Origin of the sequence: Flavobacterium frigoritolerans (genome assembly GCF_025847275.1) — a bacterium.
Classification (GTDB): Bacteria; Bacteroidota; Bacteroidia; order Flavobacteriales; family Flavobacteriaceae; genus Flavobacterium; species Flavobacterium frigoritolerans.
The window spans coordinates 230,686-288,356 of sequence record NZ_JAOZEV010000005.1 but is presented as its reverse complement, the minus strand read 5'-3'; the positions used below and the strand labels follow the sequence as shown (position 1 = coordinate 288,356).

At 32.9% G+C, this 57,671-nt stretch carries 48 protein-coding genes and 2 tRNA genes (1 of these 50 running past the window's edge); 27 read left to right on the top strand and 23 right to left on the bottom strand.

From position 1 onward, the window contains the following. Together OIU80_RS09220 and OIU80_RS09215 are read left to right on the top strand one after the other, a co-directional pair. A protein-coding gene (locus OIU80_RS09220; protein ID WP_264286734.1) for an aminotransferase class III-fold pyridoxal phosphate-dependent enzyme crosses the window boundary here: on the top strand, window positions 1-150 show its 3' end. 2,154 nt of this gene lie to the left of the window's left edge; the window shows 150 of its 2,304 coding nt (coding positions 2,155-2,304); the start codon falls outside the window, past its left edge; its stop codon occupies window positions 148-150. 568 nt (window positions 151-718) lie between these two features. After that, on the top strand, window positions 719-1,450 hold the full coding sequence (locus tag OIU80_RS09215; RefSeq protein WP_264286733.1) for an AAA family ATPase: 732 nt from the start codon (window positions 719-721) through the stop codon (window positions 1,448-1,450). Between the two features lie 45 nt (window positions 1,451-1,495). On the opposite strand, the gene mfd is transcribed toward OIU80_RS09215, so the two are convergent. Together mfd and OIU80_RS09205 are read right to left on the bottom strand one after the other, a co-directional pair. Next, a complete protein-coding gene (gene mfd / locus OIU80_RS09210; protein WP_264286732.1) occupies window positions 1,496-4,861 on the bottom strand; it encodes a transcription-repair coupling factor in 3,366 nt (1,121 codons plus the stop codon). After that, window positions 4,854-5,459 (bottom strand): hypothetical protein, encoded by a 606-nt coding sequence (locus tag OIU80_RS09205; RefSeq protein ID WP_264286731.1) that lies wholly within the window; start codon window positions 5,457-5,459, stop codon window positions 4,854-4,856. The genes mfd and OIU80_RS09205 overlap by 8 nt, the downstream gene beginning before the upstream one ends. A 228-nt stretch (window positions 5,460-5,687) precedes the next feature. On the opposite strand from OIU80_RS09205, the gene OIU80_RS09200 reads away from it, so the two are divergent. Together OIU80_RS09200 and OIU80_RS09195 are read left to right on the top strand one after the other, a co-directional pair. Beyond that, window positions 5,688-6,635, top strand: a complete 948-nt coding sequence (locus OIU80_RS09200) for an L-threonine 3-dehydrogenase (protein WP_264286730.1) — start codon at window positions 5,688-5,690, stop codon at window positions 6,633-6,635. A 194-nt stretch (window positions 6,636-6,829) separates the two neighbouring features. Further along, window positions 6,830-8,026 carry a DUF418 domain-containing protein gene (locus OIU80_RS09195; RefSeq protein ID WP_264286729.1) on the top strand — a complete coding sequence of 399 codons (1,197 nt, stop codon included), beginning with the start codon at window positions 6,830-6,832 and terminating at the stop codon, window positions 8,024-8,026. A gap of 83 nt (window positions 8,027-8,109) precedes the next feature. On the opposite strand, the gene OIU80_RS09190 is transcribed toward OIU80_RS09195, so the two are convergent. The 5 genes from OIU80_RS09190 to OIU80_RS09170 form a co-directional block, all read right to left on the bottom strand. After that, entirely contained in the window at window positions 8,110-9,987 is a 1,878-nt protein-coding gene (locus OIU80_RS09190) for a M1 family metallopeptidase (protein WP_264286728.1), read from the bottom strand. A 62-nt stretch (window positions 9,988-10,049) separates the two neighbouring features. Continuing rightward, entirely contained in the window at window positions 10,050-11,684 is a 1,635-nt protein-coding gene (locus OIU80_RS09185; protein WP_264286727.1) for a S8 family peptidase, read from the bottom strand. Between the two features lie 247 nt (window positions 11,685-11,931). After that, window positions 11,932-12,789, bottom strand: a complete 858-nt coding sequence (locus tag OIU80_RS09180; RefSeq protein ID WP_264286726.1) for an MBL fold metallo-hydrolase — start codon at window positions 12,787-12,789, stop codon at window positions 11,932-11,934. Window positions 12,790-12,892: 103 nt separating this feature from the next. Continuing rightward, window positions 12,893-13,960 carry a M48 family metallopeptidase gene (locus OIU80_RS09175; RefSeq protein WP_264286725.1) on the bottom strand — a complete coding sequence of 356 codons (1,068 nt, stop codon included), beginning with the start codon at window positions 13,958-13,960 and terminating at the stop codon, window positions 12,893-12,895. Between the two features lie 4 nt (window positions 13,961-13,964). Continuing rightward, the gene (locus tag OIU80_RS09170; RefSeq protein WP_264286724.1) at window positions 13,965-14,924 is read right to left on the bottom strand and encodes a YjgN family protein; all 960 of its coding nucleotides are present in this window, start codon (window positions 14,922-14,924) and stop codon (window positions 13,965-13,967) included. Window positions 14,925-15,422: 498 nt separating this feature from the next. On the opposite strand from OIU80_RS09170, the gene OIU80_RS09165 reads away from it, so the two are divergent. The 5 genes from OIU80_RS09165 (at window position 15,423) to sufD (ending at window position 20,050) form a co-directional block, all read left to right on the top strand. Further along, window positions 15,423-15,752, top strand: a complete 330-nt coding sequence (locus OIU80_RS09165) for a HesB/IscA family protein (protein ID WP_129540185.1) — start codon at window positions 15,423-15,425, stop codon at window positions 15,750-15,752. 86 nt (window positions 15,753-15,838) lie between these two features. Continuing rightward, window positions 15,839-17,287 (top strand): Fe-S cluster assembly protein SufB, encoded by a 1,449-nt coding sequence (gene sufB / locus OIU80_RS09160; RefSeq protein ID WP_264286723.1) that lies wholly within the window; start codon window positions 15,839-15,841, stop codon window positions 17,285-17,287. A gap of 172 nt (window positions 17,288-17,459) precedes the next feature. Further along, window positions 17,460-18,206: a Fe-S cluster assembly ATPase SufC gene (gene sufC, locus OIU80_RS09155; RefSeq protein ID WP_035618340.1), complete on the top strand. Its 747-nt coding sequence runs from the start codon at window positions 17,460-17,462 to the stop codon at window positions 18,204-18,206. A gap of 39 nt (window positions 18,207-18,245) precedes the next feature. After that, on the top strand, window positions 18,246-18,617 hold the full coding sequence (locus OIU80_RS09150) for a four helix bundle protein (protein WP_319004965.1): 372 nt from the start codon (window positions 18,246-18,248) through the stop codon (window positions 18,615-18,617). Between the two features lie 116 nt (window positions 18,618-18,733). After that, window positions 18,734-20,050 (top strand): Fe-S cluster assembly protein SufD, encoded by a 1,317-nt coding sequence (sufD, locus tag OIU80_RS09145; RefSeq protein ID WP_264286722.1) that lies wholly within the window; start codon window positions 18,734-18,736, stop codon window positions 20,048-20,050. A gap of 185 nt (window positions 20,051-20,235) precedes the next feature. Here sufD and OIU80_RS09140 read toward each other — a convergent pair whose 3' ends face one another. Further along, entirely contained in the window at window positions 20,236-21,579 is a 1,344-nt protein-coding gene (locus tag OIU80_RS09140; protein ID WP_264286721.1) for a serine hydrolase domain-containing protein, read from the bottom strand. Window positions 21,580-21,800: 221 nt separating this feature from the next. On the opposite strand from OIU80_RS09140, the gene OIU80_RS09135 reads away from it, so the two are divergent. The 6 genes from OIU80_RS09135 to OIU80_RS09110 all read left to right on the top strand — a co-directional run bounded on the left by OIU80_RS09135 (window position 21,801) and on the right by OIU80_RS09110 (window position 25,945). Next, window positions 21,801-23,015, top strand: a complete 1,215-nt coding sequence (locus OIU80_RS09135; protein ID WP_264286720.1) for an aminotransferase class V-fold PLP-dependent enzyme — start codon at window positions 21,801-21,803, stop codon at window positions 23,013-23,015. Between the two features lie 13 nt (window positions 23,016-23,028). Beyond that, window positions 23,029-23,454, top strand: a complete 426-nt coding sequence (locus OIU80_RS09130; protein WP_264286719.1) for a hypothetical protein — start codon at window positions 23,029-23,031, stop codon at window positions 23,452-23,454. A gap of 3 nt (window positions 23,455-23,457) precedes the next feature. Further along, window positions 23,458-23,883 carry a SufE family protein gene (locus OIU80_RS09125; RefSeq protein ID WP_264286718.1) on the top strand — a complete coding sequence of 142 codons (426 nt, stop codon included), beginning with the start codon at window positions 23,458-23,460 and terminating at the stop codon, window positions 23,881-23,883. Between the two features lie 149 nt (window positions 23,884-24,032). Next, window positions 24,033-24,356: an SUF system Fe-S cluster assembly protein gene (locus tag OIU80_RS09120; protein WP_229989048.1), complete on the top strand. Its 324-nt coding sequence runs from the start codon at window positions 24,033-24,035 to the stop codon at window positions 24,354-24,356. A 65-nt stretch (window positions 24,357-24,421) separates the two neighbouring features. Further along, a complete protein-coding gene (locus OIU80_RS09115) occupies window positions 24,422-24,931 on the top strand; it encodes a DUF2480 family protein (protein ID WP_264286717.1) in 510 nt (169 codons plus the stop codon). An 81-nt stretch (window positions 24,932-25,012) separates the two neighbouring features. Continuing rightward, window positions 25,013-25,945 (top strand): DUF3078 domain-containing protein, encoded by a 933-nt coding sequence (locus OIU80_RS09110; protein ID WP_264286716.1) that lies wholly within the window; start codon window positions 25,013-25,015, stop codon window positions 25,943-25,945. A 39-nt stretch (window positions 25,946-25,984) separates the two neighbouring features. Here the strand turns inward: OIU80_RS09110 and hflX are convergent, their stop codons facing one another. From hflX to OIU80_RS09075, 7 genes are all read right to left on the bottom strand, one after another. Further along, a complete protein-coding gene (gene hflX, locus OIU80_RS09105) occupies window positions 25,985-27,217 on the bottom strand; it encodes a GTPase HflX (protein WP_264286715.1) in 1,233 nt (410 codons plus the stop codon). Between the two features lie 107 nt (window positions 27,218-27,324). Next, a complete protein-coding gene (locus tag OIU80_RS09100) occupies window positions 27,325-28,185 on the bottom strand; it encodes a hypothetical protein (RefSeq protein WP_264286714.1) in 861 nt (286 codons plus the stop codon). Between the two features lie 170 nt (window positions 28,186-28,355). Beyond that, window positions 28,356-29,708, bottom strand: a complete 1,353-nt coding sequence (locus OIU80_RS09095; protein WP_264286713.1) for a DUF5689 domain-containing protein — start codon at window positions 29,706-29,708, stop codon at window positions 28,356-28,358. Between the two features lie 20 nt (window positions 29,709-29,728). Continuing rightward, a complete protein-coding gene (locus tag OIU80_RS09090; protein ID WP_264286712.1) occupies window positions 29,729-32,566 on the bottom strand; it encodes a TonB-dependent receptor in 2,838 nt (945 codons plus the stop codon). Window positions 32,567-32,861: 295 nt separating this feature from the next. After that, the gene (locus OIU80_RS09085; RefSeq protein WP_264286711.1) at window positions 32,862-34,085 is read right to left on the bottom strand and encodes an MFS transporter; all 1,224 of its coding nucleotides are present in this window, start codon (window positions 34,083-34,085) and stop codon (window positions 32,862-32,864) included. 264 nt (window positions 34,086-34,349) lie between these two features. Beyond that, window positions 34,350-35,390 (bottom strand): Gfo/Idh/MocA family protein, encoded by a 1,041-nt coding sequence (locus tag OIU80_RS09080; protein WP_264286710.1) that lies wholly within the window; start codon window positions 35,388-35,390, stop codon window positions 34,350-34,352. A 164-nt stretch (window positions 35,391-35,554) separates the two neighbouring features. After that, window positions 35,555-36,622 carry an NADH:flavin oxidoreductase/NADH oxidase gene (locus OIU80_RS09075; protein ID WP_264286709.1) on the bottom strand — a complete coding sequence of 356 codons (1,068 nt, stop codon included), beginning with the start codon at window positions 36,620-36,622 and terminating at the stop codon, window positions 35,555-35,557. A gap of 198 nt (window positions 36,623-36,820) precedes the next feature. Between OIU80_RS09075 and rseP the strand changes: the two genes are divergently transcribed. From rseP to OIU80_RS09060, 3 genes are all read left to right on the top strand, one after another. Next, window positions 36,821-38,164: an RIP metalloprotease RseP gene (gene rseP, locus OIU80_RS09070; protein ID WP_264286708.1), complete on the top strand. Its 1,344-nt coding sequence runs from the start codon at window positions 36,821-36,823 to the stop codon at window positions 38,162-38,164. An 83-nt stretch (window positions 38,165-38,247) separates the two neighbouring features. Then, window positions 38,248-38,321, top strand: a tRNA-Asn gene (locus OIU80_RS09065). 39 nt (window positions 38,322-38,360) lie between these two features. Beyond that, window positions 38,361-38,434 (top strand) — tRNA-Asn (locus tag OIU80_RS09060). A gap of 219 nt (window positions 38,435-38,653) precedes the next feature. Here the strand turns inward: OIU80_RS09060 and OIU80_RS09055 are convergent. Continuing rightward, window positions 38,654-38,932, bottom strand: coding sequence for a hypothetical protein (locus tag OIU80_RS09055; RefSeq protein ID WP_264286707.1), 279 nt, complete (start codon window positions 38,930-38,932; stop codon window positions 38,654-38,656). Window positions 38,933-39,108: 176 nt separating this feature from the next. On the opposite strand from OIU80_RS09055, the gene OIU80_RS09050 reads away from it, so the two are divergent. Continuing rightward, window positions 39,109-39,504 carry a helix-turn-helix domain-containing protein gene (locus OIU80_RS09050; RefSeq protein WP_264286706.1) on the top strand — a complete coding sequence of 132 codons (396 nt, stop codon included), beginning with the start codon at window positions 39,109-39,111 and terminating at the stop codon, window positions 39,502-39,504. Window positions 39,505-39,626: 122 nt separating this feature from the next. On the opposite strand, the gene OIU80_RS09045 is transcribed toward OIU80_RS09050, so the two are convergent. The 3 genes from OIU80_RS09045 to OIU80_RS09035 form a co-directional block, all read right to left on the bottom strand. Beyond that, window positions 39,627-40,823, bottom strand: coding sequence for a C1 family peptidase (locus tag OIU80_RS09045; protein ID WP_264286705.1), 1,197 nt, complete (start codon window positions 40,821-40,823; stop codon window positions 39,627-39,629). A gap of 271 nt (window positions 40,824-41,094) precedes the next feature. Then, window positions 41,095-41,670: a DUF4136 domain-containing protein gene (locus OIU80_RS09040; protein ID WP_264286704.1), complete on the bottom strand. Its 576-nt coding sequence runs from the start codon at window positions 41,668-41,670 to the stop codon at window positions 41,095-41,097. 512 nt (window positions 41,671-42,182) lie between these two features. Then, entirely contained in the window at window positions 42,183-42,518 is a 336-nt protein-coding gene (locus OIU80_RS09035; RefSeq protein ID WP_264286703.1) for a single-stranded DNA-binding protein, read from the bottom strand. 174 nt (window positions 42,519-42,692) lie between these two features. Between OIU80_RS09035 and OIU80_RS09030 the strand changes: the two genes are divergently transcribed. The 3 genes from OIU80_RS09030 to OIU80_RS09020 are packed head-to-tail and all read left to right on the top strand — an operon-like array spanning window position 42,693 to window position 46,978. Further along, window positions 42,693-44,222: a bifunctional GNAT family N-acetyltransferase/carbon-nitrogen hydrolase family protein gene (locus OIU80_RS09030; RefSeq protein WP_264286702.1), complete on the top strand. Its 1,530-nt coding sequence runs from the start codon at window positions 42,693-42,695 to the stop codon at window positions 44,220-44,222. After that, complete coding sequence (locus OIU80_RS09025) at window positions 44,219-44,566, top strand: hypothetical protein (RefSeq protein WP_264286701.1); 348 nt, start codon at window positions 44,219-44,221, stop codon at window positions 44,564-44,566. The genes OIU80_RS09030 and OIU80_RS09025 overlap by 4 nt, the downstream gene beginning before the upstream one ends. Before the next feature lie 15 nt (window positions 44,567-44,581). Continuing rightward, window positions 44,582-46,978: a M20/M25/M40 family metallo-hydrolase gene (locus OIU80_RS09020; protein WP_264286700.1), complete on the top strand. Its 2,397-nt coding sequence runs from the start codon at window positions 44,582-44,584 to the stop codon at window positions 46,976-46,978. 62 nt (window positions 46,979-47,040) lie between these two features. On the opposite strand, the gene OIU80_RS09015 is transcribed toward OIU80_RS09020, so the two are convergent. Continuing rightward, complete coding sequence (locus OIU80_RS09015; RefSeq protein ID WP_264286699.1) at window positions 47,041-47,970, bottom strand: DMT family transporter; 930 nt, start codon at window positions 47,968-47,970, stop codon at window positions 47,041-47,043. A gap of 149 nt (window positions 47,971-48,119) precedes the next feature. Continuing rightward, window positions 48,120-48,515: a rhodanese-like domain-containing protein gene (locus tag OIU80_RS09010; protein WP_264286698.1), complete on the bottom strand. Its 396-nt coding sequence runs from the start codon at window positions 48,513-48,515 to the stop codon at window positions 48,120-48,122. Window positions 48,516-48,660: 145 nt separating this feature from the next. On the opposite strand from OIU80_RS09010, the gene OIU80_RS09005 reads away from it, so the two are divergent. The 3 genes from OIU80_RS09005 to OIU80_RS08995 all read left to right on the top strand — a co-directional run bounded on the left by OIU80_RS09005 (window position 48,661) and on the right by OIU80_RS08995 (window position 50,971). Beyond that, entirely contained in the window at window positions 48,661-49,560 is a 900-nt protein-coding gene (locus OIU80_RS09005) for a LysR family transcriptional regulator (RefSeq protein ID WP_264286697.1), read from the top strand. Then, window positions 49,548-49,997 carry a GNAT family N-acetyltransferase gene (locus OIU80_RS09000; protein ID WP_264286696.1) on the top strand — a complete coding sequence of 150 codons (450 nt, stop codon included), beginning with the start codon at window positions 49,548-49,550 and terminating at the stop codon, window positions 49,995-49,997. Before OIU80_RS09005 ends, OIU80_RS09000 begins: the two co-directional genes overlap by 13 nt. Window positions 49,998-50,146: 149 nt before the next feature. After that, window positions 50,147-50,971 (top strand): Rossmann-fold NAD(P)-binding domain-containing protein, encoded by an 825-nt coding sequence (locus OIU80_RS08995; protein WP_264286695.1) that lies wholly within the window; start codon window positions 50,147-50,149, stop codon window positions 50,969-50,971. Window positions 50,972-51,335: 364 nt separating this feature from the next. On the opposite strand, the gene OIU80_RS08990 is transcribed toward OIU80_RS08995, so the two are convergent. Continuing rightward, window positions 51,336-53,396 carry a M13 family metallopeptidase gene (locus tag OIU80_RS08990; RefSeq protein ID WP_264286694.1) on the bottom strand — a complete coding sequence of 687 codons (2,061 nt, stop codon included), beginning with the start codon at window positions 53,394-53,396 and terminating at the stop codon, window positions 51,336-51,338. A 208-nt stretch (window positions 53,397-53,604) separates the two neighbouring features. Between OIU80_RS08990 and OIU80_RS08985 the strand changes: the two genes are divergently transcribed. Beyond that, window positions 53,605-54,537, top strand: a complete 933-nt coding sequence (locus OIU80_RS08985) for a DMT family transporter (protein WP_264286693.1) — start codon at window positions 53,605-53,607, stop codon at window positions 54,535-54,537. 128 nt (window positions 54,538-54,665) lie between these two features. Here OIU80_RS08985 and OIU80_RS08980 read toward each other — a convergent pair whose 3' ends face one another. Beyond that, a complete protein-coding gene (locus tag OIU80_RS08980; RefSeq protein WP_264286692.1) occupies window positions 54,666-56,726 on the bottom strand; it encodes a M13 family metallopeptidase in 2,061 nt (686 codons plus the stop codon). A 223-nt stretch (window positions 56,727-56,949) separates the two neighbouring features. Here OIU80_RS08980 and OIU80_RS08975 point away from each other — a divergent pair, with 223 nt between their 5' ends. Next, a complete protein-coding gene (locus OIU80_RS08975) occupies window positions 56,950-57,615 on the top strand; it encodes an SCO family protein (protein WP_264286691.1) in 666 nt (221 codons plus the stop codon). Window positions 57,616-57,671: the final 56 nt, after the last annotated feature.

The window sequence follows — 57,671 nt, the reverse complement described above, 5'->3', positions numbered from 1 at the left end:
GAAAAAATGAAAGAAAAAGGATATTTGCTAAGTACAGATGGACCTTTGCATAATGTTTTAAAAATAAAACCACCAATGCCATTCAACAAACAAAATGCAGATGAAATGGTACAATTTCTTGAAGAAAGTTTAAACGAGATTAGTCTTTAAAAAATAAATTAATTATCAAATAGTTAATTACAAAAATCGGGTATCATTTCTATCCCGACAAACTAAATAAGAGGATGTCCGAAAAGTAATTTTTCAGACATCCTCTTTGCTTATTTAAAACAATCTTATTCTAATTGCTCAAATTTACTCAACGATAGTGCAGAAATTCTTTATGTACCCTTAGTATTTCAATAATCAGGTTTATGATATTCTAAGTCCCAGAGGGACAATATATTTATAGAAATTAATAAAGTCGTTTTACAAACCCCCATAGAGGGTGACATATATTCTAATCTGAAGATAAACCAAAATATCGCTACGCTGTAGCTTTAACCCAAACCCCTTTAAATTTACTATAAATATGATGCTCCGCTGGAGCAATTATCTATTGCATTTTCTAAAAATTTCAAAAAAACTGCCCGAAAAATACTTTTCGAACAGTCACTTATATTGTTTCTAGAAAACATATCCGTTCAAATGTGCTAATCAATTTTACATTTTAAAAAACTGTTCCACTAAAATGTTTTACTTTTGAAAACTCTCTAATTAAATTAAAATCAACTCGTAAGTGATAGCAAACAAGCCTTATTTAAAAGAAATCTCACTCAAAAGAGAGTTGATTGAAAGTTATGAGAAATACCCTTTTACGATACCTTCTATAAAAGGATTGGATAAAATGGAGTTTCATCCTGATGTTACTTTTATTGTTGGAGAAAATGGTTCAGGAAAATCCACTTTAATAGAAGCAATTGCTTTATGCATGGGGCTAGGACAAGAAGGAGGAAGCAAACATGCTCGTTTTAGTACCCATCAAAATATCTCAGGCCTTTTTAATTATTTGAAGATTATCAAAAGTTATAGCCTTCCCAAAGATTATTACTTTCTTCGTGCCGAAAGTTTCTATAACCTTGCAACCTATATGGAGCAAACTGATAACCTTCAAGGAACGGGACATTCCTTACATGAATGTTCTCATGGTGAATCTTTTATGAAAATTCTTACTGAAAGATTAGGTGATAATGGACTTTATGTTTTTGATGAGCCCGAAGCTGCTTTATCTCCCATGAGACAACTTACACTATTTACTGCAATAGACGAACACGTAAAGAACAATTCGCAATTTATAATCGCTACCCACTCTCCAATCCTGTTAGCATATCCAAAAGCAATCATATATCAATTGGATGAAAGAGGAATACACCAGATTGATTATGAAGAAACAGAACATTTTCTGGTCACCAAAGGTTTCCTTAACAATTATAAAAATATGACGGAGATTTTATTAGATCCTAAAAAATAGAATGCCTCAAATGTAGTTTCATTTAAGGCATTTTATTAATTGATTTTACTCCTGAAACAATTCCATCAACTCCAACGCCTTTTTAATCGATTTTACGTTATCAAAAGTCAATAATAAACGTAAGCCATTAACGGTTTGTTTTTCTTTCATTTTGCAAAGCGTACTGTGTTTTTGCACAAATTGTAAAACGTTTCTAAACTTAGACGATTGATAATAATCGGATTGTTGATCGGATACAAAATATCCAATCATTTTACCTTGTTTCATTATCAGTCTTTCGATACCAACATTCGTAGCAATCCATTTTATTCGGATACTATTAAGTAACGAAATAGCTTGTCTTGGTAATGGTCCGAAACGGTCAATTAGTTTTCTTTCGAATTCTTTTAATCCAGCTTCGTCTTTTATAGCACCTAGTTCGTTGTATAAAACCAAACGCTCCGAAACGTTATTGATATATTCATCTGGGAATAACAACTCAAAATCGGTATCGATTTGCAGGTCTTTTACATATTCCTTAGTATCGATATTATTTTCTTCAGGATATAAATCCTTGAACTCATTTTCTTTTAATTCTTCGATGGCTTCGTTCATGATTTTTTGGTAGGTATCAAAACCAATCTCATTGATAAAACCACTTTGTTCTCCACCTAATAAATCTCCTGCTCCACGAATTTCAAGATCCTTCATGGCTATATTAAAACCACTTCCTAATTCGCTAAATTGTTCTAAGGCCTGAATTCGTTTTCTGGCATCTTCGGTCATTGATGAATATGGCGGACAGATAAAATAACAGAATGCTTTCTTGTTACTTCGCCCTACTCTACCACGCATTTGATGCAAATCTGACAATCCGAAGTTGTTAGCATTATTTATAAAGATGGTGTTGGCATTTGGAACATCCAGACCACTTTCGATAATTGTTGTAGCCACCAGAACATCAAAATCACCATTCATGAACGCTAACATTAATTCTTCAAGCTTGGCACCTTCCATCTGTCCGTGTCCGATTCCGACTCTTGCATTTGGAACCAAACGCTGAATCATTCCGGCAACTTCTTTTATATTTTCTATTCGGTTATTGATAAAGAAAACCTGTCCGTTACGCTGAATTTCATACGAAATCGCATCACGAATCAATTCTTCATTAAACCCAACTACATTTGTTTCTATCGGATAACGATTTGGTGGAGGCGTTGTAATTACGGATAAATCGCGCGCAGCCATTAAGGAGAATTGTAAGGTTCTCGGAATTGGCGTTGCAGTTAATGTCAACGTATCAACATTGGCAGCAATAGTTTTCAATTTATCTTTTACGTTAACTCCAAACTTTTGCTCTTCATCAACAATTAGCAATCCTAAATCTTTAAAGACTACATTTTTGTTTACCAATTGGTGCGTCCCAATTACAATATCTAGTTTTCCTTCGGCTAAATCTTTAAGCGTTTGTGCTTTTTGTTTTGCTGTTCTAAAACGGTTTAAATACCCTACCGAAACTGGCATTTCTTTTAGTCGTTCCGAAAAAGTACGATAATGTTGATAGGCAAGAATTGTGGTTGGTACTAAAACTGCTACTTGCTTACTATTGTCCACCGCTTTAAAAGCGGCACGAATTGCTACTTCAGTTTTCCCAAATCCAACATCACCACAAACCAAACGATCCATTGGTCGATCGCTTTCCATATCGGCTTTTACTTCCTGTGTCGATTTAGTTTGATCTGGTGTATCTTCATAGATAAACGAACTTTCTAATTCGTTTTGCAAATAACTATCTGGCGCAAACTGGAATCCTTTTTCCAATCTTCTTTTGGCATACAACTGAATCAAATTGAATGCAATATGTTTGACACGTGCTTTGGTTTTTTGTTTTAAAATCTTCCAAGCATTCGAACCTAACTTATAAATTTTAGGTGGTGTTCCGTCTTTTCCGTTGTATTTGGAGATTTTATGCAGCGAGTGAATACTCACATACACTATATCATTATCAGCATAAACCAATTTGATAGCTTCTTGCGTTTTTCCTTCAACTTGAATTTTTTGCAAACCACCAAATCTTCCAATACCATGGTCAATATGCGTTACATAATCTCCAACCGATAATGTGGTAAGCTCTTTAAGCGTAATATTCTGCTTTTTAGAATATCCGTTTTTGATATTGAATTTATGATATCTTTCAAAAATCTGATGATCGGTATAACACGTAATCTGATTTTCATCATCAATAAAACCTTGATATAATGGTAAAACTATCGTATGATATTGCTTACGGATATTCTCGGAATTGGCTTCGTCCAACGTTTCAAAAATATCATGAAACCGTTTTGCCTGTGCATCATTTGAACAAAACAAATAATTCTTGTATCCATTAAAATGATTATCACTTAAATTATTCAGCAATAAGTCAAATTGTTTATTAAATGATGGTTGTGGCTGAATATGGAAATCATATTTCTTTGTCGTTTTAAAAATTGGTTTGCTAACCAATTCTACAATCGAAAAATCCAATGCCTTTTTTATAAACGACTTCTGATTTAAGAATAGCTGATCAGGTGTTGCTCGTTTAATTTCTTGCGACAATTTCTCGTAAGCCTCTTCTGCTCGCGCAAATTGCTTATCCAACTGACTTAAAAATCCATCTGTATTCTGGATAAAAAGCACCGTTTTTTCAGAAATATAATCTAGAAAACTCTCTCTATTTTCCTGAAATACTTTGTTCTCGACATTTGGGATAATCGTAATTTTTTTATGTGTCTCAACAGATAACTGCGTGCCAACATCAAAACTTCGAATACTATCAACTTCATTTCCGAAAAATTCGATACGATACGGGTTATCATTCGAAAAAGAAAACACATCGACAATTCCTCCTCGAACCGAAAACTCTCCTGGTTCAGTAATAAAATCAACTCTTTTAAATTCGTATTCAAATAAAACTTCATTAATAAAATCAATTGAAATTTTATCGCCAACTGATACTTTCAGCGTATTCTTATCTAACTCTTTTCGAGTCACTACTTTTTCAAATAGCGCTTCGGGATAAGTAACAATTACTGCCGGTTTTTTTCGCGAATTAATTCGGTTCAAGACTTCTGCTCGTAGTAAAACATTAGCATTATCAGTATCTTCTATCTGATAAGGCCTACGATAAGATCCGGGATAAAACAATACATCTTGTTCTCCGATCATTTGTTCCAAATCATTCAGGTAATAAGCTGCTTCTTCTTTGTTATCCAGAATAATAAGAAAAGGCAGTTCGACTTTCTTAAACAAAGAACGAATTACAAACGAAACTGCAGAACCTAACAGACCGTTAAGATGCAGTTTCACTTCGTTATTTTCTAATAACTGATTCGAAATTTGCTGTGTTTTAGGCAAATTATCGTACGTAGTATATAAAGTACTTTTACTCAACTCTAGGAATATTTGGATCTATAGGTGTATTAGGAATTGCTCTTGCTGTATCCTTTATCATTTTCATCAAATCTGATTCCCCTTCTTCTAGCGGAATTTTATTCTTCTCAACAATTTTATCCATTTGTCTTTCTAGAGAAACCAGTTCTTTATTGATATCACCTATTAAAAAAACAACTTTCTCATCAGGAATTCTATCTAAATGAATATACAAATCCATCATTTTTATCTTAGTAATTAAGATAGAAATTCTGCTTTTTATTTGCGGCTGATTAAATTGTTCTGGAATATTATTATTTAATGCCATCGCTTTTTGAGCAATCGCACTCGATTTTTTCTGAAAAGCACCAATTGTTTTTTTAGGCTTTCCTTTTAATTCTTCAAGAAACTGGCGCCATTCGTTCCAGCTATTTATATTTTCTTCTGAAACTGTATTGATTGGAGTATCATAAAAAATCCAGCCTTTATTGATATTATTAAAAATTAATTCCTTCTTCTTAGCTTCTTTTTTATTTTCAGCAAGTCGCTTTTCATCTTGATTTTGACAAGAATTTAAAAGAAAAACAAAAAGAAGAAAAAGAGATATTCTATATTTCATCGGTTCAAACATTAAGCTACAAAGTTACAAAGTAAATTTACAATTATGAATTCCCCTTTAAGAAGAAGTTATGATTTTATTATTCTGTTTTTAATCAATTCCAGATAACAAAAAAAAGAAGAATAATCTTAAGAAACAGACATCCTTTCTGAGAAGTTCTTAAATAATCAATAGCAAATTAAAATATAATTGCGAAATCGTTACCTTTGCTAGACTAAACCAACTTAAATGAATCCTAAAATATTAATCATTGGAGCTTGCGGTCAAATCGGAACGGAGCTTACACAAAAACTACGTAAATTATACGGAACTGAAAATGTAATTGCATCAGACATTCGTAAATTAAATACTGATGTTGTTAATTCTGGTCCTTTTGAAGTAGTAAATGCCTTAGATTTCAATCAAATCGAGCACCTTGTAGAAGTTCACAAAATAACCGACATTTATTTAATGGCTGCTTTATTATCTGCTACAGCCGAAAAGAATCCAGCATTTGCTTGGGACTTAAACATGAACTCATTATTTCACGTTTTAAACCTAGCTAAAGCAAATAAAATAAAAAAAGTTTTCTGGCCATCTAGTATTGCTGTTTTTGGACCAACAACCCCAAAAGAAAACACTCCACAATACACCATTATGGAGCCTTCAACTGTTTACGGAATTAGTAAGCAAGCAGGTGAAAGATGGTGCGAATACTATCATAACATTTATGGTGTTGATGTACGTAGCATCCGTTACCCTGGTTTAATAAGTTGGTCAACTCCTCCAGGTGGTGGAACAACCGATTATGCTGTTGATATTTTCTACAAGGCTATTGCCGATAAAAAGTACGAATGCTTTTTATCATCAGAAACAAAAATGCCAATGATGTATATGGACGATGCTATTGATGCTACTATTAATATCATGAAAGCTCCTGCTGAGAAGATTAAAATTCATTCTTCATACAATTTGGCAGCAATGAGTTTTACTCCAAACGAAATTGCAAACGAAATTAAAAAACATATTCCTGAATTTGAAATCACTTACAATCCAGACTTCCGTCAAAAAATAGCTGATAGCTGGCCTGCTAGCATCGACGATAGTTCGGCAAGAGAAGATTGGGATTGGAAACATACTTTCAACCTTGAGTCTATGACAAAAGATATGCTTGAGCATTTAGGCGACAAAAAATAAATATCGCATTTATACGATAAAAGTCCATTTTTAAAAGGAATTCCTTTTAAAAATGGACTTTTATTTTTTACAAAAAACATTATTTGTCTTTTAAAATTTGGTTACTTTATAATTTTCATACTTTTGAACAACTTAACAATAGCATAAGTTTTATCAAAAATCATCAATCAAATCACAACAAAAATGTTAATCAAATGACAAATTCACATCACCCAATCAAACAAAGCAAAAGAACTGCCATTGTAGATATTCTTCGGGGCTGGGCCATATTAGGCGTTGCTATTGGTAATTATTCTGGCTTACCGCACATTGATTTACCAAAAAAAACTACGAATAGTATGTTATCTGAAATACTATCTAATTTTGATCAGTTTTTTTTCTCTGGAAAGTCCTGGACTTTATTAACGATCTTGTTTGGCTATGGCTTTGTTATTTTAATTAATAATGTCGCCGCGAAAGGCAAAAATCCAGTTACTTTTTTTAGCTGGCGAATGATATTACTTTTTGGTTTGGCTTTTATTAATTGCTGTTTTTGGTTTGGCGACATCTTAAAAGATTATGCTTTTTTAGGAATTCTATTATTGTTTTTTTACAGATGTTCTACAAAAACGCTAAGTATAATTTGTGCTGTTCTTGTTCTTACAATTCCTTTTTTAATGGCTTATATCAAAGGCTTTAACATCGAAAGAATAGAGATTATCTCCAATCCTGAATATTTAAAATTATATCATTCCGGAAACTGGCTGGACTTTTTTAAATTTAACCTATTGGCTTCTTATTACCAACAAATCATTTCTCCTGGCTATGCTATTATAGCACATATTGTAATGCTCGCCTGTATGCTTTTTGGGATTCTGCTTCAAAAATTAGATTTCTTTAATCGTTTAAACGAAATGAAAAAACTTTTAATATATATACTAATAATCAGCCTGATTTTTGCCGTTATAATCGGTGTTATTTTTTACTTAGCTATTGAAAACAAAGCTGACTTCCTTAAATTCTTCAACCCCTATTACTGGCTTATTTTAAGCACAATGATTTTTATCGCAACGGGAATATGCTTGTTGTACGAAAATGGCAAACTCAAAACTATCTTTAAATACTTTAGTGCTGGTGGGAAAATGACTTTGACAAATTATATGGCTCAAAATATACTCGCTGCTTTTATTTTTTCAGGAATTGGTTTAAATATTGAAAAAACCATGCCATACTGGTTTTACTTTTTATTAGCTGTTTTCATTTTTATAGTTCAATTATTCATTAGCAAATGGTGGCTTTCAAAATACAATTACGGCCCAATTGAATGGCTTTGGAGAGTAACAAGTTACAGACAATTGTTTCCATTTAAAAAACCAACACAAAACAATATTCCCTTAGAAACCAATGCATAAAGTCGAGTATCGACTTATGACAAATAAAAAGCCCTTAAAGAACAATATGTCTTTAAGGGCTTCTTTTATATTTACAAAAAGAATTACTTCACTTCATAAACATTATTAGCAGCTTTCACATCAGCCATTAATCCGCTTGGATCAATGATGATTTTCTTGATCGCACTTTTGCTTTTAGCAATTGTAAAATTATAAGTTGACATTGCCCAAGCCCAGTCATTTAAAACTGTTCTTTTTACAGAAGGATCAGGATTTTCTTTTATAAAGTTCATCATTCGTAACGGAATATAGAAACTCTCTTTTGTCCCATCTGCATATTCTACAGTTAAATCAATAGGCATTGGCATTCTTCCAATTCTTTCTAATGTTACAACTGTTTTATCTCCGCTATCACTTACGTCCTTAATACCATAATCAATTGTATTGGTAGTTTGTGTCCAATCAATTAAATACCAATCTAATTCAGCTCCCGAAACACGTTCAGCAGTTCTTTTGATATCATTTGGTGATGGGTGCTTAAATTTAAAATCGTTATAATATCTTTTTAATGTAGCATCTAGATTATCCTGACCAATTACATAAACCAACTGCGAAAGAAAAATACTTCCTTTTACATAAGATGAAATACTATAAGGTCTATTCTCATCATAACGATCACCGTGTGTCGATTGTGGTTGTTCTTTACCTGATGCAACTAAATTGTAATAAGCTGTATAATTCCCTTTAAATGGGTTTACTACTTTTTTATCTCCAGCCAATTCATTCAATGCTAAATCTTCAACATACGTAGTAAATCCTTCATCCATCCATGGGTGCTTAGACTCATTTGAAGCTAAAACATGTTGAAACCAAGCATGTCCCAACTCATGTGTTGCAGTACCTAACATTCCTTGCAGAGTTCCATTTCCTAACATCAAAGTACACATTGCATACTCCATTCCACCATCTCCACCTTGAATAAATGAATATTGTTTATAAGGATATGGCCCAACTTTATGATTGTAAAAATCCATTACTTTCACCATTAATGGCTGTAGATTCTTCCAATTCTCAATTATCTTTGGGTTATTTTTATAAAAGAAATGTAAATCAACATCGTTTGGTCCTTTTACTACATCATGAATATATTCATTATCGGCAGCCCAAGTAAAGTCATGTACCATTGGTGCTACAAAATGCCATGTAAGTGTTTTGGTTTTTTTAGGATAAACTACAGTAACACCCGCATCTTGATATCCATGACCAATTTCGTTTTTGTTCTGTAAATAACCAGAACCTCCTATTGTATAATCCTTATCAATTGTAATCTTTACATCAAAATTCCCCCAAACACCATGAAATTCTCTTGCAATGTATGGATCAGCATGCCAGCCTTCGAAATCAAATTCGGCTAATTTAGGATACCATTGAGACATTGACAAAGCAACACCTTCTGTACTATTTCTTCCTGCACGACGAACCTGTACTGGAACCTGTCCATCAAACTCTAATGTAAAAGTAGTTTTTGAATTTGGTAAAATTGGTTTAGCCAAAGTAACTTCCATAATTGTCCCCGAAGTTCTAGTTACTGCTGTTACACCATCTTGCTTAAAATTAGTGATATTAAGAAAACCTATTTCATTAGGTTTTAATGTTTTCATACGGCTTTCCTTAATATCTTTACCGTCAACTTTTACCTTATTTATCATTCTTCCATCAGGATCCTTAATAGTTTGGACTCTAGCATCCATCTCGCTTCCTGGCTGAAACGCATTAAAAAATAAATGGTAAAACACTTTTCGTAAAGTATCTGGTGAATTATTGGTATAAACCAATTCTTGCTTTCCTTTGTACAAATAGTTTTTTACATCCATGGATACATCCATTTTATAATCAACATGTTGTTGCCAATAGGGAGCATTTTGAGCAACCAGAGAACCAAAACTAAGGCTCAAAAAAGAAAGTAATATAATTTTTCGCATGGGCTATATAATAAAAAATGGAAGGGTTGCCACCCTTCCATCGGATTAATATTCTTTACAATTTAGTTTTTTGACATTTTTTCTGCCATCAATAACGCATTATAAGCATTTACCATTTTACCTGTTTTTGATGATTCAGTTGACGAAACAGCTACTGGCTTTTCTTCTGGATTTGGATTTTCACCCAAAATCACCATCGCAGGAAGTAAAACACCAGAATTCATTAAAATATGTTTTACCTGTGGAGCAGTTAGCCCAGGATAATACGAACGGATTAATGCTGCAACTCCAGCTGCATTAGGCGAAGCCATTGAAGTTCCTTGTAAATACTTGTATTTATTATTTGGAATCGTTGCATAGATTTCTTCTCCAGGAGCAAAAACATCAACATTTATTTTTCCAAAATTAGAAAAACCTGCTACGACCTTTTCTCCATATACTTTATTTATTGCACCAATTGTAATTAAATTATCTGCAAATTCTTTGATATTATCCTCTGAGTCATTTGGATAATTAATATTCTTTTCAATATCAATATTGTATCCATCATTCCCAGCTGCATGTACAATTAGGACATCTTTTTTAGCAGCGTATTTTATAGCATCATAAACCCATTGTTTATGAGGAGAAAAGCTTTTTCCAAAACTTCCGTTGATTACTTTTGCTCCATTATCTACAGCATAACGTATTGCCAATGCAATATCTTTGTCATACTCATCTCCATCTGGAACGGCTCTCACTGCCATAATTTCAACATTGCTAGCAACACCATCTCCACCTAAATTATTATGACGCAACTGCGCAACAATACCCGCTACGTGAGTTCCGTGTAATGCTTTATCTTTAACTGGTCCAATAACGTTGTTATTTCCGTAACGAGTATCTTTGATATCTTCTGGATTATCTCCTACAATTTTTCGACCATCAAATTCTTTGTTCAGATTAAAATTCAACTGATCATAAACTTGTTCTCTATACTCTTCAAAATCTACTTCAGGATTAAAAGTAGCTCCTGCATTAGTAAAAATTTGAGTCATAATCATTTTACTTCTGGTTACTTTCGGGTCTGTAGAAGTAATAGAACTTAAATCTTCAAGTTTATAGGTATCTTTATTTAATGCTTTTTTTACAGTCGAATGAACTTCTAGTAAAAAATCTACCTGCTGTTTATCTTCTAATGCCTTTTCGTATTTTTCATTATACATCGCTAAGGCATTTTTATATTGCACAGATCCATCATCACCTTTCTTTACAATACGAGTCAGTTCTAAATTTTCGTTTACAGCATCTCCAAGAAAGTTCCAACCATGAACGTCATCTATGAAACCATTTTTATCGTCATCAATTCCGTTACCAGGAATCTCTTTTGTATTCGTCCAAATTTTCCCTTGTAAATCCTCGTGTTCAATATCTACACCTGAATCAACAATTGCTACAATTACCTTTAGCCCTTTTTTATTTTTTAGCAATTCGGCATACGCCTTGTCAACACTCATTCCAGGAATAGTATCTTTTACTAAATCTAGATGACTCCATCTTTTTAATTCATTCTCCGTAACTGGAGCATTTTTTTTAATAATTGCAGGAGCAATTTCAACAACTGGAGGTGTAGTAATCGATGCTTGTTTTGTAGCACCACAACCTGCTAAAACCATTAACGCAAAAGCAGATATGTAAATAGGTTTGATACTATTCATTTATAATAAATTTAATAAAAGTTAAAATATGGGTCTAATTTATGATTTTTTGTTACAAAAAAAAGGCAGATTAACACACTGTTAGGAATCTTACTCAATCTTTTTTCATCAAACTAGAAACGGTTCAAATATAATCATTCTTTAGAAATGATTAATACCAGCTATCACTTATCAATATTAGCATTTAAAAAATCACGTTTTCAAAACTATGAAAACAGGATTTTTTTATGCTTTAAATCTACAATCTTTAAAGAATCTCTTCACAAGTAAAAATATCTTTAAGCCTTACTCCTTTTTCTGTATGTTCAACCGTTATAATTTGATTATGTGCATCGTGCTCTAAGAACAAATAATAATTATTATCTGCTGCTTCACTAAGAAACTTAGACTTCTCAGGCATAGTCAATAATGGTCTTGTATCATATCCCATAACATATGGCAACGGAATATGTCCGGCTGTAGCCAATAGATCAGCACAAAAAACAATCGTTTTATCCTGATACTGAATATGTGGAATCATTTGTTTTTCAGTATGTCCATCAGCAAAGAAAATTCCAAAGCCGAGTTCCGAAGCTGAAAGAAAATCTGCCTCGGGTCGTTTTATAAAATTTAATTGTCCATTTTCTTGCATTGGCAAAATATTTTCAGACAAAAAGGAAGCTTTTTCACGAGCATTAGGTTTCGTTGCCCATTCCCAATGATTTTCATTACTCCAATATTTAGCATTTTTAAAAGCTGGTTCATAACCAGTTTTGTCAGCATTCCATTGTACACTTCCTCCACAATGATCAAAATGCAGGTGTGTCATAAAAACATCAGTAATATCATCTCGGTGAAAACCATATTTTGCCAACGATTTATCTATCGAATGGTTTCCCCAAAGCGAATAATATCCAAAAAATTTATCCGATTGTTTATTCCCCATCCCAGTATCGATCAAAATAAGTCGGCTACCATCTTCAATAAGCAAACATCTTGCAGCAATATCTATTAAATTATTTTCATCGGCAGGATTGGTTTTATTCCAAATCGTTTTAGGCACAACACCAAACATGGCACCACCATCTAATTTAAAATTTCCTGATTCTATTGGGTAAAGTTTCATTGTGTTTTTATTATAAGGATTAAAAAAACAAAATGGAGAGATAAAAATCTCTCCATTTAATATTCTTTGCAATTTAAGAAAATTCCAATTATTAATAAATAAACTAATACTTAATCTCTTTGAATAATTTTTTCAATCTTGGATTTTCTTTAAATACAAATGATTTTGTTTTTATCATTTCATCTATATAACCAATTCTTTCAGTAGTTACCGGATGTGAACTTAAAAATTCTGGGATCGAAAAATTCTTTTCTCCTTGCAATCTCTTGAAAAGTGTTGACATCCCTTCAGGGTTAATTTTATTCAATGTCATTATTTCAAATCCATCTAAATCAGCTTGACGCTCAAATTCTCTAGAAAAAGAAAGAGACTGAATCATATTAACATTATCTCCCAAAACTGCCATCACTCCATTGGCGTCACCTAAAACCGTAGAAACAAATAAATAACCAGATAAATTACGACATAACATTTTCATCGAATGTCGGTTATTAACATGTGATGCTTCATGACCTATTAAACCAACTAATTCATCATAGCCCGTCATCGAATCAATTATTCCAGTAAAAACAACAATATTTCCATCTGGAAGTGCAAAAGCATTAACTTCACTCGAATTTACAACTGTGAATTTTAATTTTTTAGTGTTATTTAATTTCAACTCTTTTGCGAACAAATTCAGAGCCTTAGTTTTAGAACTATCTATAGAACTAAAAGTCATATTCTGTTCATAAAATGTATCTCCTAATTTATTATCATAATCCTCTGGAATCAAAACAACCGATTTTTCAGCAACCCACGGAATAACAAATATATACCCTAAGACAATAAAGATTAAGATAAATACAGCTAGAATAACATGTGACTTAAGCCCTAAATCAATTAATCTTTGATACCAATCTATATATCCATTCTTCTTTCTAAAGACATTTACACTTGATATAAAATCAATATTTTTGACTTTTATATTTTGGAGAATTTCTTCTCCATGTTCCAAATTTAGTACACTCCCCTTTTTTCCGAATACAATATCATTAAGTTTCCAAAAATGCAATTTATTGTTGGCCGTCTTAAAAGCAAATCCTTTTTTTTCTTTATCAAAGATTAATTCTATTTCTTGAGGGACAGAAGACACACCATCATAAAAAATTCCGATTGTTCTTTCTTTCATATTATTAAATTACAAAATCTAAATCTAAGAAATCACTAATATCCTCTCCGGTAGCATCTTTAAAATTATCTTCTGTCTGGGCAATTGAATCTAAATCTATATTACCTTCTAATTTAATATTCTCAAAAATGTATTTCATTGATCTCGTAACAACCCAAGCATATCCAAGTCCAAGTGTAAAGACAATAATCAATAAATTCACAATAGCTAATCCTGCAAAACCACCACCAGTTACAGTCGAAGTTAAAGTAATTTCTTTCCCGTCCTGATTTAAACTTAAATTATCAACATAATATTCAAAAAGATCTTTTTGCCACCAAAAACTATAAATTCCAAGAGTAAATACAGTCAAAAAATATCCTTTTAAATTCAATACAAAATAATCAGCTCCATCTCCATCATAATTAAATTCCACATCACCAAATCGAACATTTCCTAATAAATAATTTCTCAGGTTAATTGACATCCAAGATCCATAAATTCCAAAAGTAATGATGGTAAAGAAAATCCATTTAAAGAAATTTGTTATAAGTTCTTTTCTGTCTCCTCTATATCCAAAACGAATTCCTCTCCAAGAAGTTCTCGACATTCTATATCTATAAGAACCATGAATTGCAAGAGGTAAAATAGCAAAAAATCCTAGATAAAATAGCAGCAATCCAATAAAAGGAATTTTTAAATATAGAAACAAAAACAAAAGTGCATAAAGTAAAACAAAAATAAAAATAGCTTTAATAAAGCCTTTGAACATCTCTTTACCTGTACCATGAAAAGAAAAACTATCACCATTCAATGATGTTTCTCCATAAAGGAACTGAAGTTTTCTTGCTTTAGCCCAAGGGTAATAAAATCCAAGAGTAACTATCGTTAATAACCAATTAACAACAATAACACTGAAGAATGCATTTCCGCTTCCATTAAATTGTAACTCATAAGTTGTAGAACTTTGTAAAGGTTTATCCATAAATTTTTTTATTAAATTAATCCGTTAAAAACGGGCAAATATATAATTTCTTTCTTATTAAAAAAGTTATAAAGACTTTCATTGTCATTCTACATTAGTCATAATTTATTCTAATACAATCAAACTGTTCCCTACTATTTTTTTTATCTCAAAAATTGACAAAACATACTCCTTTTCAAAACTTCTTCCTGATAACTACCCATTTTTTTAGAATTATCATTCTAGTGTCGTCCTCTTCATAAGTATAAACACTTGTATTACTTAGCAATTAATATAGTCCATGTTATCATCTTACCAAAAATACTATTATAGGATTCATCTCTTTTTTTAAGTTACAAAATCAGAAATTATATTTTGTATTAAAATAATCTCTTACAAATTCAGTAATCGAAATAAATATTATCTATTTTAACATTTGTTATAATAATGTGAACCGTTATGGAAAAAGGTTTTTATATAGTATCTTTGCAAACAATTTAGACAATAATCTATATAACAATGATAAAGGTTTCTGATTCTGCCAAAAAGAAAATTATCGACTTAATGAAAGACGATGGTTTTGATGCCGCACATGACTACGTAAGAGTAGGAGTGAAAAGTGGTGGGTGCTCCGGTTTATCATATGATTTAAAATTTGACAAAACCAAAGGAGACGACGATAAAATATTCATAGACAACGACATAACTATTGCTGTCGAAAAAAAATCATTTCTGTATTTAGCTGGAACAATATTAGAATTTTCAGGTGGATTAAACGGAAAAGGATTTGTATTTAATAATCCAAACGCAAGTAGAACTTGTGGTTGTGGCGAAAGTTTTTCACTTTAGCCAAACGTCGAAAGTCTTAAAGTCAAACGAAGCTACACATACTTTGGACCTTAAGACATTCAAACTTTTAAGACCATATTGAAACAATGAGCAAATACACTGAAGACGATTTAAAAATCGAACTCGAAACTAAAGAATACGAATACGGATTTTATACCAATATAGAATCGGAAACGTTTCCTATTGGGCTAAACGAAGATATTGTTCGTGCCATTTCTCTAAAAAAAGAAGAACCGCAATGGATGACCGATTGGCGCATTGAAGCTTTTCGTGCATGGCAAGAAATGATTGAGCCAGAATGGGCAAATGTACATTATCAAAAACCCGATTTTCAAGCAATTTCATATTACTCTGCTCCTAAACAAGTAGATCCTAATAAAACATTAGACGATGTAGATCCGGAACTTTTAGAAATGTATAAAAAGTTAGGGATTTCTGTCGACGAACAAAAAATGATGAACAATGTCGCTATGGATATTGTAGTCGACTCAGTTTCTGTCGCTACAACTTTCAAAAAAACATTGGGAGAAAAAGGCATTATTTTCTGTCCTATTTCAGAAGCGATAAAAGAGCATCCTGAATTAGTTCGTAAATATCTAGGAACAGTTGTACCACAAAAAGACAATTTTTATGCTGCATTAAATTCAGCTGTTTTCTCAGATGGATCATTCTGCTATATTCCAAAAGGCGTTCGTTGTCCAATGGAACTTTCAACATATTTCCGAATCAATCAAGCAGGAACTGGACAATTCGAAAGAACATTAGTTATTGCAGACCAAGGAAGCTATGTATCATACCTAGAAGGATGTACAGCTCCAAGTCGTGATGAAAATCAGCTACACGCAGCTGTAGTAGAATTAATCGCTCTGGATGATGCAGAAATTAAATACTCAACAGTTCAAAACTGGTACCCAGGAAACAAAGAAGGAAAAGGCGGGGTTTTTAATTTTGTAACCAAAAGAGGTTTATGCGAAACTAACGCAAAAATTTCATGGACTCAAGTAGAAACTGGTTCAGCCGTAACTTGGAAATACCCATCTTGCGTTTTAAAAGGAGACAATTCGGTAGGTGAATTTTATTCAATTGCCGTTACCAATAATTTTCAACAAGCAGATACTGGAACAAAAATGATTCATTTAGGTAAAAACACTAAATCAACAATCATTTCTAAAGGTATCTCAGCTGGAAAATCACAAAATAGCTACCGCGGATTAGTACAAATAAGTGCTCGAGCAGATAATGCTAGAAACTTTTCGCAATGTGACTCTCTATTAATGGGTAACAATTGCGGTGCACATACTTTTCCATATATCGAAAGCAAAAACCCTTCTGCAAAAATAGAACACGAAGCAACAACAAGTAAAATTGGTGAAGACCAGGTATTTTATTGTAACCAACGTGGAATTCCAACCGAAAAAGCAATTGCATTAATCGTAAATGGTTTTAGCAAAGACGTTTTAAATAAATTGCCAATGGAATTTGCTGTAGAAGCACAAAAATTATTAGAAATTTCTTTGGAAGGTTCTGTGGGTTAAAAAAGTTCCAAGTTTCAGGTTTCAAGTTTGCAAAACACGCTTTAAACTTCAAAATAGAAACTTTGTTCAAAACCTAAATTGAAAATAAATAGTTTAAACAAGAAAAAATTTAAAGTAGCTGCTTCTTAATAAAATCAAGAGCTTCAAACTTTAAACTTTAAACAAAAATAACATGTTAAGTATAAAAAACCTTCACGCCTCAATTGGCGACAAAGAAATTCTTAAAGGAATAAACATAGAAGTTAAAGCTGGCGAAGTACATGCTATCATGGGACCAAATGGTTCTGGAAAAAGTACACTTTCTGCAGTAATTGCAGGAAATGAAAACTACGAAGTAACACAAGGTGAAGTTTTCCTTGATGGAGAAGATTTAGCCGATTTAGCACCAGAAGAAAGAGCACACAAAGGTGTTTTCCTTTCATTTCAATACCCTGTAGAAATCCCTGGAGTTAGTGTAACTAACTTTATGAGAACTGCAATTAACGAAACGCGTAAAGCAAACGGTCAAGAAGAAATGCCGGCTAACGAAATGCTGAAAGTAATTCGTGAGAAATCAGAATTATTAGAAATAGATCGTAAATTTCTATCACGTTCTCTTAACGAAGGATTCTCTGGTGGAGAGAAAAAACGTAATGAAATTTTCCAAATGGCAATGTTGGAGCCAAAATTAGCAATCCTTGACGAAACAGACTCAGGTTTGGATATTGATGCATTAAGAATTGTTGCTAATGGTGTTAACAAACTAAAAAGTGACAAAAATGCAATTATCGTTATCACTCACTACCAACGTTTACTAGATTATATCGTTCCTGATTTCGTTCACGTACTTTACAACGGAAAAATTGTAAAGTCTGGTGGAAAAGAATTGGCTTACGAATTGGAAGAAAAAGGGTACGACTGGATTAAAGCAGAAAACTAATATAGTCTATAAAGTCAAAAGTCTTAAAGTCAAAAGGAAATCATAGGTAAGTTTAATTCTTTCGAAGAAATTAATTCTTGGCAAAAATCAAGAATTTTTAACAAGAGAATATATTTAATTACTGAGAATTCAAATTTCAAAAAAGACTTCGATTTTGCAAGACAGATTAGACGAGCATCAATATCTATATCATCAAATATAGCAGAAGGTTTTGAAAGAAACACAGACAAAGAGTTTGTTTACTTTTTATATGTTGCAAAAGCATCAGCAGGAGAAGTGCGTTCACAATTATATTTGGCATTTGATTTAGGATATATCATAAAGGAAGAATTTGAAACACTTTTAGAATCAGTAACAGAGATATCTAAACTATTAAGTGGTTTTATTAAATATTTAAGCCCAAAGCCATAAAGTATATAATCATAAAGCAAAATTACTTTATGCAATAAATTTTCAAGCTTTTGGCAAAACAGTCGACAATCTTAAGTCTTTCGACTTTCGACCTTCGACTTTAAGACTAAAAATAAATGGATTTGAAAGAAAAATTAGTATCGTCTTTTATGGCTTTTGAAGAACGTGTAGATGTCCATACGGATCTTCATGAAATCAGAACACAAGCGATAAAAAACTTCGAAAATAAAGGTTTTCCAACCAAAAAAGAAGAAGCTTGGAAATATACATCGCTAAATGCCATCTTAAAAAATGACTTTACTGTATTTCCAAAACAAGAAAATGCAATCGAATTTAATCATGTAAAAAAATATTTTATACATGAAATAGATACCTATAAAGTAGTATTTATTGATGGTGTTTTCAGCTCGCATTTATCTTCTACAACACACGATGGAATTGATGTTTGCTTAATGTCTTCGGCATTGACAAAACCAAAATATAAAATGGTTATTGACAAGTACTTTAATCAAATTGCTAATAAAGAAGACAGTTTAACTTCTTTAAATACAGCATTTGCAATTGAAGGAGCTTATATCAATATTCCAAAAAAGAAAGTAGCTGCTAAGCCTATTGAAATTATGTATTTCTCAACAGGAAATGAAGCAGCCCTTATGGTTCAGCCAAGAAACTTGGTAATTGTAGGCGAAAACTCTCATGTACAAATTATCGAGCGCCACCAAAGTTTAAATGAAAATCCTGTTTTAACCAATTCCGTTACAGAAATTTTTGCTGAAAAACGTGCCATTGTTGATTACTACAAAATTCAAAATGACAATAGCGAAGCCAATTTAATTGACAACACTTACGTTTCACAACAACAAGAAAGTCACGCATCGGTTCATACGTTTTCATTTGGTGGAAATTTAACCCGAAACAATTTGAATTTTTATCACTTTGGTGAAAGATTGACAAGTACGTTAAACGGAATAACAATTATAGGAGAAAAACAACACGTAGATCACTATACATTAGTTAAACACTCAACTCCAAATTGCGAAAGCTTCCAAGATTACAAAGGGATCTTCACAGATCGTTCAATAGGAGTTTTTAACGGAAAAGTATTAGTTGAAAAAGTAGCACAAAAAACAAATGCATTTCAAAAAAGCAACAATATCTTATTAAGTGATAAAGCAACAATAAATGCAAAACCACAATTAGAGATTTTTGCTGATGATGTTAAATGCTCTCACGGTTGCACAATCGGACAATTAGATGAAACTGCCATGTTCTACATGCAGTCGCGTGGAATTCCTCAAAAAGAAGCAAAAGCATTATTAATGTATGCATTCTCGAATGCCGTTATTGAAAGCATCAAAATACCAGAATTAAAAAAACGAATTACCACTATTATTGCTAGTAAACTAGGAGTGAAAATGGGATTTGATTTATAAAAGAATTTAACTGAAAGTCTTGTAAAAAGATTTAACCGCAAAGTTCGCATAGGTTTACGAAAAGACCGCAAAGTTTATAAGCTTTGCGGTCTTTTTTTATAAAAATTTTTAACCGCAACACTAAGTAGCTGGACTTAGCGCTCTTTGCGATTTCTTTTACTTTGCGAACTTTGCGGTTAATTTCTTTACTTAATAGAAGAAATTACCTCCTTCAAAAATACATTAAAATCAAATTCAAGATCATCTGTCAAGCCCATTCTTACTATCACTAAATCATGTGATGGAATAATAAACACTTTTTGACCTTGAAAACCGCTGCAATAAAACATATCCCTTGGAGCATCTTTATATTTTCCACCTGCATTTAACCAAAATTGAGCACCATAATCTCCTTTTGAAGTATTGGTTGGGGTAGATACATATTTCACCCAGCTTTCATCCAGAATCTGCTCTCCATTCCAGTTACCTTTATGCAAATACAGCAACCCAAATTTAGACCAGTCTCTGGTAGTTGCCCAAGCATAAGAAGAGCCAACATAATTCCCTACCATATCAGTTTCAATAACAGTAGAGTTCATTCCTATTTTATCTATTAAAGCGGAATACCAAAAATCTAGATATTCCTGATGTGTCTTAAATTGTTTTCTCAAAATAGCTGACAACAAATTACTTGTGCCAGAAGAATAATTCCAATGTGTATTGGGTTTAAACAAAGCGGGCTTTTCTAGTTGTACTCTTGCCATATCTTCTGACTCAAAAAGCATAATAGTTGCATCACAAATAGTATTGTAATTCTCTACCCATTCTAAACCAGAATTCATATGAAGTAAATCATTAGTAGTTATAACTTTACGTTCATCATTTTGCCATTCGGCTATTGGAGCAGGTTTATAAATATCAAACTTTTTTTGTTTTTGAAGTACTCCAAAGATAGTTCCTGTAATACTTTTAGTCATAGACCAACCAAGTAACTTACTGTTTTTAGTAAAACCTGCCTCATATTTTTCGGCTATCAGCTTGTCTTTATACAATACTAAAACTGAACGTGTTCTTTTTGTTTTTTGCCCTGAAACATCAAATGCATTTGCGACAGCTTTATTTAATTTAGCATAATCAACATTAGAGAACACCGTATCTTTAGGCTCTTTATCCCCATAAGGAAAAGGCAAATCATTTACCAACTTAGCTCTTTTAGGAACTTCATACGGTTTTGAAGTATCAAAATTATTATTAATTAAAGTAGCACCTATACCTTCTCGATAAATTGCTTTTCGCTCCTTTAATCCATAAACACTAGATGTTACAAACTTTCCTTCTTCATTAATTTTATTTGTTGCTAAATCTAGCAAGGGAATATCATTATCTCCTTTTTCAATCGATTCCTGCGAGCGATTATCTATAAAATGGCATGAAGCAATACTTTTAGAAGTAAAGCCAGAAATCAAATCAAGTTTAGGATAAGTAGTAAATCTGAAATAAATAATTATGATAATAAGAAGAAGAACAAGTAATTTTAAGATTTTTTTCATAATAATACAGGTTAATTTACACTGCAATATAACCATAATTTCTTCACAAATTAACTTCGAATCCACTCAAAATCAAACACAAACCATCAAAAAATGCCAAATCTGTAAAACAATATTGTTTTTAATGGGATTATCTAAAACCACAAAAGGAAATTTAGCAATTACTGGATAAAACAATTTAGTTTTAGTACTTTTGTAATTAGAATTTTTCTAAATAAGATATGCTAGATATTCATAAAATAAGAGCTGAGTTTCCGATACTTTCACAAAAGGTAAACGGAAAACCTTTGGTATATTTTGATAATGGAGCCACATCACAAAAACCACAGGTTGTGATTGATGCAATTTCAAAATATTACCAAGAAATAAATGCGAACATACATCGTGGAGTACATACTTTGAGTCAGTTAGCAACCGATGCTTACGAAATATCAAGAGTAAAGATCCAACATCATATTAATGCTAAACATTTACATGAAGTACTATTTACTTCGGGAACAACCCATGGAATCAATTTAGTAGCAAACGGTTTTGCCGCTATATTAAAACCAGGAGACGAAGTATTGGTTTCTGCTTTGGAGCATCACAGTAATATTGTGCCTTGGCAAATGTTATGTGAAAAAACGGGTGCTATTCTGAAAGTGATTCCTATGAATCAAGATGGAGAGCTTATTATAAGCGCATACGAATCTTTGTTATCAGAAAAAACGAAAATAGTTACCGTAAATCATATTTCTAATGCATTGGGAACAATCAATCCTATAAAATATATGATTGAGAAAGCTCATGCTGTAGGCGCTGCCGTTTTAATTGATGGAGCACAAGCCGTACCCCATTTAAAGCCTGATGTATTGGATTTAGATTGTGATTTTTATGCTTTTTCAGGTCATAAAATGTGCGGACCAACAGGAACAGGGATTTTATACGGAAAAGAAAGCTGGTTAAATAAACTACCTCCTTACCAAGGTGGTGGCGAAATGATTAAAGAAGTTACTTTCGAGAAAACTACTTATGCTGATTTGCCACATAAGTTTGAAGCTGGAACACCAAACATTGCAGGCGGAATTGTTCTGGGAACTGCTGTAGATTATATGAACAGTGTAGGTTTTGAAAACATTCAGCAACAAGAAAAAGAATTACTAGCTCATGCTACTAAACAATTACTTGAAATTGAAGGTTTGAAAATTTATGGAACTGGTAAAGAAAAAGCTTCTGTAATATCGTTTAATATCGACGGAATTCATCCATATGATATTGGCTCAATAATTGATAAATTAGGAATTGCAGTTCGTACTGGACATCACTGTACACAACCAATCATGAATTACTTTGAAATTCCTGGTACTATTAGAGCTTCCTTCTCTTTTTATAATACAAAAGAAGAAATTGATTTAATGGTAGAAGCAGTTAAAAAGGCTAAAACAATGCTATCTTAATAAAACCAAACCTATGAAAGTACTATCTTTTTTAATTCTGACAATTTTTATTGGAAACAGTTGTGTAAGCCAAAAGAATATAGATATGAGTTCTGTAGAGATCACATATTCAGCAATGTCACGTGGATATTATCAAAAGATAGTAGTTAAAAATAAAATGGTATCTATTACCAAAAGCAGAGGGGAAGAATCTGTGACAAACAAAATTGATGGGGCTCAATGGGCAAGAATCGTTTCTGAATTTAAAAAGATAAATTTAGAAACCATTCCACAACTAAAAGCACCCACCGAAAAACGTTTTCATGATGGAGCTGCAATTGCCAATTTAAAAATAATACAAAATGGAAAAACATACGAAACTAATGGTTTTGACAACGGTTTTCCACCAGCAGAAATAGAAAAACTAGTAACTTTATTAGTTGCTTTTACTCAAGAATAGAACATGACAATAAAAGAAATACAAAACGAAATAGTCGAAGAATTCTCGATGTTCGATGATTGGATGCAACGTTACGAGTATATTATCGAATTAGGGAAAAATTTACCATTAATAAAAGAAGAATACAAAACAGAAGACAACCTTATTAAAGGCTGTCAATCAAAAGTTTGGCTTCAAGGTGAACAGAATGATGATACGATTGTTTTTACTGCCGATAGCGATGCTATTTTAACCAAAGGCATCATTGCTATCTTAATTAGAGCTTTTTCTAATCAAAAGGCAGAAGATATCTTAAAAGCAGATGTTGATTTTATTGATGAAATTGGTTTAAAAGAGCACTTATCTGCAACCCGCGCCAATGGATTGGTATCAATGATAAAAAACATCAAGATGTATGCCTTGGCATTCGACTCAAAAAACAAAAATTAATATAAGCTAGCTTTAGTTTACAACCATTAAGAAATTAAGTTTCATAAAGAAGTAAAGCTTAATTTCACTAAACATATTAATGGTTAAAGAACAAGGCTTAATCCAATGTACTTGACCAACTTATATAGTCAAAAAAAACAAAAAAAATTATGGAACACGAAATAGACACTAACGAATTAGGGGAATCAATCGTAAAAATATTAAAAACAATTTACGACCCTGAAATTCCTGTAGATATATATGAATTAGGATTAATTTATGACGTAATGGTAAACACCGATTACGAAGTGAAAATATTAATGACCTTGACATCTCCAAACTGCCCAGTAGCCGAAAGCTTGCCTAGAGAAGTTGAAGAAAAAGTAAAATCTATCGAAAACGTAAAAGACGCAGAAGTAGAAATAACTTTTGATCCACCATGGAGTAAAGAATTAATGAGCGAAGAAGCTAAATTAGAATTAGGAATGCTTTAAAAAAGTATACAGTTTACAGTCACAGTATTTAACTGAGACTGTAAACTGAAACTGAAAACTAAAAAATGGAAGAAATAATCAATAAAGTTGCCAATAGTGTCTTAGAAGTTTTTGACCTTGAGGATTATTATCCAAAAGGGGTTCGTGCGCAAATTGATATTTCCCAGTGGCTTCTAGAGGGTTTCCTTTTAAAAGAAAAAGACTTTCGCGAACACCTTAAGAACCACGATTGGTCACAATATCAAGATGCTTATGTCGCTATTAACTGTAGTACTGATGCAATAGTTCCTGCTTGGGCTTCAATACTTGTTGCAGTTCAATTGGCACCTTTTGCTAAAAAAATTGTTGATGGCACACTCGAAGATCTAGACTCCAGCCTTTACGAAGAGATCCTGCGTAATCTGGATTATACAGCATACCAGAGTAAACCTGTAATTATAAAAGGGTGTTCTAGAAAACCAGTCCCTACTCGCGCATATATTCTGGCAGCCCATTATTTACAGCCTTTCGCCAGAAGCATTATGTATGGAGAAGCATGCTCTGCTGTACCTTTATACAAAGAGAGCAAGAAATAATTTACAAATAAAATTACGTATTTTTTAACAATTTCATGGTTTTTAGTATATTTGTTTAAATCAACACTAAACAAGGGACCTATGAAAAATCTTCTTCAACTCCTTTTTATCTTCCTAGCAAGCTTTTCGCTTGCACAGGCACAGAACACCGAAAAAGAATTAATTAAAAACACCGAAAAGGCTGTTAAATTCATATCCGATACTACAGGAAACGGATGGAAAAGCACAGGAAATGTTTCGTTTCTTTTTAACCAATCAAATTTCAACAACTGGATTGCTGGTGGTGAAAACAATATCTCGGGAAATTTAGGTATTAATTACAACATCAATTACAAGAAAGATGACATTAGCTGGGATAACAAAATTCTTGCTTCCTATGGTATCTTGCAAACCGAAAATTCTGACTTTGAGAAAAAGACTGATGACAGATTAGAAATTAATTCTATTTATGGAAAAAGAGCATTCGGTAATTGGTACTACTCCTTTTTTGTAAATTTCAGAACACAATTCACAAAAGGATATGTATATGGCCAAGATGCAAACGGTGCTGAAATACGAACTGAAAACACTAATTTCTTGTCTCCAGGTTATCTTACGTTTGGTCCAGGTATTTTTTGGAAAAAGGATGACAATCTAAAACTAAACTTTGCCCCTCTGACCTCCAAAATGACTTTTGTAGACAAACTATACACATCTGATATTGGATACGTAGATGAGTCTTATTTTGGCGTTAAAGCAAATAAAACTATGCGTTATGAATTAGGTTTTTACGCTTCGGCATATTACAAACTTAATATAATGACTAACGTTTCTGCCGAGAATATTTTAAATCTATATTCAAATTATCTCGAAGACCCTCAAAATGTTGACATCGATTATTCATTAAATATAGTAATGAAAATAAACAAATTCCTGTCAACAAACTTATCATTTCAAGCAATTTATGACGACAATGCCTTTCAGGGATTTCAAACCAGAGAAGTTTTTGGTTTAGGAGTAAATTACTTATTCTAAAAAACATAAAAAAAGCGCTTGCAATTGCAAGCGCTTTTTTTATTCTTCATCTTCTTTTTCGATTGCATCCTTATAATCAGGGTACAAAAATTTATTGTATGGAAATCTAGTAATATGAATTTGTCTAACTGACTCATATACTCGTTCTCTAAATTCTTCGAAATTTTCTTTATTTGTAGCCGAAATAAACAAAGCGTTTTGCTCGCCTAAACGATGCATCCAAGTAGTTTTCCACTCTTCAATCGTATAATGTCTTGGGGTTTTTTCGGTAATTAAATCATCCTCATCAATAGTTAGATGTTTATAAGCATCTATCTTATTAAAAACCATAATAACTGGCTTATCATTAGCTTTAATATCTAATAAAGTTTGATTAACAGATTCAATATGATCTTCAAATTCTGGATGAGAAATATCTACAATATGCAATAACAAATCGGCTTCACGAACCTCATCAAGTGTACTCTTAAATGAATCTACCAATTGAGTCGGTAGTTTACGAATAAAACCAACTGTATCTGAAAGCAAGAAAGGTAAGTTTTTAATAACCACTTTTCGAACGGTTGTATCCAACGTAGCAAACAATTTGTTCTCTACAAAAACATCACTTTTACCAACAGCGTTCATCAAAGTTGATTTCCCTACATTGGTATATCCTACCAAAGCTACACGAACCATTGCTCCGCGATTACTACGTTGCACACCCATTTGCTTATCGATAGTTTTTATTTTTTCTTTCAATAATGCAATTCGGTCACGAACGATACGCCTGTCAGTCTCGATTTCAGTTTCTCCAGGTCCACGCATTCCAATACCCCCTTTTTGACGTTCAAGGTGTGTCCACATACCCGAAAGCCTAGGTAATAAATATTGACATTGCGCCAATTCAACTTGAGTTCTTGCATAAGATGTTTCAGCTCTTTGAGCAAAAATATCTAGAATTAAATGCGTTCTATCAAGGATTTTACAATCTATAATTTTGGAGATATTTTTCTGTTGTGAAGGAGATAATTCGTCATCAAAAACCAAAGTTGAAACACCATGTTCTTTTACAAAAAGATTGATTTCATCTATTTTACCAGTTCCTACAAAAGTTTTAGGGTTTGGACGTTCCATTTTCTGCGTAAAGCGTTTAATAACTTCCCCACCTGCAGTAAAAGTTAAAAACTCTAACTCGTCCAGATATTCATTTAATTTTTCTTCACTTTGATTTTGAGTTACAATCCCAACAATGGCTGTTTTCTCAAAATTTAGTATTTCTTTTTCTAACATAACTTTAAATAAGTTACAAATTTAGTGATTTGCAAGGTACTAAAGCCAATTGATGTCTTTTTTTAAATACAAAAACAAAGACATCAATTGCTATTTAGTTATAATTCCTATTCGTAAATATAAGTTTTATCAATTTTTACAATTCCGTTTTGCTCTAAAAAAGAAGATGATATTGGATAATTCAATGCATTATACTTATACTTTCCTGCTACTCCAGTATAATTTGTTGAAGATGGAGCAAATGCCAATTCATTATTAGAAGAAATAGATTCAAAGCTAAATTCATCTTCATGAAAAGAGATTAATGGTACAATTACTTTATAGTTTGGACCAAATAAATTTTGAATAATTAACAAATCAACTGATTTTTTATCATCAAAAGTAAAATTGTTAATCATTTTTTCACCAAGTACTCCTTTGTGTCGTATAACATTATCATTAGAATATACATATTCGATTTTATTGAAAATCTGTTGATTTCTATCTCTAGAAGAACGTCTTATAACAAGCCCTTTTTCTACAACATATTCAATATCTTCTATTACTGTATGTATATTACTCTTTTTAGTTATTACTTTAATTCTTGCACCTTCATAACTCATCGTTACTGTTTTAGTCACAGTCTCACCATTTTCATCGTATTTTTTCATGAACTTGGTAATCCTATCGTCTTTATCGTAGCTATACTTTACGACTTCTTTCCAGTTACTTCCTATTCTCTCTTTTACAGTCATATCCAAAAACCCTTTTGGGTTATAAAAAAAACTATGTACAACATCGGATGTTTTTATAGTTAGAAGCTTACCATCTTGGAATAAAACGGTTTTGTTTTCTATTTCACCACTTTTTAAATCGCGGTAATTAGTCTTAACGACATTTATTTGTTTTAACTTAATTTGCTGATCTTGACTGTGGATCAAACATGAAAAAGCCATCATAAAAATGGCAATGAAGTAATTTTTCATCATGGTATTTATATCGATTTGGGATGACCAAAATACAAAAAACATGGAAAGAATTCTGTTTTCACAATCAAAAAACTAACTCTTATTATAAATTCTCAAAACAAGTTGCCTAATATTAACTGAATACTAGATATTTATGTTTATTTATAAATATTCAACTCCGCATACAACCTTTACTTATCTCCTACAATTACAACATCATCTACCATAAAAGCACCGTTGAGTGTTTTATCTTTTCCTGATCCGACATACTTAAATGCAATATGAATATCTCCTGAATAGGCAGATAAATCAATTCGGTCTGAACTTATAAATTGACGAGCAGGAGTAGATAATGTTGGAAGTATTGCTTCTAGTTTAATCCATTTTGCCTTACCTACATTAGAACCATCAAAATTAGTTGACACATAAACTTCCAAAGAATTCGATGGGGAATCAACTTTTAAATCATGCTGCGCGCTTCTGAAAGAGAGTACTGAATTTTTATAATCATCGATATTTATCTTAGGAGAAACCAGCCACGCGACAATTTCGGCAGCTGTTGTACTTGTTGTATTAAACTCAGCGTAACCATTGCCTGCATAAACAATACTTTTCCATAATTTGGTTCCTTTCACTACAATATTACTCCAACCTGGGAGGCTAAAATTTACATTATTTTGTACCATTTGAAAGTCTTCTGAAAAAAACGGAACGGAACGTTTTCCCTCCATCACAATATCCTTATCAGATCGTACCATAATTTGATAGTCTGAACCGTATTTCGTCAAAATTCCTCGAACAGCTCCACTCCCTTTTGGCACCAACTTACCTGCAAAATTAGCGTATCTACTCGTTCTAAAAATAACTTGATTCCCAGCCTTATCTCGTAAATTCCAATTGGTAGCACCACCAACACTATTGGCTTCTTCAAAATAATAACGTCCCATAGCAGCATCTGAAAATTGAACATTAGACAATTCTACTAAAGTATTTATATTATTATCATTCAATAATTCTGATACCGTAAGCGAGCGCACCAACCTATTTTCATCAATTACAATACAGGAGGCATTAAGTACATTTTTATAATCATTTTGGTCAATTCTTCCAACTGAAGTATTTCCATAGGCATTAACAAACAAGCTCCCTATTCGTAAACTCCCAAAATTAATATCAGTAAATTGATCTTTTAATTTAACAAATACCTTTCTTCCAATTCTATAATCTATATAGGTGTTTGTTGCATCAATACCAATATTAAATCCTTGTACAACACCATTTTTATCAGGCAGTGTTTGAATAGATATTGTTTTAAAAAAATTACCAGATTCATCACTTGAAACTACATATCCCTCGATAATATCGTCATACAAATATTTTGCTGCAACAGGATTGGTATTATTATGAACCTCAGCAACTGATCTATTTACGATTAAATCTGGCTGATTGCATATAAGTTCTGGAATAGCAGTTTCGTCTCCAGTACAACCTAAAAGAGCAAGAGCTATTATTAAAAAAAACGAAGAGTTAAATCTGCTTTTCATATTAAATACTTTTTTAAAATTCATAAGTTAATTGCTAAATTTCCAAAATAAGTTCTCCCGTATCCATAAAAATATTTCGGGCCAAATGATGGTTTCCCACTTGATTCTTGTTGGTCTAATCGACGGAAATTTGCATTCCTTGCCTGTTCAAAACCGCCAGTTTTATAAATCGTATTCAATGCATTATTAATACTTCCAAAAAAGGATATGTATTTTCCACGAATACGCCATGATTTCCCTCCTGTAATATTTAATAACGAAATAGGGTCGAACTTTTCTTGTTTCAACAACACCTTAGCTCTTTCCTTTGAAGCTTCTGGAAAAGGCAAACCACTCTTAGGATTAATATAAAACTGCGCTGTTCTAGAAATTGAAGAAACATCTATATAAGAATTTGCGAGGTAATTTATATTAGCCCCAAGCCACCAATATTTGGGATTTCGATACTCAGCGCCTAATGAATAAGCTTGTTGAGGCATCCCTGGTTGTTTATAATTCTTTAATGCCGCAGTTCCGAAATTAAAAACGGGATTACTATTTATTAAAGATGCTTTCGCATCATTTGCAATTGTAACATTAGGGTTGCTAGCATAAATGTACTGCCCGTATGCAGCTGACAAAGTAGTTTTAAAACTCGGTAAAATTTGATATTCAAAACTCAACTCCGCTCCAATATTCTTTTTATTTAAATGTGTTAATGCCTGACTTACAAAAGCATTTGTATTATCATAACCTGCGCCATCATCAAAGATACCTTCGGCATAAAAAAAAGAAGTTTGTGTTGTGTTTTTTATCAAAGAATAATATCCTGTAAGTCGGCCTTTTAACTTTGGTGCATGATAAATATAACTTCCTTCAACACTACTTATGTTCATGCTTTTTATCCCATCAACACTATTATTATTAAGTCGTGCATTAGGAAATGTATTTCGAATTGAAGGGGCTTGAGTTAGATATGCTCCATTAAAAAACAACCATTGCTTGCCTGATATCTTATAAGTTATGCCTCCTTTGAAAGCAAAATTCTCAAAAGTAACTTTCTCACTTTTCCCAAAAGAGTTAGTAGGATAAATTCCGTTTTGATACAAACCTTCTCTTTGATAAGTTGAACTAGAGAAAGCTTGGGCAAGATAAAAATCGACTTTACGGTAAGTGAATTTAAATTGCGTAAAAAAATCAATTGTATTCGCCAGATAATTATAATTATATCCGTAAGAATCTCCAACCCCAACTCTCCTATTCGGATTCTTCAAATCTGATTGCGACTGATCTCCTTTATAAAACAAATCAATATCTTTAAAATACAAACCTCCTAATAAATCAGTAAGAAACTGAAAATTATGTGATTTTAAATTTCTAAACGCTATTCCTCCATTAAAAAAGATATTCTCTGTTAATTGGGAATTTAAGTTTGAATTAAAAGATATTGTTTTATCATCGGTTCTATCTTCATACAAAACATAATTACTTTGTGCTGGCACATAACTAGTTGTACTTCCATTTGAATTTGCCGCTAGCGTTTGATTTGCTCGGTATAATTCTTTCCAATTTATTTGTGAACTTACGGCAAAGCGTTCTTCATTTTTTTGGGCATTTTTATAATCTGGAGTAAAATCACCTGGATATTCTCCTTGGTCTTTTGCATATACTGAACTATAGTAACTTGGTAATTTACGGTAATGCGTTGGATCTGGACTATTTACATTTTGATAATCTATATTACCATTACTTACTTTCCCAAACTGGTAGGTTACACTTGAGTTTAGATTTGTGTTATCGTCAATTCTAAAAAAATGGTTTAACATTAAAATGGGTTCTTCCACTCTTTTAATTCTGGCATTTCTTTTCTTTCCGTTTTGCCAGCCCCAGTAAGAATTATATTGCTCATTTGTAAGCTGAGTCACTTCATCTGTATTTGGTGAATTTTTCCCTCTTGCATTTGGAGTATAAAATCCTGTAAAATTAAGAGCGTGCCGAGCACTTAATTTCTTTTCGATACTCATAAAAAAAGAATCTGCATCATAATTTGTTCCTTCAAAAAAACCTTCATTTGCCCAACGTTTTCCTGCAGAAACCACAAAAGCCCATCCTGACGGCATCAAACCTGTAGCATAAGTAGCCATTGTTCGTAAACTATAGTTGGTATTACTACCCGAAAATGTAATTCGAGAACCTGATCTATAAATTGAAGCTCGTGTATTAATTTGTTGTGTTCCCAGAATCCCTCCAAAAGTATAATCTGAGGTAGCAGCTCCAACTGAAAATTCCTGATTTCTTGTAGCATCATTTAAACCTCCCCAATTACTCCATTGCGGACGTCCGTCATACATTTTATTCATTGTAACTCCATTGATCGTCATCTTAGCATGCTCACTATCTAATCCTCGCATCCTAAAACGTGCCTGACCCCAATTAAAAGCTGATGCTTGTATGAAAGCATCTCGAGAGGATTGTAAAAGTCCCGAAGTATTTTCGGAGCTAGTGTTATCATCTGCTAAATCACTTTCTGACAAAGCAATTAAGAAAACTTCTGATCCGATTTGATTATTTTCTTCTAAAACCAAAACACCCAGATCTACCATCTTTCCAGAAATAGCTTTTACTGGAAATAATAAATCTTTATATCCTTGACTATGCAACAATAACAATTGATCTCCTTCAGATTGCAAAACCAATCTAAATGTACCATCACTCCCAGTCAATTGCATAATTGTAGCGTTTTGAATACTAACCACAACATATTCAAGTGATTTTTGCATTTTCGAATCGACAACTTTTCCTGTAAAACCAGTTTCATTTTGCGCAAAGGCAATCCCTGACTGAAAGATGAATAAAATTGCAACGACACACTTTTTCATAAACATAGTATTGTTTTTAACCACCTAAGATTCTTTAATTAGTAAAATCAGAGGGTTAAAATTTGATTGGTAATAATTTGAAATAGGAAATCTTCAACTTATAGCAACAATCAGAAAATGTTTTTGAAAAGTGTTTTTTTAATAAAATGTGGTATTAAACACATAATAAATAGTAAATTTCCTATATTTAATAAGCGTCAAATATAGGAAATAAAATTAAATAGATTATTTTTCTTGTTAATTTTTAAAAAAAAGAAAATACAAGAGCATCCGAGAATACCTTAAAAAAGTTTATCTATTCAATAGCTTTAATTCTTGATACCATAAAAGCAATTAAAAACCCGAAAACACCGATAAAGGCAAAAGAAAAACGAAGTCCAAAAGCTTCGGCAATGTAACCAATAACAGGTGGCCCCATTAAGAAACCAAGAAAACTCACACTCGAAACTATTGTTAAAGCTTCGCCTGCAGGAACCGTTGGATTTTTCCCTGCTACACTATACAATGTTGGTACAACTGTAGAAACTCCAAGTCCTACAAACATAAAAGCAATTGTACAAGGAATTATATATGGAAATAACACAGAAGTAAAAAGACCAAGCGAGATAACTAATCCGCTTATTTGCAGTACTTTTTTTCTTCCAAATTTAAGAATCAGTCCATCACCAAGGAAACGACCACTTGCCATCATTATCATAAACGAAGTATAGCCTAAGATAACCAATGCTCCTGGTGCTTTTACGACATCTTTAAAGTAAACTCCACTCCAGTCAAACATTACTCCTTCGCTCGCCATACAACAAAAACCAATTACACCTAACCAAATCAACGAACTATCTGGTTTTGTAAATAGTTTCTTTTTTTTATCTTCTACTTTTACTTTAATTTTTTCTTTTGCTTTAATCAAAAACTTGTAATTAAAAGCAATCATGACTAATACAATTCCTGCTACAATTACAAAATGATAATATGGTGTTAGTTTTAAAGCAAGCATTCCTAAGCCAACTAATGCACCCGAGAATCCGGCAAAACTCCACATACCATGAAAGGAAGACATTATTGTTTTCTTAAAAAGTACCTCGGTATATACTCCTTGCGTATTTACAGCAATATTGGCTAAGTTTCCAAATATTCCAAATACAAACAAAGCAAGCGATAATTGCCATGACGCACTAGCTAAACCTAAATTGGTTAAACTAAAAGCATAAAATAATAAAGAAAACACAAGGATTTTATGACTCCCGAATTTAGTCACTAGTTTTCCTGAAAAAGGCATAACAACCAATTGCCCTAATGGTAAAGCAAATAAAATAGACCCTAATTGTCCTTCACTTAAACTCAAAGCTGTTTTAATATCAGGAATTCGGCTTGCCCAAGTGGCAAAACACAAACCCATTGCAAAATAAAACATCCCTACAGCAAAGCGAATTCGATTTAAGTACGATGCTTTAACATTTTTATACGTTTTTTTGAATTTTGCTTTGGTCTTAAATCTGCCAAGGAAGTTTAAATCTATCAAAATGAATTATTTAGGGTTTGATTGGGCAAAATTACGAAAATCATTCTTTTGATTAATTTAACCCAACCAGTTCCTATAAATTATAACGTTATTGTTTATAAATTAAATGGAACACCAATGAAGCAGATTCGCCAAGGCGAAAACGCGGAAAACACGAATTTTCTCCCGAAGCTTCGTGATTGTTTTAAAAAACCCGTTTTAATCTGCGTCTTTACTTTAGTAAATTCTTTTAATCCGCGTTACTTTCACAAACAGATTAAATAGCTACAAATTAATCACTTTGTTTTGTGCATTACTCGCAATAGCTGCTTCTATAATTTTCATTGTTTTTACACCATCTTCTGCCGTAACCGGCTCTGTAATATTAGCAGTAATTGACTTGTAAACTCCATCAAAAAAGTCATAATAATTTCCTTGAAAAGTCGGAATCTTTTCTTTGATGATTTTACCTTCAATTTCAGTATGTAAAATTCCTTTTAACTCTTCTGATTCTGTCCCCCAAGTTGCTACATCTGGTTTTTTACTTAATTTCAAATCATCTTCTTGAACATCACCACGAGGTTTTAAGAATGATCCTTTTTTTCCATGAACTACATAAGCTGGATTAGCTTCTCTGACAAAGAAACCTGCTTTTAATCGAACTCTAAAATCATCGTAATACAATAGTAAATCCATATAATCATCTACTAACGAATTTTCGCGTGTTATTCTGATATCAGCAAAAACTGATTTTGGAAATCCGAACAAATGCAAAGCCTGATCTATTAAATGAGGTCCCAAATCTTTAAGGATTCCTGCTCCCGAATTGGCAGTTTCTTTATGTGCTTTAATACTCAATAAAGGATTATAACGATCAAAGTGAAATTCGGCTTCGACTAAATCTCCTAAAACACCATCTTTCACCACTTTTTGAACAGTTTTAAAATCACTATCCCATCTTCTGTTTTGAAAAACAGCCAATTTTAATCCTTTTGCTTTAGCTAAATCAGCCAATTCCTGAGCCTGAGCTACTGTAGTTGTAAATGCTTTTTCGACTATGGCATGTTTACCTGCTTCTAATACCTTTTTAGCATATTCGTAATGTGTTTCAACAGGTGTATTTACAATTACCAAATCGATATCATCTGCAAGAACATCCTCGATAGTTGGATAACTTTTAACTGTTGGATAATCTTCCTGTATTAGTTTTTTGCTTCTTTCCCAAGAACCCATAAGTTCAAACCCTGGATGAATAACGATAAATGGTGCGTGAAAAACTTTTCCCGACATTCCGTATGATAATAGTGCTGTTTTTATTTTTTGCATTTGATGTTATTTATACAATTAAGTTCAATATTTTATTTTTTCTAACCATTAAGAGATTAAGAAAAATTAAGCTTAACTACTTAATAAAAATTTATGTTTCTTTTCTAACCAGTAACTAAAAAAATAAGCTCAAATACTTAATCTCTTAATGGTTAAATGTTTTATCAGATCTTAGCTCTTTCGTACTGTTTTGGCCATTGAATGTCAGAGTTTAACTCGGATGCAAAATGCAATGCCAAGTTTGGATCTCGAAGTGATTCTCGTGCAAACAATATTAAATCGGCTTGACCTGAATTTAAAATAGTTTCGGCTTGTTTGGCTTCAGTAATTAAACCTACAGCCCCCGTTAGAACGCCAGTTTCTTTTTTTATCCTTTCGGCAAAAGGTACTTGATAATTTGGTCCTAAAGCAATTTTTTGATGTGATACTAATCCTCCTGAAGAAACATCTACAACATCAACTCCTTTAGATTTTAAAATTACCGAAAGCTGTACTGACTCTTCAACACTCCAACCTCCTTCTGCCCAATCGGTTGCCGAAATACGAACAAACAAAGGCAGATCAGCAGGCCATTCTGATTGCACTGCATCTACAATTTCAAGTGTAAAACGAATTCTATTTTCGAAACTACCTCCATATTCATCGGTTCTAAAATTAGATAATGGTGACATAAATTGATGCAGTAAGTATCCATGTGCTCCGTGAATTTCTAAAACCTGATATCCAGCGGTAACTGCTCTTTTAGTAGTTGCTTTAAAATCGGTGATTACTTTTTGAATTCCTGCTTTATCCAAAGCTTCTGGTGCCGTTTCATTATCATGATAGCCCACTGCGCTTGGAGCAACTGTCTGCCATCCGCCTTGAGCGATATCTAATTTTTTATTTCCCTCCCAAGGAGCCGAAACGCTCGCTTTACGTCCTGCATGCGCTATCTGAATTCCCGGAATTGCGTTTTGAGAAACAATAAAGGCATTAATAACTTGTAATTTTTCTATTTGCTCATCTTTCCACAATCCTAAATCTTGCGGCGAAATCCTTGCTTCGGGCGAAACTGCTGTCGCCTCCTGGATTATCAATCCCGAACCGCCACTAGCACGAGCCCCCAAATGTACCAAATGCCAATCGTTGGCAAAACCATCAACAGCAGAGTATTGACACATTGGCGAAATAACAATTCTATTTTTTAAAGTGATCTTTTTTATAGTAAGTGAAGAAAACAATACTGATGCCATACGATGTAACTTTTAGTGGTTTTACACTACTAATACTTTAAATAGTGTTCAAAAAGTAAAGTTACTGCATCTTAGCAAAACAAGAAATTTAAATGTTTATTAATTAACAAACATTTAAAACCTTATAACTTATATTGCACTACGAATTAAAATAGAAAACGTTACTTTTGTGCGTTATTTAAGAACAAAAACTAAACAATGGATATAGTTATCAAGCTTTCTCAATTTTTATTGAGTTTATCATTACTTATTATTCTTCACGAATTAGGGCATTTTATCCCTGCAAAATTATTTAAAACAAGAGTCGAAAAGTTCTATTTATTTTTTGATGTAAAATATTCTCTTCTAAAAAAGAAAATTGGCGAAACCGAATACGGGATCGGATGGTTACCTCTGGGTGGTTATGTAAAAATATCTGGAATGATCGACGAAAGTATGGACAAGGAACAAATGGCTTTACCGCCACAACCTTGGGAATTTCGTTCGAAACCAGCTTGGCAACGTTTAATCATTATGTTGGGTGGAGTTACTGTAAACTTTATTCTGGCGTTTATCATTTATATAGGAATGGCTTTTGCTTATGGCGAAACTTATGTTGCCAATGCCGACATAAAAGATGGTCTTTCGATTGAAAATCCTGTTATGATTAAAGCTGGTTTTAAAACTGGTGATAAAGTTCTTGCTATTGATGGTAAAAAAGTAGCCAATTTTGACAGTCAGCTAAACATGGATTTAGTGATGTCTAAGCAAGTCCTTATTGAAAGAAATGGCGTTGAGCAAACTATCAACATGCCAAATGATCTTGTTGACCAATTATCAAAACATGAAAAAAGTCCGCTTGTTTCTATAAGAATGCCATTTGTAATTGGAAATATTGCTCCTGAGTCTCCAAACAAAGAATTACAACCAAAAGATTTGGTTATTTCTCTTAACGGTCAAAAAGTAAAATATTATGACGAAGTAAAAGCAATACTAGAAAGTAATAAAGGAAAAACAATTCCTGCCGTAGTTTTAAGAAACCAAAAAGAGACTCCTGTTAATGCTATTGTTACAAAAGAAGGAAAACTTGGTGTAAATGTTGGTACTCTAGGAATGGATTCGTTAGAAAAATTAGGCTACTATAAAGTAAGCACTAAAGAATTTGGTTTCTTTGAATCGATTCCTGTTGGAATTGAAAAAGGGAAAGATCAATTAGTAGGTTACGGAAAACAACTAAAAATGATTTTTAATCCAGAAACCAAAGCATACAAACAAGTAGGTGGTTTTGCCGCTATTTACAATATTTTTCCAAGTTCTTGGAGCTGGGAAGTGTTCTGGTCTATTACTGCACTTTTATCAATAATGCTTGGAGTTATGAATTTATTGCCGATTCCTGCACTTGATGGTGGGCATGTGATGTTTTTATTATACGAAATTATTAGTGGCAGAAAACCGAGTGATAAATTCTTAGAAAATGCGCAAATGGTTGGCTTTGTCTTACTTATCTCATTGCTTTTGTTTGCTAACGGTAACGACATTTACAAAGCAATTGTTGGGAAGTAAAAAAAATAAATAAAAAGTGCGAAAAAATTTTTTAGAAACGAAAAAACCTTCTATATTTGCACTCGCTAAAAAGAACAACAACTTCCTCCTTAGCTCAGTTGGTTAGAGCATCTGACTGTTAATCAGAGGGTCCTTGGTTCGAGCCCAAGAGGGGGAGCAACTTTTTTTTAGCAAACATATTTACCTTTAAGGTGATTCCTTCTTAGCTCAGTTGGTTAGAGCATCTGACTGTTAATCAGAGGGTCCTTGGTTCGAGCCCAAGAGAGGGAGCAAAAAAGACTATCAGAAATGATGGTCTTTTTTTTGTTTAAAAAATACCTAGTCTTTAACCGCAAAGGAAAACGCTAGGATTTATGCAAAGTTCGCAAAGCTTGATCTATAAGCTTTGCGAACTTTGCGGTTTTTAACTTTGCGGGCTTTGCGGTAAAAAAACGGCTCAACTTTATAACTTCACAATTAAACCAAAATTAAGCCCCACAACAAACAATATTAAACTTCGGCAACTCCAACACAAGCTTTGGCTATTTGTACATCTGAGAACGGCTCGAGTGCCTTAGCTAACATCTTACTGGTTTTGACACAACTTATCATTTTAGTTCGCAGATCTAGGTCATCGCCAATTTCAGTTTTGAGGATATCCTCAAAAATTTCAGCTAAATAATCAGGTTGATACCGAAACTCTCCTTCTAAACAAAGTGCCGAAAGGAATCTCGCCACAGCTAACATTACCTCATCATGATCTAATGGAATATGATTTTCTTTTTGCATTTTTATATTTTTTGTTTTCAATCGCTACCTATGCGAAAAATTGTACTTTTGTTTAACACATCACAATTAAACAATAGATTATATCATACTGAAACATTCGAAATTGTATCTCACAAATACAAACTTGTGTTTTACCATACAGATAATCTCTCAAGAATTTTAAATATCTTTGAACTATGAATACAGCAACAAAATCAAAACATATTGGAAGAAACATAAGCCGAATCAGAGAGCTTAGAGGAATGAAACAAGAAGCACTTGCAATAGCAATTGGCATAAGCCAGCAATCTATTTCTAATATTGAAGGAAGCGAAATTGTTGATGATGAAAAACTTCAAAAAATTGCTGAAGTATTAGGAGTTTCCGCTGAAGCAATTAAAAATTATAGCGATGAAACTGTATTGAATATTATCAATAACACTTTTAGTAGTCATGATAACTCAACAATTAATGCCATTAATGTTCAACCCAATTTCAATCCGCTTGATAAAGTTGTAGAACTTTACGAACGTTTGGTTTTGGCTGAAAAAGAAAAAGTCGAATATTTAGAGAAGTTATTGAAAGGGAAGTAGATTCTTTTTAGAAAATATATTATTGATAAAGAGAAAGATTCTTCGAACCTTCGTCTTTAAACCAAAAAAAGCGCTGCAATTACTTGCAGCGCTTTTTCTATATTTCAAAATTCGAAATAAACTTAAACCCCTAGTTTTTTAGCGATTTCCGTTGGTATTCCGCCTTTGTTTACCATAAGAGCAGTAGTTTTATACTTCACGAAATTTTTGGTCACAAACAAAAAGCCTTTGTAGTCATTTGTTACACCCCAAGAATTTTTAACGATATAGTATTCTTTACCTGTTTGATCTTTGGCTAAACCAATAATGTGCATTCCGTGATCGTCTGTTGTTGTATAATTATCAAAAGCAGCCTGACGCATTTCGGCAGTAATTTCAGGCTCTTCTTTTGGTCCATTAAACATGTTTGCTTTTTCATCGGCTGTCATATCATCGAACTTTTTGTTCGCTACATAAGCAACTCCGTTTTTCCAGCTAAAGCTTTTCTCACTTACATCGGTAGCCCAAGCAACTGTATATCCTTTTTTTAATGCATTATCAATAACATCTGTCATGTCATTTACTTTTACATTATACACTTGATCAAATGACCAGTTGTCCGGCACCATCATAGTTGTTTTTTGGTAATATGGCGCTGTTGTAAACGATGACATTTCGATATATTCATCTGGATTAATACCTACCACCTCTTTTGCAAATGATTGTGGTGTGTAATTTTTTCCTTTGTATGTAAAGTTTTCCGGCACTTTTCCTAAATAAGAATCAATAACGGCTGCATATGCTTTTTGCCAGTTTGGAGTTAATTCTCCATTTGGGTTTTTAACAACAGCGGTCAAAACTCCTTCGATAAGAGCTCCCATTTCAGCAAATTTATTTTTATCTGTCCCGTAGTTTAATCCTGTATAAACTTCTCTAGGAACTGTTCCGTATTTTTTATACATATTAATTACATCATGCAATGCTCCACCGTCACCCAAAGTAACTGCTCCGTGCATACGTACATAATTAACTCCTTTTTCAACATACACATTTCTTGCAGAGAAAATTTGAGACAACTCAACTGGTTGTTTCCCCATTCTGATCATTTCTGACTCTAAAAAAGAGTTTGTCGAATAACTCCAGCACGTTCCCGAAGACCCTTGTGCTTTTACCGATGTGGTACCTAAGTTAATTTGCTCTGTAAATTTAAAGCTCTCTTTACTTTTTTCGCTAGCATTTACTTTTAAAGAGTTAACCAAAACGTCTTGTGCAAAACAGCCACTTACCCCTACCATAAAGGCAGATGCGGCAAATACTGATTTCATTGAAAATTTGTACATAATAATTATTTAATGGTTTTGATAAATTAGTAGTGATAATTTATTTTTGTTACAAAACAATTAAATATTAAACAGATTGTTTGGAATTAAACCGTTAATATTTTTATAATTTTTTAGTTAATCTATAAAAACCTACAAAAAAACAAAAACCTGATAGCGATTGCTATCAGGTTTTTAGACAATTATTGAATTAACTAACCAACAGATAAACTTATGAGATGAATTAACGAAAATTATTATAGCGAAAATTATCTCTTTAAATAATAATTTCTTAATTCGATACTAAATCTGGAGGGAATCCAGCTAAAATTTTCTTAACAGAAGAATTAATAAATTCATCTGGGTTATCTGGTCTTTTATCCAATTGCGTATTTCCTATTCCTTGCCAAATTAATTTTTGTGTTTTTGTAGACACTATATCTATTATCAAAGATCCATCAACATATTCATATGTATTATACCTTGTTGCACCTGTCATCATGCCTCCTCCCCAATATCCATACGGACGATACATTCCGCCATATCCATAGAAATCAGTATTTGACGTAACCTTTTTTTTGTCTTTTAAAATTGTAACTGCGTTAACTTTCAAATCAGGATTGCTAGTTACTTCTGTAAACCCTTTGCTAATCATTTCGGCGCGAATTGCATTTGTAACTCGCTCAGCATTCAACTGGCTCATTTGTCCTTCTTGTGCTTGCAAATCATAAACTGCAAATGTTTTATACTGCGAAAAATCAGCTGATCGATCATAATCATTTGTAACTTTTACAGATGGACCGCAGCTGTAAATTAAACCCAATACTATGATTGGGAGTATGAATAAGGCTTTTCTTCTTGTGTTCATTTTATTAAATTTTAAAGTGATTATAAAAAATTTGCAAACTATTTAACTCTTAAATAAATGATCAAACCAATAATGAAGGGGGATTCTTGTTTAAAATATTTGTTTTGTAAGCGGTAAGTATTCTTAACTCTAAGTGATATTTTTATTAAAGATAAATTATTTTATCTAATTAATACAAATAAAACAGAATAAATAGTATTCATAACCAACTGAATCAGGAATAGATATCCAAAAAATGAAGAGTATTTACCATAACACATTCTTCCTTAAAAATGATATCTGATTGAGAGAAACTCATTAAATGCAATTACCTCATCTGCTCACTTTACTCAGATCATTGAATCTTTATCGAACACATAGAAACATAGATTTTATTTGTAAAAAAGAAAACAAAAAAATACATTTCTTTCACAAAGCTAGCTATGTGTATTTAAAACAAGTGTAACGCCTTTTTTGAGCGTGCAAAACCTATGTTTCTATGTGTTAAAATTAATTACACCCAACGGGTTACTCTATTTACTTCCTAATAAAAGAAGTTCTGTTATGACAACTTCTGTTATAAAGCGTTTTTCACCATTTTTATCATCATAGCTTCGATGAGTTAATTTCCCTTCGATTGCAATTTCCTTGCCCTTAACGACATATCTTTCGATAATTTCGGCAGTTTTCCCCCAAGCAACAAGACGATGCCATTCGGTTTGCTCTATCTTTTCTCCTTTGTCATTGGTATATTTTTCATTTGTAGCAACTACTAAATTGGCTAACTTTTTACCTCCTTCAAAATCTTTAATTTCTGGATCGTTTCCTACGTTTCCTACTAACTGTACTTTGTTTCTTAATGTACTCATGGCATATACTATTTAAATGGTTATATAATATTGAAATCACTTTGAAATCAACAAGGCAAAGATGCGACATGACTTTATCGGTAATCGGTAAGTAACTACTTACTTTCGACTGTAACTGCTTGTAAACGTTTGTAAATGGGAATAATTCATTATATTTGAGGAAAATCGCACATTATGCAGGCCAAAATCAATAAAGTTGAGTTACGAAATTTAGAATTTGAGGATTACAAACAGCTTAAGAATTCTATGGTAGAATCTTATCCTGCAATGGCCGACTCTTACTGGAGAGTAGAGCATATTGAAAAATTACTTGAAATTTTTCCTGAAGGTCAATTGGTGATTCTTGTAGATGGAAAAGTTGTCGGATCTGCATTATCACTCATTGTAGACGAAAAAATAGTGGACAAAAAACATAATTATCTACAAATCGTAGGCAACTATACGTTTTCGACTCACAATAAAAATGGGGAGATTTTGTATGGTATCGATGTCTTTATTCATCCTAGTTACCGCGGATTGCGTTTAGGAAGACGTTTATACGATGCCAGAAAAGAATTATGCGAGCAACTAAATCTGAAGGCAATAGTTTTTGCTGGCAGAATTCCAAATTATGCACAACATGCTAAGAAATTGTCTCCAAAAAATTATATCGATAAGGTAAAACATAAAGAGTTACACGATCCTGTACTTTCGTTTCAGTTAAGTAATGATTTTCACGTTATCCGAATCATGAAAAATTATCTGGAAGGCGATGAAGCTTCGATGGAGTTTGCTGTTTTACTAGAATGGAATAATGTTTATTATGACGAAAGTCCTAAGTTAATCAATCTGGACAAAAGCATTATCCGACTTGGATTAATACAATGGCAAATGCGCCAATTAAACAATATAGAAGCGCTTTTTGAACAATCGGAATTTTTTATAGATGTCGTTTCGGGTTACGGAAGTGATTTTGCATTATTCCCCGAACTTTTTATAGCTCCTCTTATGGCCGATTACAACCATCTGTCTGAGGCTGAAGCAATCCGTGAATTAGCAAGACACTCTGACCCTATTCGCAAACGTTTCCAGGAATTTGCTATTTCCTACAATATCAATATTATTACGGGTAGTATGCCTTATATGGAAAACGGCAATCTATACAATGTTGGTTTTTTGTGTAAACGTGACGGAACATCCGAAATGTATAGCAAAATACATATAACTCCCAACGAAGTACAACATTGGGGAATGAAAGGTGGCTCTGAAATTAGAACCTTTGATACTGATTGTGGTAAAATAGGAATTCTGATTTGTTATGATGTTGAATTTCCTGAAGTTTCGAGAATCATGTCAGATGAAGGTATGAATATTTTATTTGTTCCTTTTTTAACTGATACTCAAAATGCTTATGTTAGGGTAAAACATTGTGCACAAGCCCGAGCTATCGAAAACGAATGTTATGTTGCTATTGCTGGTTGTGTTGGTAATTTACCTAAGGTGAACAACATGGATATTCAATATGCTCAGGCTGCTGTTTTTACTCCTTCGGATTTTGCATTTCCTAGCAACGGTATAAAAGCAGAAGCAACACCCAATACAGAAATGACCCTGATTGTAGATGTAGATTTAGATTTATTAAAAGACATTCACGAACATGGCAGCGTTCGAATTATGAAAGACCGCCGACATGATTTATATGAAGTTAAAAAATTAAATCCATGAGAAAATGCTTGGAATGCTCTGAAAAAATTGTAGGTCGGGAGGATAAAAAATTCTGCTCAGACAATTGTCGCAATGCTTATAACAACAAAATAAACAAAGACAGTTCAAACTTTATGCGTAACGTAAACAATAAGTTACGAAAAAACTACCGCATATTGTCAGAGCTAAATACCGAAGGAAAGTCAAAAACTACAAGAAGTAAAATGCTTAGTAAAGGATTTGATTTTGAATTTTTTACCAATATTCTGGAAACCAAAACCGGAAATACCTACTATTTTTTATATGACCAAGGATACCGTTCTTTGGAGAACGATTATTTTATGCTTGTTAAAAAAGAACTTTAGCTCCCCAAATACCACATGAAAAAAAACATCCATTCCATCTTATCCATTCTAGTCATTATTGCTGTACTAGCTTTTATTTATATTACTCTCAAACCGCAATGGGTTTCTAAGAGAGAGGAAGCACTTGCCGAATTTTCTACCGACAGGGCTTTAACTCATGTAAAAGAAATTGCCCAAAAACCCCATTATGTTGGTTCGTCAAATCATGAAATAGTCGCACAGTATATTGAATCAGAATTAAAAGAACTTGGATTAGAAACTTCTATTCAGGAAGGTTTCACAATGAGCGACTGGGGAAATTTGGTGAAATCCAAAAACATCATGGCGCGCATTAAAGGGTCTAATAATACCAAAGCTTTATTACTACTCTCTCACTATGACAGTGCTCCTCACTCGGCTTCTCATGGCGCAAGCGATGATGCATCGGGAGTGGCAACTATTTTAGAAGGTGTACGTGCCTTTTTATACAGTAAAGAGAAACACAAAAATGATATTATCATCCTTTTTACTGATGCTGAAGAATTAGGCTTAAACGGCGCTGCTCTTTTTGTAACACAACATCAATGGGCAAAAGACGTAGGTTTAGTAATAAATTTTGAAGCCCGTGGTACTTCTGGACCTAGTTATATGCTAATGGAAACTAATAGTGGAAACGCTGGGCTAGTTAAAGAATTTGCGGAGGCAAAAACAACTTATCCGGTGTCAAACTCACTTATGTACAGTATTTACAAAATGCTGCCAAATGATACCGACTTAACAGTTTTTAGAGAACAAGGTGATATCCAAGGATTTAATTTTGCTTTTATAGACGACCATTTTAATTATCACACCCAACAAGATGATCTTGCTCATTTAAACGAAACTAGTTTAACACATCAAGGCAGTTACTTAATGCCTTTGATGAAATATTTTTCGAATGCAAATTTAAATCAGGCTCCAACTAAAGAGGACTTTGTTTATTTTACGATTCCATTTACATTTATAAACTATCCTTTCGCATGGGTTTTACCAATGACTCTTATTGCTTTAGGTCTTTTTGTCCTATTAATTTTTATAGGAAAAGCTAAAAGAATTATCACTTTCAGCGAAATATTTAGAGGCTTTGTTCCTTTACTAGGAGCTATTGCTATTGCTGGTCTTGTTACTTTTTTAGGTTGGAAAATCATTTTACAGATTTATCCTCAGTACAACGACTTACTAAATGGCTTTACCTATAATGGTCATGTCTATATCGCCGCTTTTGTTCTGTTGACAATCGGTATTTGCTTTGCATTTTACAATAGCTTTTCTGAAGCAAAAATCACAATGAACCATTTTGTTGCCCCATTATTCTTATGGATAATCATTAATGCAATATTGGCATATAGTTTAAAAGGTGCTGGTTTTCTAATCATTCCCGTTTACTTCGGATTGTTCTTATTTGCAATTTATGTAATTACGCAAAAAATGAATTTGTTGATTAGTCTTTTATTTAGCATTCCTGCTTTATTGATTATTGCTCCATTTATTCATATGTTCCCAATTGGCTTAGGTTTAAAAGTACTTTTTGGAAGCGCTATTCTAACTGTTCTAACCTTCGGATTATTACTTCCTGTTTTCGGTTCATTCTTAAAAAAGGGAATTTGGGCACTACTCTTTTTTATAGCTTCTATCGCGTGTTTTGCTTGGGGAGGTTATACTTCTGGTTATGAAAACGGAAAAGCAAAATCGAATAGTTTATTGTACATCTATAATGCAGATAATAACACATACAAATGGGCAACCTATGATGTTAACTTAGACGAATGGACTAAGAAATACTTAGGTCAAGATCCGAAAGATGCCATTGCTTTAAATGACCTTCCGCTGTTTAGCAAATACAGTTCTGGATTTAGCTATAGCGCCGATGCTCCAAAAATAAACTTATCCAAACCTACTGTTAGTTTTCTTTTGGATAGCGTGAGAGGAAATACAAGGTATTTAAAGATTAAAATTACACCTAACAGAAACGTAAACCGTTACGATATTTTTGGCGATACAAAAATGACTTTCAATAATTTTAAAGCAAACGGAGCTGCTCCTCTTGGGCAAAAAGGGGATCAATTGGCAAGAAAAGGCGCCAAAGTTTTAAGCTACTATGTTATTAATAACGAACCGCTTATCATGCAATTTAATATCGATAGTAAATCAGTTTTTGACATGACTTTAATAGAGAGCTCATTTGACTTATTGACCAACCCGTTACTTAATGTTGATAAAAGAGCTTCTTGGATGATGCCAACTCCTTTTGTATTAAACGACGCTGTTGTTATTAAAGAAAAAATAAAACCTTCAAAAGTCGTTTTAGATACAACCCCAACTACAACAGTTCCTCAGGATAGCTTGAATGTTGCAAATGACAGTTTGAAACCGAGTACCGTAGTAGTACCTTAATATAAAAATTACATAAAAAAGAAATCCCAAATTATCAGACTGATAGTTTGGGATTTCTTTTTTTATGTAAGCAAACATTTTTGTTTTATCGCACTCTCTTTTTCTTTCTTTTTATAGTTAATGATAAAGACCCCCAGAATGATAAGTGCTGTTGCAATAATAAAATCAACCGTAATTACTTCGTCCAGTAACAACCAACCCAAGAACACTGCAATTATAGTATTGATATACGATAAAATAGAAATTTGAACTGCAGTGACTCGCTTTATCGCATAATGGTAAGAGAAAAAAGCAAGTACTGATCCAAAGACAGACAAGTACAATGCAGCAAGAAAACTTCTTAAACTCCATGAACTTACATCTGGATGAGGAGAAAAGATAAAAGCCAAAACAAGCTGTACCAAAGTTGCTATTACAAATTGATAAAACAAATTCAATGCTATAGTATTCGATTTATGTGCATGGGCTTTGGTGTAAATTGTTCCCGAAGCCCATCCAAAAATGGCTAAGCCTATAAAGATAAGTCCATGTTGATAATTAGAATCTAAAAAAGCACCAAGTCCATCTTTAAATATAAAAACAACGCCCGAAAAACCTATTACAACTCCCAAAAACCCTTTTAAACTTGCTTTTTGCAATCCTACCAAAACACTACCAATAAAAATAAGTATAGGCGACAAAGCAGTCATTATCGATGCTAGCCCGCTTGGTAAAGTTTGTTCGGCAATAGTTGTAAAACCATTTGCGATAACAATCATTAATAAAGCTGGAATTAACTGGTGTCTGAAATTTGTCCAACCAATCCATTTAAGTTCTTTTTTAAATAGTAAAATTGCCATTACTATTAATCCTGCCAATCCTTGGCGAATAGAAGTTACAAACCAAGGCGGAATCGTTTCGACCGCAACTCGAATTCCTAAAAAGGTCGTTCCCCATACAATTCCTACTGTTACCAAACAGAGTAATAATTTATAATCTGCACTTTTTTCCATTATAATGAAATGTGTTTTTTAATGAAATTTTGAATAAAATATTATACGTTTTTTTCGATTTTTATAATCTTGAATTGCCTACTGCTTTAGCCGGAGCCAATTCAAAAAAAAAGAGAATCGACCTTAGTAAATCTAAAATCAATTACTCGCTAACAGGCACATTCAATCTTCAACCCAGCTTGTTTTCCATTTGTACCCTCGGTAGCATAACCATCAAATTTCCACCATTCGATTCCACCCAATAATTCTTTTACTTTAAAACCCAATCGGGTCATGGCAAGAGCGCCTTTTGTCGATGCATTACAACCAATCCCATCACAATAAGTTACATATAAAACGTCTTTATCAAGATGTTGTGTGTTCTCGATAGTCATTTCGCGATGCGGAATATTAATGGCACTTGGTATATGTTCTACTTCGTACCCAAATGCTTTTCGGGTATCTAGTGCAACTACTTTTTCACCATCGTTTAATGCATCAAATAAATCTGATGGATCCATTTCAAATGCTAGTTTGTTTTCGTAATGTTTAATTTGATCTTCCATTATAGTTTGTTTCAGTTATCTAACAAGACAAAATTAGAGCAACTATAACTGTAATAAAAACGAAAAGAATTCATCTATTCCATTACTTTTTTTCATGCAAATGCAAGTGTAAATTTTTGTTCCTTTGTGTAAACAACGCTCAAAAATGGAAATAAGACATTTACGATTAATAAAAGCAATTGTCGAAGAAGGAAGTATTACCAAAGCCATTGATAAATTACACCTAACGCAATCGGCATTAAGTCATCAACTCAAGGAAGCAGAATACCAATTAGGTACAAAAATATTTTTAAGAGCTAATAAAAAACTAGTTTTAACCAAAGCTGGTGAAAAATTATATGGGATTTCTAATGAAATTCTAGACAAAATATCAGAAACTGAACAGCAGATCAAACAAATGGTTTTTGGAGAATACGGCGAAATCCGCATTAGTACCGAATGTTTTTCTAGTTATCATTGGTTGCCATCGGTTTTAAAACAATTTCATTTTTTATATCCCAATATTGAACTGAAGATTGTAACTGAAGCCACGCATCATCCACTCCAAAAATTATTGGATAATGTGATAGACATTGGTATTGTAAGCGACCTTTTAAAAGATGATAGAATAAAGTACCTGGAACTTTTTCAGGATGAAACAGTAATGGTCGTATCCGAAAATCATTCTTGGGCAAATAAAAAATATGTAGTAGCCGAAGATTTTACCAATGAGCATTTAATCATTCATTCGCTGCCCATGGAAACAGTTACGATTCATCAAATGCTTTTGGCTCCTGCCAAAGTAGTACCTAGAAAAATAACACCGTTACCACTTACCGAAGCTTCAATAGAAATGATTAAAGCTGATATGGGCGTTATGTCGATGGCAAAATGGGCACTGTTGCCCTATTTAAAAAACAGCCCTTTAAAAGCTGTAAAAATTGGTAAAAACGGCTTAAAAAGAAAACATTTCATCGCTATTCGACAAAGCAAGGAATATCCAGACTATTTTAATCATTTTATTGCATTTTTACAAACCGAAATTCACCATCAATGGAATTTATAATACGAAATTGCAATACAAGCGACTTAACAAAACTGGTTGAATTATGCCAAAAACATGCTGAATACGAGAAAGCTTCTTATACTCCTGAGGGGAAAGAAGACAAATTAAAAGTTGCTTTGTTTGCTGAAAGTCCAAAATTATATTGCTTAATCGTCGAATTCAATGCAGCAATTATTGGTTATGCTACTTATACTTTCGATTATTCTACTTGGGATGCTGCCGATTTTATGTATCTGGATTGTTTGTACCTTGAAGATACCGCTCGCGGATTTGGAATTGGTGAAGCAATTATAGAAAAGCTCAAGCAAATTGCAGTTGATAAAAACTGTATTAACATACAATGGCAAACGCCGACATTTAATACCAAAGCGATAAAATTTTACAACCGTATTGGTGCAAACGCAAAAGATAAAGTTCGTTTTTCTCTAACTTTGTAATGTTTTCTTGAAAAGGTGCAAAGGTACTGAGAGACAAAGGAAAAAACTCTTGAGGCTAAAATTTAGCGACTCTGTGAGAGAACACAAAAATAACGTTAAGAATAAAACTTTCTTATCGGGAAATACACACTGATTACAAGAAAATAAAAATGACAAAAATTAGCATTTTAGGTTGCGGATGGTTGGGATTACCTTTAGCAAAAGCAATAATAGCAAAAGGGATTTCTGTAAACGGCTCCACAACCTCAACAGAGAAAATCGCTGTATTAAAAGAATCTGGGATTAATCCGTTTTTAATAAATATCAATCGTAACGAAATTAACTCGTCTTTCGGCAAAAGCTTATCACTCGAAATGGAGTCTTTTTTTAACGAAAGTTCTATTTTGATTATCGATATCCCGCCCAAATTACGAGGCGGTAATACGGAGAGTTTTGTAGATAAAATTGCTTTTTTAATTCCTTTTATTGAAAAATCAACAATCGAAAAAGTCCTTTTTATAAGTTCTACATCTGTTTATGGTGAAACCAATGTATTAATAACCGAAGAAACTAAACCAAATGCTGATTCTGAAAGTGGTAAACAGCTAATTACTACCGAAACTCTTTTGCTAAACAACACTAATTTTAAAACTACTGTTTTACGTTTTGGAGGTTTAATTGGCGAAGACCGAAACCCTATAAAATTTCTGGCCGGAAAAGAAAATATCGAGAATCCCGATGCACCTATCAACTTTATACATCAAGAAGATTGTATAGGCATCATTCTGAAAATAATAGAATTAAATTCATGGAATCAAACGTATAATGCCGTTGCTCCTTTTCACCCTTCCCGTGAAGAATATTATACTCAAAAGGCTAAAGAACAAAATTTGTCTTTACCTAAATTCAATCATGAAAAAGAAAGCACTAAAAAGATAATTTCTAGTGCTAAAATAGAAAATGAACTCCATTATACTTTTACAGAAAAGCCGTAAAAAAGGTTCTGAGGCACTAAGAGACAAAGGCTCAAAGCCTTGGATTACATATAAAAACACAATCTTGTCAGGCGGAGTCGAAGTTCCGTACGCCCTTCGACTCCGCTCAGGGGGGACAAGATTGTGAAAACTTTGCATCCTTTGCGGTTAATTTTTTCTTTCACAGATCCAACCACAATTATGTCAGGCTGAGCAGAGTCGAAGCCCCGCAAGTAACTAATATAAAGCATTCTCTAGATTATAGAACACATTGTTGAGATTCCTTATTTTTTAGGAATGGCAAGATTGCGATTGTTTTTCAAAAAAAAGGCATAAAAAAAGAGGCTGCTTTTATAAAGCAGCCTCTTTTTTTGTAAACTTGATATTACCAGATTTTCACTCTTTTCTCTGGTTCTATGTACATTTTGTCTCCTTTTTTAATAGAGAATGCCTCATAAAATGCATCCATATTCTGGATTGGCACATATCCTCGGTACATTCCTGGAGAATGCGGATCGGTTTTAACCTGATTTTTTATTGCTTCATCACGGCTTTTAGTTCTCCAAACAGTTGCCCAAGAAATAAAGAAACGTTGTTCTGGAGTAAATCCATCGATTAACCCAGGATTGCCATTTGCTTTCAAATACATTTGTAATCCGTCGTAAGCTGCATTGACTCCACCTAAATCTCCTATGTTTTCACCTAAAGTAAACTTACCATCTACATGAATTCCTGGAAGCGGCTCCAAAGCACTATATTGATCTGCAAGAGCTGTTCCTAATTTCGTAAATTCTTTCAAATCATTTTCTGTCCACCAATCAACTAGGTTTCCATCTGCGTTATAACGTGCTCCTGAATCATCAAATCCATGAGAAATTTCATGTCCAATTACTGCACCTATTCCACCGTAATTTACTGCTTCATCTGCTTCATAATTATAAAAAGGCGGTTGTAATATTGCTGCTGGAAATACAATCTCGTTATACGATGGATTATAATATGCATTTACAGTTTGTGGAGACATTCCCCATTCTGTTTTATCCACTGGTTTATTCAAATCAGAAAGACCTTTTTCAAAACTCCATTTAGAATAACTTCTCATGTCATCAAAATAGCTTCCACCTTCTGCAAGACTTTTAATTTGCAAAGCCGAGTAATCTATCCATTTGTCTGGATACCCAATTTTTATAGTAATCTTATTTAATTTTTCATTCGCTTTAACTTTTGTTTCAGCAGACATCCAAGTTAAATTATTTATTCTGTTTTGGTACGCTAAGATTACATTTTGAATCATATTTTGAGCTTTTACTTTAGCTTCTGCTGGAAAGAATTTCTCTACATATAATTTACCTAACGCTTCTCCAACTGTTTGATTCACTACTTGAAGTGCTCTTTCTTCACGCGGACGTTGTTTTATTGCTCCTGTTAATGTTTTTCCGTAAAAATCAAAATTTGCTATTTCAATTTCTGTAGATAATTGCGATGCTGTAGCTCTTAGTAAAGACCATTTCATGTATTCTTTCCAAGCTGCTACTTTATTTTCTTTAAAAACAGTTTCTAAAGCTTTCATATACCTTGGTTGTAATACTATAACAGTATCAACTTTAGCCATTCCAATTCCTGAAAGATAATTTTTCCAATTAATGGTTGGTGTCATTTTTTGCAAATCAGCAATAGAAGTTGGGTTGTATTGTAACCTACTATCTCTACGTTCTACTCTATCCAATCTTGGCTTAGACATTTCGATTTCTAATGCTAGAATTTTTTCAGCATTTAGCTTAGCTGCTGCAGGAGTTTCTCCTATAAATTGCAACATTCTAGCCATATGAAGCACGTATTTTTCACGTTTCTCTTTAGAGTCTTTATCTTCTGCTATGTAATAGTCTTTATCTGGTAAACCTAATCCTCCTAAACCAAGGCTTACTGAATTTTTAGTACTATTTTTATCATCAGCACTTACATATACTCCAAAGAAACCCATTCCACCAATAGGTTCTGTTTCAATTAAGAACTTCTCTAAATCGGCAACATTTTTTATTGCATCGATTTTTTTAAGATATGGTTTTAAAGGGGTAATTCCTTGTTTGTTTCTTCCAACAGTATCTAGTATTGCATTAAAAAGATTAATTGCTTTTCCCTGATCTGTATTTGATTTATATTTTGGGTTTTTCGATGCTTCTTTTAAAATAGCTAACGAATTTGCATCCGTTTTCTTCAGCAACTCATTAAAACTTCCCCAAGTTGTCCTATCACTAGGAATTTCGGTTTTTGATAACCAAGTTCCATTTACATAACGGAAAAAATCTTCGCTTGGCTTTACATTTTTATCCATTAAGGATACATCTATCCCTGACACTGAAGGTGCCTGGCTTTGTGCCTGGCACATTGCAAATCCTAACATTGCAGGAATTGCAAATAGCAAATTCTTACTATTGTGTTTTTTCATTTTTAAATAAGGTTTTATAGTTTAACAAACTTATTGTTATTATTTTGAATAAAATGTTATTTTTTGTTACATTTAAGCTTGTGACAATATTGGTCTAAATTTAAAAAAAATGTTACATATTTTACGTTAAAACTTGCAATCAAAAAATAATTTCATAATAGTATTTCAAAAATATTTCTGAATATTTACATCATAAAATGATCAGAACGTGAGGGCAAGAATTCAACAGGCTTTTTCTAACAAAGTAGAATCTATTGGTTTACCAATACTCGCTTTATGCTGGGTAAGTTTTTTTTGGGGAACAACGTGGCTGGCATCCAAAGAAGGTGTTAAACATATGCCTGCATTACAGCTAGCAACTATTCGACAATTTATAGGTGGAATTTTATATGTTGGTTACTTTATACTCAAAAAAGAACCTTGGCCTAAAGGAAAACAATGGCAAACCATTTTTGTTCTGAGTATATTAAATTTTGCCTGTAGTAACGGATTGAGTACTTGGGGTGTAAAATATATAAGCAGTGGTTTGGGCGCTATTATTGGCGCTATTTTCCCAATCTGGATTGTTGTTATTTGCTTTTTTAAAGGGGAACGGATAGCCAAACTCGCTGTTGCTGGCATTTTAATATGTTTTGTTGGCGTTTGCATCATTTTTATTGACCACCTCTCTGATTTCCTTAATCCAGAATTTCAATTCGGAATCTTCTTATCTGTCGCTTCAACTATAACTTGGGCATTTGGAATTTTGCATATCATGAAGAAATCGGCAAGTTTCAATCCCTATTTTAGTTTGGGTCTGCAAATGCTTATTTCAAGTTTCATTCTTTTTGGCATAACCGAAACAGCTGGTATTAATATCCCCTTAGATAAGATTCCTGTTTCGTCTTGGTGGGCAATAGCCTATTTGGTTATTATTGGATCTGTTTTAACTTTTATAGCCTTTATTTACACTTTACAGCATTTGCCAAAAGAAGTTAGCAGTATTTACGCCTACATCAATCCTATTGTAGCCCTATTATTAGGATTCATACTATTTAACGAAACCCTCACTATTGCCATAGTAATTGGGGTTTTAGTAACTTTAATTGGTTTGTATTTGGTTAATTCTTCTATTCGAAAGATAAAGAAACAGACTTCTTAGATTTTACCTTTAGCATCGCAAAACCTTTTCCTAATATTTCATATTTAAGAAAAATAGATTTTTAAGCACTTAATACTTAAATAAAAAACGGCTGCCTTATTAAAGACAGCCGTTTTTCGTATATTATTTTACCAAATTTTAACTCGTTTTGATGGTTCGATATACATACCATCTCCTGGTTTTATTGAGAATGCTTCATAAAAAGCATCTACATTTTGTAACGGCACATAAGCTCGGTACATTCCTGGAGAGTGTGGATCTGTTTTAACCTGACTTTTTATTGCTTCATCACGGCTTTTGGTTCTCCAAACGGTTGCCCATGAGATAAAGAAACGTTGTTCTGGAGTGTATCCATCTATTAATCCCGGATTTCCATTAGCTTTTAAATACAATTGCAATCCGTCGTAAGCAGCATTTACTCCACCTAAATCACCTATATTTTCTCCCAATGTAAACTTTCCATCTACATGAATTCCTGGTAAAGGCTCTAATGCACTATATTGATTTGCTAATGCAGTTCCTAAAGCTGTAAACTGTTTTAAATCATCTGCAGTCCACCAATCAACCAAGTTTCCATTTGCATTATAACGTGCTCCTGAATCATCAAATCCATGAGAAATTTCATGTCCAATTACAGCTCCAATTCCACCATAATTTACAGCCTCGTCTGCTTCATAATTATAAAAAGGCGGTTGCAAAATAGCCGCTGGAAATACAATTTCATTATAAGATGGATTATAATATGCGTTTACTGTTTGTGGTGACATTCCCCATACAGTTTTATCAACTGGCTGCTTGTATTTAGAAATATTATCATTATAGCTCCATTTAGCTAGGTTAAGACTATTATCAAAATAAGTTCCTCCCTCAGATACATCTTTAATAACTAAAGCACTATAATCTTTCCATTTGTCAGGATAACCAATCTTTATTGCAATTTTGTTAAGTTTCTCAATTGCTTTTGTTTTTGTCTCTGCTGACATCCATGGCAAATTAGTAATACGATTTTGGTAAGCCAAAACTATATTCTGAATCATTTTTTCGGCTTTTACTTTTGCTTCAGCTGGAAACATTTTTTCAACGTACAATTTACCTAAAGATTCTCCAACAACTTGATTTATTACCTGAAGTGCTCTTTCTTCACTAGGGCGTTGTTTTATCGCTCCTGTTAATGTTTTTCCATAAAAATCAAAGTTCGCATCTTCTATTTGAGTAGTTAACTGTGATGTTGATTTATTTAAAGCACTCCATTTTAAGTATTCTTTCCAAGCAGCTACTTTATTTTCGGTAAAAATTGTCTGTAACGCTTTCATGTAACGAGGTTGTGTTACAATAATCGTGTCTGCTTTTGCCATTCCTATACCCGAAAGATATTTATCCCATTGAATTGCTGGTGTCATCTTTTTAAGATCAGCTACTGCTGTTGGGTTATATTGCAATCTTCCATCTCTACGCTCAACACGGTCTAATCTTGGCGCCGACATAGCTGTTTCTAATGCTAAAATTTGAGCAGCACTCTCTTTAGCCTTTTGTGGAGACTCTCCGATGAACTGCAACATTCTTGCAATATGAAGTTCGTACTTAGCACGCTTTTCTTTAGAATCTTTATCTTCAGACACATAATAATCTTTATCAGACAACCCTAATCTACCAACGCTTAAACTAACCGTATTAATATTACTGTTCTTTTTATCGGCACTAACATAAATTCCAAAAAAACCAGCTCCTCCTAAAGGTTCCATTTCTATTAAGAAATTCTGCAAATCTGCTACATTTTTGATAGCATCTATTTTATTCAAATAAGGTTTTAATGGCTTAATTCCCTGTTTGTTTCTTCCAACAGTATCTAAGATGGTATTAAAAAGCGCAATTGCTTTTCCTTGCTCTGTAGTCGATTTGTACTTTTGACTTTTTGAAGCTTCCTTTAAAATTGCCAAAGCATCATTATCGGTCTTCTGACGTAGTTCATTAAAACTTCCCCATGCATTTCTGTCACTTGGAATTTCTGTTTTGTCTAACCAAGTTCCGTTTACATAACGAAAGAAATCTTGGCTTGGCTTAACATTTTTATCCATTAAAGAAACATCAATACCTGATGCTTTTGGTGCTGCACTTTGCGCTTGACACATTGTAAATCCTAACACAGCAGGAATAGCAAATAACAAATGCTTATTAAATTGTCTTTTCATATTTTGTTTTTGTTTAGTATTCACAAACTTATTGTTATTATTTTAAATAAAATGTTAACAATAACAAGATTTTTTGTTTCAAATTTTAAAATCCCTAATTATTATAAAAAAACGAAACGACTAAATATTAGCTACAAAAAACCACATCCTATAATTTGGTTAAAAAAAACAATGTTACCTTATTTAAAAAGAGGTTTTTGTACTTTTGCACCAAATTATTTTTATGAAATCTTTACTCTACAAATACAGGAAGTTTTTCTTGGTACTTTTCGTGTTTTCTGCTGTTACAATTTCGTTGTTCTATTCTGCATTAAAACCTAGTAAAACATTACCTATTTATAATCCAGCCGATGTAAATCCTGAACTGGTTGATAGCACTATGCAATATAAAAGTAAGTATCATACAATTGCCGATTTTGCATTTGTAAATCAAAATGGTGATACAATCACTCAAAAAGATTACGAAGGAAAAATATATGTCGCGGATTTCTTTTTTACCACTTGCGGTTCTATTTGTCCAAAAATGACTGCTAATCTAGCCGATGTTCAAAAAGCAATTTTAAACAATCCAAAAGTAAAATTACTTTCGCATACTGTATTTCCCGAAACAGATAGTGTTCCGGTTTTAAAAGCATATGCTATAAAAAATGGTGTTATAGACAGCAAGTGGAATCTTGTTACTGGTGACAAAAAAGAGATTTATACCATGGCTAGAAAATCATATTTGGCTGTAAAACTAGGAAGACCTGATCAATTATATGATATGGTACATACTGAGAACTTCATTTTAGTAGATCAAAAAAGAAGAGTTCGTGGTTTTTATGACGGAACCAAAAAGGAAGATATTCAAAAACTAATAGAAGATATTACCTTTTTGTCTGCCGAATAAGTTTTCCTGTTAAAAATTCCTTTTAAAAGAGTTAATTCCCTGAATAAAAGATTTTC

Coding starts and splice junctions, on each gene's coding strand:
- OIU80_RS09205 (WP_264286731.1), bottom strand. CDS start 5,459: ATGAAATATAGAATATCTCTTTTTCTTCTTTTTGTTTTTCTTTTAAAT.
- OIU80_RS09200 (WP_264286730.1), top strand. CDS start 5,688: ATGAATCCTAAAATATTAATCATTGGAGCTTGCGGTCAAATCGGAACG.
- OIU80_RS09195 (WP_264286729.1), top strand. CDS start 6,830: ATGACAAATTCACATCACCCAATCAAACAAAGCAAAAGAACTGCCATT.
- OIU80_RS09190 (WP_264286728.1), bottom strand. CDS start 9,987: ATGCGAAAAATTATATTACTTTCTTTTTTGAGCCTTAGTTTTGGTTCT.
- OIU80_RS09185 (WP_264286727.1), bottom strand. CDS start 11,684: ATGAATAGTATCAAACCTATTTACATATCTGCTTTTGCGTTAATGGTT.
- OIU80_RS09180 (WP_264286726.1), bottom strand. CDS start 12,789: ATGAAACTTTACCCAATAGAATCAGGAAATTTTAAATTAGATGGTGGT.
- OIU80_RS09175 (WP_264286725.1), bottom strand. CDS start 13,960: ATGAAAGAAAGAACAATCGGAATTTTTTATGATGGTGTGTCTTCTGTC.
- OIU80_RS09170 (WP_264286724.1), bottom strand. CDS start 14,924: ATGGATAAACCTTTACAAAGTTCTACAACTTATGAGTTACAATTTAAT.
- OIU80_RS09165 (WP_129540185.1), top strand. CDS start 15,423: ATGATAAAGGTTTCTGATTCTGCCAAAAAGAAAATTATCGACTTAATG.
- sufB (WP_264286723.1), top strand. CDS start 15,839: ATGAGCAAATACACTGAAGACGATTTAAAAATCGAACTCGAAACTAAA.
- sufC (WP_035618340.1), top strand. CDS start 17,460: ATGTTAAGTATAAAAAACCTTCACGCCTCAATTGGCGACAAAGAAATT.
- sufD (WP_264286722.1), top strand. CDS start 18,734: ATGGATTTGAAAGAAAAATTAGTATCGTCTTTTATGGCTTTTGAAGAA.
- OIU80_RS09140 (WP_264286721.1), bottom strand. CDS start 21,579: ATGAAAAAAATCTTAAAATTACTTGTTCTTCTTCTTATTATCATAATT.
- OIU80_RS09135 (WP_264286720.1), top strand. CDS start 21,801: ATGCTAGATATTCATAAAATAAGAGCTGAGTTTCCGATACTTTCACAA.
- OIU80_RS09130 (WP_264286719.1), top strand. CDS start 23,029: ATGAAAGTACTATCTTTTTTAATTCTGACAATTTTTATTGGAAACAGT.
- OIU80_RS09125 (WP_264286718.1), top strand. CDS start 23,458: ATGACAATAAAAGAAATACAAAACGAAATAGTCGAAGAATTCTCGATG.
- OIU80_RS09120 (WP_229989048.1), top strand. CDS start 24,033: ATGGAACACGAAATAGACACTAACGAATTAGGGGAATCAATCGTAAAA.
- OIU80_RS09115 (WP_264286717.1), top strand. CDS start 24,422: ATGGAAGAAATAATCAATAAAGTTGCCAATAGTGTCTTAGAAGTTTTT.
- OIU80_RS09110 (WP_264286716.1), top strand. CDS start 25,013: ATGAAAAATCTTCTTCAACTCCTTTTTATCTTCCTAGCAAGCTTTTCG.
- hflX (WP_264286715.1), bottom strand. CDS start 27,217: ATGTTAGAAAAAGAAATACTAAATTTTGAGAAAACAGCCATTGTTGGG.
- OIU80_RS09100 (WP_264286714.1), bottom strand. CDS start 28,185: ATGATGAAAAATTACTTCATTGCCATTTTTATGATGGCTTTTTCATGT.
- OIU80_RS09095 (WP_264286713.1), bottom strand. CDS start 29,708: ATGAAAAGCAGATTTAACTCTTCGTTTTTTTTAATAATAGCTCTTGCT.
- OIU80_RS09090 (WP_264286712.1), bottom strand. CDS start 32,566: ATGAAAAAGTGTGTCGTTGCAATTTTATTCATCTTTCAGTCAGGGATT.
- OIU80_RS09080 (WP_264286710.1), bottom strand. CDS start 35,390: ATGCAAAAAATAAAAACAGCACTATTATCATACGGAATGTCGGGAAAA.
- OIU80_RS09075 (WP_264286709.1), bottom strand. CDS start 36,622: ATGGCATCAGTATTGTTTTCTTCACTTACTATAAAAAAGATCACTTTA.
- rseP (WP_264286708.1), top strand. CDS start 36,821: ATGGATATAGTTATCAAGCTTTCTCAATTTTTATTGAGTTTATCATTA.
- OIU80_RS09055 (WP_264286707.1), bottom strand. CDS start 38,932: ATGCAAAAAGAAAATCATATTCCATTAGATCATGATGAGGTAATGTTA.
- OIU80_RS09050 (WP_264286706.1), top strand. CDS start 39,109: ATGAATACAGCAACAAAATCAAAACATATTGGAAGAAACATAAGCCGA.
- OIU80_RS09045 (WP_264286705.1), bottom strand. CDS start 40,823: ATGTACAAATTTTCAATGAAATCAGTATTTGCCGCATCTGCCTTTATG.
- OIU80_RS09040 (WP_264286704.1), bottom strand. CDS start 41,670: ATGAACACAAGAAGAAAAGCCTTATTCATACTCCCAATCATAGTATTG.
- OIU80_RS09035 (WP_264286703.1), bottom strand. CDS start 42,518: ATGAGTACATTAAGAAACAAAGTACAGTTAGTAGGAAACGTAGGAAAC.
- OIU80_RS09030 (WP_264286702.1), top strand. CDS start 42,693: ATGCAGGCCAAAATCAATAAAGTTGAGTTACGAAATTTAGAATTTGAG.
- OIU80_RS09025 (WP_264286701.1), top strand. CDS start 44,219: ATGAGAAAATGCTTGGAATGCTCTGAAAAAATTGTAGGTCGGGAGGAT.
- OIU80_RS09020 (WP_264286700.1), top strand. CDS start 44,582: ATGAAAAAAAACATCCATTCCATCTTATCCATTCTAGTCATTATTGCT.
- OIU80_RS09015 (WP_264286699.1), bottom strand. CDS start 47,970: ATGGAAAAAAGTGCAGATTATAAATTATTACTCTGTTTGGTAACAGTA.
- OIU80_RS09010 (WP_264286698.1), bottom strand. CDS start 48,515: ATGGAAGATCAAATTAAACATTACGAAAACAAACTAGCATTTGAAATG.
- OIU80_RS09005 (WP_264286697.1), top strand. CDS start 48,661: ATGGAAATAAGACATTTACGATTAATAAAAGCAATTGTCGAAGAAGGA.
- OIU80_RS09000 (WP_264286696.1), top strand. CDS start 49,548: ATGGAATTTATAATACGAAATTGCAATACAAGCGACTTAACAAAACTG.
- OIU80_RS08995 (WP_264286695.1), top strand. CDS start 50,147: ATGACAAAAATTAGCATTTTAGGTTGCGGATGGTTGGGATTACCTTTA.
- OIU80_RS08990 (WP_264286694.1), bottom strand. CDS start 53,396: ATGAAAAAACACAATAGTAAGAATTTGCTATTTGCAATTCCTGCAATG.
- OIU80_RS08980 (WP_264286692.1), bottom strand. CDS start 56,726: ATGAAAAGACAATTTAATAAGCATTTGTTATTTGCTATTCCTGCTGTG.
- OIU80_RS08975 (WP_264286691.1), top strand. CDS start 56,950: ATGAAATCTTTACTCTACAAATACAGGAAGTTTTTCTTGGTACTTTTC.